General features: G+C 60.5%; 47 protein-coding genes (1 of these 47 only partly in view). 20 read left to right on the top strand and 27 right to left on the bottom strand.

Annotated features, from left to right (window positions below; genetic code table 11):
• Nucleotides 1-197: 197 nt before the first annotated feature.
• The 8 genes from AC07RO_RS23195 (at nucleotide 198) to AC07RO_RS23160 (ending at nucleotide 11,004) form a co-directional block, all read left to right on the top strand.
• Nucleotides 198-986, top strand: a complete 789-nt coding sequence (locus AC07RO_RS23195) for a MetQ/NlpA family ABC transporter substrate-binding protein (RefSeq protein ID WP_192173035.1) — start codon at nucleotides 198-200, stop codon at nucleotides 984-986.
• Between the two features lie 304 nt (nucleotides 987-1,290).
• A complete protein-coding gene (locus tag AC07RO_RS23190) occupies nucleotides 1,291-2,184 on the top strand; it encodes a TauD/TfdA dioxygenase family protein (protein ID WP_192173034.1) in 894 nt (297 codons plus the stop codon).
• Nucleotides 2,185-2,198: 14 nt separating this feature from the next.
• Entirely contained in the window at nucleotides 2,199-3,080 is an 882-nt protein-coding gene (locus AC07RO_RS23185; RefSeq protein WP_423573830.1) for an ABC transporter ATP-binding protein, read from the top strand.
• Nucleotides 3,081-3,119: 39 nt separating this feature from the next.
• Nucleotides 3,120-3,986, top strand: coding sequence for an ABC transporter permease (locus AC07RO_RS23180; protein WP_122536747.1), 867 nt, complete (start codon nucleotides 3,120-3,122; stop codon nucleotides 3,984-3,986).
• 87 nt (nucleotides 3,987-4,073) lie between these two features.
• On the top strand, nucleotides 4,074-5,108 hold the full coding sequence (locus AC07RO_RS23175) for an ABC transporter substrate-binding protein (protein ID WP_282371876.1): 1,035 nt from the start codon (nucleotides 4,074-4,076) through the stop codon (nucleotides 5,106-5,108).
• 552 nt (nucleotides 5,109-5,660) lie between these two features.
• Nucleotides 5,661-6,800 carry an efflux RND transporter periplasmic adaptor subunit gene (locus AC07RO_RS23170; protein ID WP_346630890.1) on the top strand — a complete coding sequence of 380 codons (1,140 nt, stop codon included), beginning with the start codon at nucleotides 5,661-5,663 and terminating at the stop codon, nucleotides 6,798-6,800.
• Nucleotides 6,797-7,867 (top strand): efflux RND transporter periplasmic adaptor subunit, encoded by a 1,071-nt coding sequence (locus AC07RO_RS23165; protein ID WP_495087156.1) that lies wholly within the window; start codon nucleotides 6,797-6,799, stop codon nucleotides 7,865-7,867. The genes AC07RO_RS23170 and AC07RO_RS23165 overlap by 4 nt, the downstream gene beginning before the upstream one ends.
• On the top strand, nucleotides 7,864-11,004 hold the full coding sequence (locus AC07RO_RS23160) for an efflux RND transporter permease subunit (RefSeq protein ID WP_192173030.1): 3,141 nt from the start codon (nucleotides 7,864-7,866) through the stop codon (nucleotides 11,002-11,004). The genes AC07RO_RS23165 and AC07RO_RS23160 overlap by 4 nt, the downstream gene beginning before the upstream one ends.
• Nucleotides 11,005-11,076: 72 nt before the next feature.
• Here the strand turns inward: AC07RO_RS23160 and AC07RO_RS23155 are convergent, their stop codons facing one another.
• Nucleotides 11,077-11,523, bottom strand: coding sequence for a carbohydrate binding domain-containing protein (locus AC07RO_RS23155; protein ID WP_495087155.1), 447 nt, complete (start codon nucleotides 11,521-11,523; stop codon nucleotides 11,077-11,079).
• 259 nt (nucleotides 11,524-11,782) lie between these two features.
• On the opposite strand from AC07RO_RS23155, the gene AC07RO_RS23150 reads away from it, so the two are divergent.
• Nucleotides 11,783-14,035 carry a glycoside hydrolase gene (locus tag AC07RO_RS23150; protein WP_495087154.1) on the top strand — a complete coding sequence of 751 codons (2,253 nt, stop codon included), beginning with the start codon at nucleotides 11,783-11,785 and terminating at the stop codon, nucleotides 14,033-14,035.
• 43 nt (nucleotides 14,036-14,078) lie between these two features.
• Here AC07RO_RS23150 and AC07RO_RS23145 read toward each other — a convergent pair whose 3' ends face one another.
• The 12 genes from AC07RO_RS23145 to AC07RO_RS23090 all read right to left on the bottom strand — a co-directional run bounded on the left by AC07RO_RS23145 (nucleotide 14,079) and on the right by AC07RO_RS23090 (nucleotide 26,896).
• Nucleotides 14,079-14,705: a class I SAM-dependent methyltransferase gene (locus AC07RO_RS23145; protein WP_495087153.1), complete on the bottom strand. Its 627-nt coding sequence runs from the start codon at nucleotides 14,703-14,705 to the stop codon at nucleotides 14,079-14,081.
• 439 nt (nucleotides 14,706-15,144) lie between these two features.
• Complete coding sequence (locus tag AC07RO_RS23140) at nucleotides 15,145-15,789, bottom strand: methionine ABC transporter permease (RefSeq protein ID WP_122536756.1); 645 nt, start codon at nucleotides 15,787-15,789, stop codon at nucleotides 15,145-15,147.
• Nucleotides 15,779-16,909, bottom strand: coding sequence for a methionine ABC transporter ATP-binding protein (locus tag AC07RO_RS23135; protein ID WP_495087152.1), 1,131 nt, complete (start codon nucleotides 16,907-16,909; stop codon nucleotides 15,779-15,781). Before AC07RO_RS23135 ends, AC07RO_RS23140 begins: the two co-directional genes overlap by 11 nt.
• 2 nt (nucleotides 16,910-16,911) lie before the next feature.
• The gene (locus tag AC07RO_RS23130) at nucleotides 16,912-17,706 is read right to left on the bottom strand and encodes a MetQ/NlpA family ABC transporter substrate-binding protein (RefSeq protein ID WP_192173025.1); all 795 of its coding nucleotides are present in this window, start codon (nucleotides 17,704-17,706) and stop codon (nucleotides 16,912-16,914) included.
• Between the two features lie 95 nt (nucleotides 17,707-17,801).
• Nucleotides 17,802-19,175 carry an LLM class flavin-dependent oxidoreductase gene (locus AC07RO_RS23125; protein WP_495087151.1) on the bottom strand — a complete coding sequence of 458 codons (1,374 nt, stop codon included), beginning with the start codon at nucleotides 19,173-19,175 and terminating at the stop codon, nucleotides 17,802-17,804.
• Nucleotides 19,175-20,380: an SfnB family sulfur acquisition oxidoreductase gene (locus tag AC07RO_RS23120; protein ID WP_495087176.1), complete on the bottom strand. Its 1,206-nt coding sequence runs from the start codon at nucleotides 20,378-20,380 to the stop codon at nucleotides 19,175-19,177. Before AC07RO_RS23120 ends, AC07RO_RS23125 begins: the two co-directional genes overlap by 1 nt.
• Nucleotides 20,381-20,417: 37 nt before the next feature.
• Nucleotides 20,418-21,659: an SfnB family sulfur acquisition oxidoreductase gene (locus AC07RO_RS23115; protein ID WP_495087150.1), complete on the bottom strand. Its 1,242-nt coding sequence runs from the start codon at nucleotides 21,657-21,659 to the stop codon at nucleotides 20,418-20,420.
• A gap of 488 nt (nucleotides 21,660-22,147) precedes the next feature.
• Nucleotides 22,148-22,882, bottom strand: a complete 735-nt coding sequence (locus tag AC07RO_RS23110) for a hypothetical protein (RefSeq protein ID WP_495087149.1) — start codon at nucleotides 22,880-22,882, stop codon at nucleotides 22,148-22,150.
• Nucleotides 22,883-23,454: 572 nt separating this feature from the next.
• Entirely contained in the window at nucleotides 23,455-24,198 is a 744-nt protein-coding gene (gene tcyN, locus AC07RO_RS23105) for an L-cystine ABC transporter ATP-binding protein TcyN (RefSeq protein WP_495087148.1), read from the bottom strand.
• Between the two features lie 3 nt (nucleotides 24,199-24,201).
• Entirely contained in the window at nucleotides 24,202-24,870 is a 669-nt protein-coding gene (gene tcyL, locus AC07RO_RS23100; protein ID WP_133775647.1) for a cystine ABC transporter permease, read from the bottom strand.
• Nucleotides 24,867-25,664 carry a cystine ABC transporter substrate-binding protein gene (gene tcyJ / locus AC07RO_RS23095; protein WP_192173018.1) on the bottom strand — a complete coding sequence of 266 codons (798 nt, stop codon included), beginning with the start codon at nucleotides 25,662-25,664 and terminating at the stop codon, nucleotides 24,867-24,869. Before tcyJ ends, tcyL begins: the two co-directional genes overlap by 4 nt.
• 230 nt (nucleotides 25,665-25,894) lie before the next feature.
• A complete protein-coding gene (locus tag AC07RO_RS23090; protein ID WP_495087147.1) occupies nucleotides 25,895-26,896 on the bottom strand; it encodes a D-cysteine desulfhydrase in 1,002 nt (333 codons plus the stop codon).
• 215 nt (nucleotides 26,897-27,111) lie between these two features.
• Here AC07RO_RS23090 and epsC point away from each other — a divergent pair, with 215 nt between their 5' ends.
• A complete protein-coding gene (gene epsC / locus AC07RO_RS23085) occupies nucleotides 27,112-28,056 on the top strand; it encodes a serine O-acetyltransferase EpsC (protein ID WP_197983925.1) in 945 nt (314 codons plus the stop codon).
• 492 nt (nucleotides 28,057-28,548) lie between these two features.
• Nucleotides 28,549-30,543 (top strand): choline transporter BetT, encoded by a 1,995-nt coding sequence (gene betT / locus AC07RO_RS23080; protein WP_192173016.1) that lies wholly within the window; start codon nucleotides 28,549-28,551, stop codon nucleotides 30,541-30,543.
• Between the two features lie 116 nt (nucleotides 30,544-30,659).
• On the opposite strand, the gene AC07RO_RS23075 is transcribed toward betT, so the two are convergent.
• Nucleotides 30,660-31,412, bottom strand: coding sequence for an SDR family oxidoreductase (locus tag AC07RO_RS23075; RefSeq protein ID WP_495087146.1), 753 nt, complete (start codon nucleotides 31,410-31,412; stop codon nucleotides 30,660-30,662).
• Between the two features lie 238 nt (nucleotides 31,413-31,650).
• Between AC07RO_RS23075 and mgrA the strand changes: the two genes are divergently transcribed.
• Nucleotides 31,651-32,688: an L-glyceraldehyde 3-phosphate reductase gene (gene mgrA / locus AC07RO_RS23070; protein WP_192173014.1), complete on the top strand. Its 1,038-nt coding sequence runs from the start codon at nucleotides 31,651-31,653 to the stop codon at nucleotides 32,686-32,688.
• A gap of 107 nt (nucleotides 32,689-32,795) precedes the next feature.
• On the opposite strand, the gene ntrC is transcribed toward mgrA, so the two are convergent.
• From ntrC to glnA, 6 genes are all read right to left on the bottom strand, one after another.
• On the bottom strand, nucleotides 32,796-34,232 hold the full coding sequence (gene ntrC / locus AC07RO_RS23065; protein ID WP_074890141.1) for a nitrogen regulation protein NR(I): 1,437 nt from the start codon (nucleotides 34,230-34,232) through the stop codon (nucleotides 32,796-32,798).
• Nucleotides 34,229-35,314 (bottom strand): nitrogen regulation protein NR(II), encoded by a 1,086-nt coding sequence (glnL, locus tag AC07RO_RS23060; protein ID WP_074890143.1) that lies wholly within the window; start codon nucleotides 35,312-35,314, stop codon nucleotides 34,229-34,231. The genes ntrC and glnL overlap by 4 nt, the downstream gene beginning before the upstream one ends.
• Nucleotides 35,315-35,616: 302 nt before the next feature.
• Nucleotides 35,617-36,261 (bottom strand): DUF4124 domain-containing protein, encoded by a 645-nt coding sequence (locus AC07RO_RS23055; protein WP_282373251.1) that lies wholly within the window; start codon nucleotides 36,259-36,261, stop codon nucleotides 35,617-35,619.
• Nucleotides 36,245-36,769, bottom strand: coding sequence for a DUF4124 domain-containing protein (locus AC07RO_RS23050; RefSeq protein WP_495087145.1), 525 nt, complete (start codon nucleotides 36,767-36,769; stop codon nucleotides 36,245-36,247). Before AC07RO_RS23050 ends, AC07RO_RS23055 begins: the two co-directional genes overlap by 17 nt.
• A gap of 126 nt (nucleotides 36,770-36,895) precedes the next feature.
• Nucleotides 36,896-37,462, bottom strand: coding sequence for a chorismate mutase (locus AC07RO_RS23045; RefSeq protein WP_495087144.1), 567 nt, complete (start codon nucleotides 37,460-37,462; stop codon nucleotides 36,896-36,898).
• A 202-nt stretch (nucleotides 37,463-37,664) separates the two neighbouring features.
• Complete coding sequence (gene glnA / locus AC07RO_RS23040) at nucleotides 37,665-39,071, bottom strand: glutamate--ammonia ligase (RefSeq protein WP_037018763.1); 1,407 nt, start codon at nucleotides 39,069-39,071, stop codon at nucleotides 37,665-37,667.
• A 332-nt stretch (nucleotides 39,072-39,403) separates the two neighbouring features.
• Between glnA and thiI the strand changes: the two genes are divergently transcribed.
• Nucleotides 39,404-40,858 (top strand): tRNA uracil 4-sulfurtransferase ThiI, encoded by a 1,455-nt coding sequence (gene thiI, locus AC07RO_RS23035; protein WP_495087143.1) that lies wholly within the window; start codon nucleotides 39,404-39,406, stop codon nucleotides 40,856-40,858.
• Nucleotides 40,859-40,998: 140 nt separating this feature from the next.
• On the top strand, nucleotides 40,999-42,819 hold the full coding sequence (gene typA / locus AC07RO_RS23030) for a translational GTPase TypA (RefSeq protein WP_122536774.1): 1,821 nt from the start codon (nucleotides 40,999-41,001) through the stop codon (nucleotides 42,817-42,819).
• A 203-nt stretch (nucleotides 42,820-43,022) separates the two neighbouring features.
• Here typA and AC07RO_RS23025 read toward each other — a convergent pair whose 3' ends face one another.
• From AC07RO_RS23025 to AC07RO_RS23015, 3 genes are all read right to left on the bottom strand, one after another.
• Nucleotides 43,023-43,478 (bottom strand): YkgJ family cysteine cluster protein, encoded by a 456-nt coding sequence (locus tag AC07RO_RS23025; protein WP_074890161.1) that lies wholly within the window; start codon nucleotides 43,476-43,478, stop codon nucleotides 43,023-43,025.
• Nucleotides 43,479-43,599: 121 nt separating this feature from the next.
• Complete coding sequence (locus AC07RO_RS23020) at nucleotides 43,600-44,985, bottom strand: GTPase/DUF3482 domain-containing protein (RefSeq protein ID WP_495087142.1); 1,386 nt, start codon at nucleotides 44,983-44,985, stop codon at nucleotides 43,600-43,602.
• Nucleotides 44,978-46,357, bottom strand: a complete 1,380-nt coding sequence (locus AC07RO_RS23015; RefSeq protein WP_495087141.1) for a DUF2868 domain-containing protein — start codon at nucleotides 46,355-46,357, stop codon at nucleotides 44,978-44,980. The genes AC07RO_RS23020 and AC07RO_RS23015 overlap by 8 nt, the downstream gene beginning before the upstream one ends.
• 254 nt (nucleotides 46,358-46,611) lie before the next feature.
• On the opposite strand from AC07RO_RS23015, the gene AC07RO_RS23010 reads away from it, so the two are divergent.
• Nucleotides 46,612-47,124, top strand: coding sequence for a dihydrofolate reductase (locus tag AC07RO_RS23010; RefSeq protein ID WP_282373378.1), 513 nt, complete (start codon nucleotides 46,612-46,614; stop codon nucleotides 47,122-47,124).
• A gap of 305 nt (nucleotides 47,125-47,429) precedes the next feature.
• Nucleotides 47,430-48,485, top strand: a complete 1,056-nt coding sequence (locus AC07RO_RS23005; protein WP_495087140.1) for an HAD family hydrolase — start codon at nucleotides 47,430-47,432, stop codon at nucleotides 48,483-48,485.
• A gap of 42 nt (nucleotides 48,486-48,527) precedes the next feature.
• On the opposite strand, the gene AC07RO_RS23000 is transcribed toward AC07RO_RS23005, so the two are convergent.
• Nucleotides 48,528-49,796: a DASH family cryptochrome gene (locus AC07RO_RS23000; RefSeq protein ID WP_495087139.1), complete on the bottom strand. Its 1,269-nt coding sequence runs from the start codon at nucleotides 49,794-49,796 to the stop codon at nucleotides 48,528-48,530.
• A 143-nt stretch (nucleotides 49,797-49,939) separates the two neighbouring features.
• On the opposite strand from AC07RO_RS23000, the gene AC07RO_RS22995 reads away from it, so the two are divergent.
• Nucleotides 49,940-50,404 carry a DUF3429 domain-containing protein gene (locus AC07RO_RS22995; RefSeq protein ID WP_346630906.1) on the top strand — a complete coding sequence of 155 codons (465 nt, stop codon included), beginning with the start codon at nucleotides 49,940-49,942 and terminating at the stop codon, nucleotides 50,402-50,404.
• Nucleotides 50,405-50,548: 144 nt separating this feature from the next.
• Here AC07RO_RS22995 and ilvD read toward each other — a convergent pair whose 3' ends face one another.
• Both ilvD and AC07RO_RS22985 read right to left on the bottom strand, forming a co-directional pair.
• Entirely contained in the window at nucleotides 50,549-52,396 is a 1,848-nt protein-coding gene (ilvD, locus tag AC07RO_RS22990) for a dihydroxy-acid dehydratase (protein ID WP_282373373.1), read from the bottom strand.
• Between the two features lie 422 nt (nucleotides 52,397-52,818).
• Entirely contained in the window at nucleotides 52,819-54,015 is a 1,197-nt protein-coding gene (locus AC07RO_RS22985) for a class I SAM-dependent rRNA methyltransferase (RefSeq protein ID WP_495087138.1), read from the bottom strand.
• A gap of 167 nt (nucleotides 54,016-54,182) precedes the next feature.
• Between AC07RO_RS22985 and AC07RO_RS22980 the strand changes: the two genes are divergently transcribed.
• From AC07RO_RS22980 to AC07RO_RS22970, 3 genes are all read left to right on the top strand, one after another.
• A complete protein-coding gene (locus AC07RO_RS22980) occupies nucleotides 54,183-55,049 on the top strand; it encodes an HDOD domain-containing protein (RefSeq protein ID WP_192173003.1) in 867 nt (288 codons plus the stop codon).
• Nucleotides 55,050-55,087: 38 nt separating this feature from the next.
• The gene (gene mutM, locus AC07RO_RS22975) at nucleotides 55,088-55,900 is read left to right on the top strand and encodes a bifunctional DNA-formamidopyrimidine glycosylase/DNA-(apurinic or apyrimidinic site) lyase (protein ID WP_192173002.1); all 813 of its coding nucleotides are present in this window, start codon (nucleotides 55,088-55,090) and stop codon (nucleotides 55,898-55,900) included.
• Between the two features lie 165 nt (nucleotides 55,901-56,065).
• Nucleotides 56,066-56,401 (top strand): multidrug transporter, encoded by a 336-nt coding sequence (locus AC07RO_RS22970; RefSeq protein ID WP_495087137.1) that lies wholly within the window; start codon nucleotides 56,066-56,068, stop codon nucleotides 56,399-56,401.
• Here AC07RO_RS22970 and ggt read toward each other — a convergent pair.
• Nucleotides 56,383-57,671, bottom strand: partial view of a gamma-glutamyltransferase gene (gene ggt / locus AC07RO_RS22965; RefSeq protein WP_495087175.1) — the 3' portion only. It continues 445 nt past the right edge of the window; the window shows 1,289 of its 1,734 coding nt (coding positions 446-1,734); its start codon lies off the right edge, out of view; its stop codon occupies nucleotides 56,383-56,385. The genes AC07RO_RS22970 and ggt overlap by 19 nt on opposite strands.

The following is a 57,671-nucleotide window of genomic DNA, read 5'->3' as shown; positions in this document are numbered from 1 at the left end:
GCTCACTGAGCAGGTAGCCAGGTGGCAAAATGCCCGCTGATAGCGAAAAGGCATAACCATCCGACTAAAAAGTATTGTCTCGGAATAAAAAATCTCGGTACTGTCCGCATCAGCCGCTCCCCTGCCAAGGGTCGATCCCGCGGCAGACCGAAAACAAGTCGCCCACGAGGCGACCCGATTTCTATTAAGGACATCGCATGAAGAAGACGTTTTTGTTCACCGCACTGGCGGCTGCTCTCTCCCTGGGCATCAGCGCTGCACAAGCTGCCGAGAAGCTCGTCGTGGGCGCCACCGCTGTTCCGCACGCCGAGATCCTCGAGCTGATCAAGCCTGAACTGGCCAAAGAAGGCGTGGACCTGCAAATCAAGGTCTTCACCGACTACGTGCAGCCGAACGTGCAACTGAACGAGAAGCGTCTGGACGCCAACTACTTCCAGACCAAGCCTTACCTGGACGGCTTCAACAAAGGCAAGGGCGCTACCCTGGTGACCGGCGTCGGCGTACACGTCGAACCGTTCGGCGGCTACTCGAAGAAGTGGAAGTCCATTGACCAGTTGCCTGAAGGCGCAACCGTTGCCATTCCGAACGAAGGCAGCAACGCCGGTCGTGCCCTGCTGCTGTTGCAGAAGAACGGCCTGATCACCCTGAAAGACCCGACCAACGCCTTGTCGACGCCGAAAGACATCGCCACCAATCCGAAGAAACTGAAGTTCCGCGAACTGGAATCGGCTCTGCTGCCCCGCGCGCTGGATCAGGTCGACCTGGATCTGATCAACACCAACTACGCGCTGGAAGCCAAGCTCAGCCCTAAAAAGGATGCGCTGATTCTGGAAGGCTCCGACTCGCCGTACGTGAACTACCTGGTCACCCGCACCGACAACGCTCACACCGACGCGATCGAGAAGCTGTCCAAGGCGCTGACCAGCCAGCAGGTCAAAGACTTCATCAACAAGAAGTACGACGGCGCAGTTATCCCGGCGTTCTGATGAAGGCTTGAATGCGCGATTGCAGCGCATTCGTATACAAAACGCGCTTGCCCGCCGTTGCTCCCGCTCCGCTGACGTACTGTCATCGGGTGCATGGAGGTGACGGCGGGCAAGTGCGTTTTTGCGTTTCGAGCGTAGCGCCTATGCATAAGTCGGCTTTTAGGCGCCTCGCTGATCAGTAATGGCCAACGGCCGTCGCTAGGTCGTTCGGCGCTATGCATATGCTCTAACGATATTTAAACTTCGCTTCTTATAGCTTTAAAGTCCTCCCTCCTCAGCCACACCTTTTGGAGTCGGAGTTCTCATGCCAGCAGCCTCCCACGCTTCGTCCGCGCAAGCGCCCGGTCAGCAGTTCGATGTGCGTCCATTCGCCGAAAAGGTGGGCGCGGAAATCGTCGGTCTGGATCTGTCCCGTCCGCTCAACGACGCCGATTTTGCCCGTGTGCATCAAGCGCATCTCGATTACCACGTGGTTGTTTTCCGCGATCAGCACATCACCCCGCAGCAGCAGATCGATTTCAGCCGCCGTTTTGGCGTCCTGCAGATTCATGTGCTCAAGCAATTCCTGCTCGCCAATCATCCCGAGATTTTGATCGTCTCCAATATCGTCGAAAACGGCCAGCCGGTCGGGCTGGGCGATGCCGGCAAATACTGGCACTCGGACCTGTCCTACAAAGAACTGCCGAGCCTTGGCTCGATGCTCTACGCCCAGGAGCTGCCAAGCGAAGGCGGTGACACCCTGTTCGCTGACATGCATTTGGCCTGGGACACGCTGCCCGAGCATCTGCGCAAAGCCGTCGAAGGTCGCAATGCGGTGCACAGCTATACGTCCCGCTACAGCCATGGGCATAACGCCGATAACTGGCGCCCGACCCTGAGCGCTGAACAGTTGGCCCAAGTCGCAGTGGTCAGCCATCCGATCGTGCGCACCCACCCGGAGAACGGGCGCAAGGCGCTGTTTGTCAGCGAAGGCTTCACCACCCACATCGTCGGCCTGCCGGAAGACGAGAGTCAGGCAATTCTCACAGAGCTGTACGCCCACAGCGTTCGCCCGGAAGGCGTTTACCGCCACAAGTGGCAGGAGAACGACATGGTGTTCTGGGACAACCGCTCGCTGATTCATCTGGCCGGCGGCACGCCCGATCACCTGCGCCGTCGCCTGCACCGCACGACCATTCAGGGCGATGCGCCGTTCTGATTCAGGAGAGCTCCATGAACGCTGTTCTGCAAAGCCACACGGCTAGCGATCGCTTGAACGCGCAACAGGCCAATCAGCCCACCGCTGAAGCGCTGCTGCAAGTACAAGGCGTCAGCCTTGAATACCGCACGCCGGAACGCGTGGTGCGGGCGACCCATCAAGTCAGTTTTGAAATCGATCCTGCCGACCGTTTTGTCCTGCTCGGCCCGTCGGGCTGCGGCAAGTCAACGCTGCTCAAGGCCGTGGCCGGGTTCATTCAGCCCAGCGAAGGGCAGATTCGCCTGGCCGGTCAGCAGGTCAGGGAGCCGGGGCCGGACCGCATTGTGGTGTTTCAGGAATTCGACCAGTTGCCGCCGTGGAAGACGGTGATCCAGAACGTCATGTTTCCGCTGCTGGCCTCGCGCACCCTCAAGCGTCGTGAAGCCGAGGAGCGTGCGCGGTATTACCTGGAGAAAGTCGGCCTGAGCGCTTTCGCTGACGCTTACCCGCACACCTTGTCCGGCGGCATGAAGGCGCGCGTGGCGATTGCCCGGGCGCTGGCGATGCAGCCCAAGATCCTGTTGATGGATGAGCCCTTCGCCGCGCTCGACGCGTTGACCCGCCGCAAGATGCAGGAAGAGCTGCTGGAGCTGTGGGAAGAGGTGCGCTTCACGCTGCTGTTCGTGACCCACTCCATCGAGGAAGCGCTGGTGGTCGGCAATCGGATTCTGCTGTTGTCGCCCCATCCGGGCCGCGTGCGCGCCGAGATCAACAGCCATCAGTACAACCTGAAGAGCCTTGGCGGCGTCGAGTTCCAGGCGTCTGCCCAGCGGATTCACCGGCTGCTGTTCGACGAGGGCGAAGCGCCTGCGGTCGAGCCGGATCTGCGGTTTCAGGATGTTCGTATTGCCTACTGATCGCGGTTCGCCGAGCTGCCCCCTCAAGAGATTGCACCCATGAGCCTTTCACCCCCTCTGCGGGAAGAATACGAAGTCGTGCTGGAGCCTTTCACTCAGGAAGATCTGGCCCGCGACATTCCCCTCGCGCAACGCATCTGGCAGGTGAGCTGGGTGCGTAAAGCCGTCATCCTTGTCGCCCTGGCGATCATCTGGGAAATCGCCGCGCGCATTCAGGGCAACGACCTGCTGCTGCCGAGCTTTCTGCAAACCGCTTCGGCGTTTATCGACGGCATCGCCAGTGGCGAATTGCTGACCAAGGTCTGGATCTCCCTGACGGTCCTGGTCAAGGGTTACCTGATCGGCATCGTCCTGGCGTTTGGTCTGACCACGCTGGCGGTGTCGACCCAACTGGGTCGCGACCTGCTCGGCACGCTGACGGCGATGTTCAACCCGTTGCCGGCCATCGCGCTGCTGCCGCTGTCGCTGCTGTGGTTTGGCCTCGGTGAAAACAGCCTGATTTTCGTGCTGGTGCATTCGGTGCTCTGGGCGTTGGCATTGAACACGTACGCGGGGTTTCTCGGTGTTTCGGAAACCCAGCGCATGGCCGGGCGCAATTACGGCCTCAAGGGCCTGCGGTTCGTCTGGTACATCCTGATTCCGGCGGCGCTGCCTTCGATTCTCGCGGGCCTGAAAATCGGCTGGGCCTTTGCGTGGCGAACCCTCATTGCCGCAGAACTGGTGTTCGGCGCGTCCTCGGGCAAGGGCGGTCTGGGCTGGTACATCTTCCAGAACCGCAACGAGCTGTACACCGACAAGGTATTCGCGGGTCTGGCGGCGGTGATCATCATTGGTCTGCTGGTGGAAAACCTGCTGTTCAGTAACGTCGAGCGCCTGACCGTGAAGCGGTGGGGCATGCAGCGCTGATCTGCTTTATCAAACGAACGCTCCGCCTTGTGGCCGCTGAATGGGCCATGAGTCCGTCACCCCTTTCGCCTTCATCGTGAGAAATGTATGGAATTTCTGAAAACAGCTGCACCTTTCAAGCGCCCGACACTGACCGCGCTCGCCGCCGCCCTGGGTCTGGCTGGCGCTTTGTTGAGCAGCGGCGCTCACGCTGAAGGCAAGATCAGCATCGCCCAGCAGTTCGGCATCGGTTATCTGATTCTGGACGTCGTTCAGCAGCAGAAGCTGATCGAGAAACACGGCAAGGAGCAGGGCCTGGACATCAAGGTCGACTGGAACAGCATCTCCGGCGCCACCGCGATGAATGAAGCCCTGCTGGCTGGCGCGCTGGACGTGGTGTCGGCGGGCGTACCGCCGATGCTGACCATCTGGGACCGGACCAAGGGCAAGCAGAACGTCAAGGCCATCGCCTCGCTGGGCTCGATGCCCAATTATTTGCTCAGTAACAACCCCAACGTGAAGACCCTCAACGACTTCACTGAAAAGGACCGCATCGCCGTGCCGGCGGCGGGCGTGGGTTTCCAGTCGCGCACCTTGCAGATCGAAACCGCCAAGCTGTTCGGGAACGACAATTTCAAGAAATTCGACAACATCTCCGTCAGCCTGCCGCACCCGGACGCCACGTCGGCGCTGATTGCCGGCGGGTCGGAGATCAGCGCGCACTTCTCCAGTCCTCCGTTTCAGTATCAGGAGCTGGAAAACCCCAACGTGCATAAAGTGCTGAGTTCGTACGATGTGCTGGGCGGCCAGGCAACGTTCAACGTGCTCTACACCACTCAGAAATTCCACGACGAAAATCCGAAGACCTACAAAGCGTTCTACGACGCACTGGCCGAGGCCGAGAAGATCATCAAGGCCGACAAACCTGCGGCGGCGAAGACCTACATCGACGTCGAGAAATCGAAACTGCCGTTGCCGCTGGTGGAGAAGATCGTCTCCGACCCGGAAATCGACTTCACCGTCGTGCCCCAGCGCACGTTCATCTACGCCGAAAAGCTCCACGAGCTGGGTGTGCTGAAAAACAAGGCTGACAGCTGGAAGGACTTCTTCTTCGAAGAAGCCCACGGTGGTGCGGGTAGTTGATCCTCAACGTTGGTCGGTCTGTTTAGACCGGCTTGATGGGGGGCGGTGTGTCAGCCACACCGCCTTCGCGACCGTCGTAACCTCCGATGGCTCCTACAGTGGATTTACGAGCGACCCAGATATTTGGCGCGCCGCGAACCTGTGGCATATCCCGTCGTCCAGACGACGCGCTGTCTGGCATCAAACACACCCCCTGTGGGAGCGAGATTGCTCGCGAAGGCGGCGATTCAGGCGCTAGAGATGCAGCGGGGTGTCTCGACCCCTTCGCGAGCAAGCTCGCTCCCACAATTTTTGTGTCCACAGGTAGAACTGCGGCGTTGTCATGTTCATGAGAGTGAGCTTGCTCACGAAGGCAGTGTGTCTGCCAACATCGATGTCACAGACCACCCCCCATCGCGAACAGGCGTGCTCTAGCGTAGATTGGCGTGCGCTGTAGATGCCGGCAGAGTTCGGTGCCTCAAGGAACCCTGATGTAAGCTCACAGTCGCATGATCACATCGCAACGGCGTCCGGCGGCGCGGTGTCGCAACGGCATTGGCACAAGGAGCTTGCATGCCCGCCCAACCCTTCTTTTTTCATGGTCGTCTGACCGTTCTTTCCCTCGGTCTGTGCCTGGCCGTGCTTGCTGGCTGCGGGAAGGAAAAGCCCCAGGAACCGGTGCGCGCACGCGTGCAGGCCCAGGAGGTCAAGACGGCCGATTTCGCTGCGGACGTCGCGCTGACCGGCGATGTCCAGGCGCGGGTGCAGACCCAGCTTTCATTCCGGGTGGGCGGCAAGATCATTCAGCGCACGGTCGACGTGGGCGATCGGGTGTCGGCCAAACAAGTGCTGGCCAAACTCGACCCCAAAGACCTGCAGACCAACGTCGACTCCGCCCTCGCTGCCGTTGCCGCCGAGCAGGCGCGCGTGAAACAGACTTCCGCCGCCTTCGTGCGTCAGGAAAAGCTCTTGCCCAAGGGCTACACCAGCCGCAGTGAATACGATTCCGCCCAAGCCCAGCTTCGTGGCAGTCAGAGCGCGCTCAAAGCCGCCCAGGCGCAACTGGCCAACGCCCGCGAGCAACTGGGCTACACCGCATTGATCGCCGATGCGCCGGGCATCATTACCGCGCGGCAGGCCGAAGTGGGGCAGGTCGTACAGCCCACCGCGCCGATCTTCAGCCTGGCCCGCGATGGCGAGCGCGACGCCGTGTTCAACGTTTACGAGTCGCTGTTCGTCAACCCGCCGACCGACCAGCCGGTCGAAGTGACGCTGCTGGACAACCCGAAGGTCAAGGCCGTCGGCAAGGTGCGCGAAGTCACGCCAGCCGTATCGGCGCAAACCGGCACGCTGCAAGTGAAGATCGCCCTCACCTCGCTGCCGCCGGGCATGGATCTGGGTTCGGTGGTCAGTGCCGCGCTGAGCGTGCCGGCCAGGACCAGCGTCGAGCTGCCGTGGTCCGCGCTGACCAAAGGCCTGGGCGATCAGCTCGGCAAGCCGGCGGTGTGGGTGGTCGATGGGGATAACAAGGTCAGCCTGCGCAGCGTCACGGTCGGGCGCTACCTGACCGGCAAAGTGATCATTGTCGACGGTTTGAAGAATGGTGAAAAAGTGGTCGTTGCCGGTAACCAGTTGCTGCACCCGGACATGCAGGTGGAGCTCGCCGACGTGTACCCCGATGCCTCGAAACAGCTGACAGGAGCCCAGCAATGAAGCGCTTGTCGGGGGTTGTGCTGGCGGGCCTGTTGTTGAGCGCATGCAGCAAGGAAGAGCCGGCACCCGAGCCGGTTCGGCCGGTGCTGTTCATTGAGGTGAAACCCCAGGCTCAGGAAAGCCTGGGTCGTTTCGCCGGGAACATCGCCGCGCGCTATGAAAGCACTCTGGGCTTTCGCGTCTCGGGTCGCATTGCCCAGCGCAGCGTCGACGTCGGCGCACAGGTCAAGAAGGGCGACATGCTCGCCGTGCTCGACCCGACGGACCAACAGAACCAAGTGCGCTCGACCCAGGGCGATCTCGCCCGGGTCGAAGCCCAGCTGATCAACGCCCAGGCCAACGCCCGTCGGCAACAAGAGTTGTTTGATCGCGGCGTTGGCGCCCAGGCCGCGCTGGATGTCGCGGTCACCGACCTGAAAACCACTCAATCTTCCTACGATCAGGCCAAGGCCGCGATGCAACAGGCCAAGGATCAACTGAGCTACAGCGAGCTGCGCGCCGATCACGATGCCGTCGTCACCGAATGGAAAGTCGAGGCCGGCCAAGTGGTCAGCGCGGGCGAGCAGGTGGTGACACTGGCGCGCCCGGACATCAAAGAGGCGGTCATTGATTTGCCGGCGCAACTGAGTGATCAACTGCCCAGCGACGTGGTGTTCAAAGTCGCCAGCCAGCTGGAGCCAGAGATCAACACCACCGCAACCGTGCGAGAACTCGAGCCCCAGGCCGAAAGCACCACCCGCACCCGTCGCGCACGTTTGACCCTGGCGGATACGCCGGCGGCCTTCCGTCTGGGCACAGCGATCAGCGTCACCCTGAGCTCGGCGATCAAACCGCGCATCGAATTGCCCGCCACGACCGTTCAGGAGATCGACGGCAAGACGCAGATCTGGGTCATCGACGTGCAGAACCAGACCGTTTCCCCACGCGTCGTCACAGTCGTCAGCCGCAGTGATGATTCAGTGGTACTGGCCGGTGGGGTCAACAACGGCGATCGAGTTGTGACCGCCGGGGTCAATAGCCTCAAGCCGGGGCAGAAAATCAAAGTCGATAAGGAAAGCCCGCGATGAAAGGGAAGTTCAACCTCTCCGATTGGGCGATCAAGCATCAGTCTTTCGTTTGGTACCTGATGTTCGTCGGCCTGCTGATGGGCGTGTTTTCCTACATGAACCTGGGTCGTGAAGAAGACCCTTCGTTCACCATCAAGACCATGGTCATACAAACCCGCTGGCCGGGCGCGACCGTGGATGAAACCCTGGAGCAGGTCACCGACCGCATCGAGAAAAAGCTCGAAGAGCTCGACTCCCTCGATTACGTGAAGAGCTACACCCGGCCGGGCGAGTCCACTGTTATGGTTTACCTGCGCGACACCACCAGCGCTGAGGCCATTCCCGAAATCTGGTACCAGGTTCGCAAGAAGATCGATGACATTCGCGGGCAGTTCCCCCAAGGTATTCAGGGCCCGGCGTTCAACGATGAGTTCGGCGACGTTTACGGATCGATTTACGCCTTCACCTCCGACGGCCTGACCCTGCGCCAGTTACGCGACTACGTGGAACAAGTGCGCGTCCAGATTCGCGACGTGCCGGGTCTGGGCAAAGTCGAAATGATCGGCGAGCAGGACGAAGTGCTGTACCTGAACTTCTCCACTCGCAAACTGGCGGCACTGGGCCTTGATCAGCGCCAGGTCGTGCAGAGCCTGCAATCACAAAACACCGTGACGCCCGCCGGGGTCATCGAGGCCGGTCCGGAGCGCATTTCCGTGCGCACCTCCGGCCAGTTCGCCTCGGAAAAAGACCTCGAAAACGTCAACCTGCGCCTCAACGATCGCTTCTATCGCTTGAGCGACATCGCCGAAATCACCCGCGGCTATGTGGATCCGCCCAAGCCGTTGTTCCGCTTCGACGGCAAGCCTGCCATCGGCCTGGCCATCGCCATGAAGAAGGGCGGCAACGTTCAGGAGTTCGGCAAACAGCTGCACGAACGCATGAGCGCGGCGACCGCCGACCTGCCGATTGGCGTCGGCGTGCATGTGGTGTCCGATCAGGCGCAGGTGGTCGAGAAGGCCGTCGGCGGCTTCACCAGCGCGCTGTTTGAAGCGGTGGTGATCGTGCTGATCGTCAGCTTCATCAGCCTTGGCATGCGTGCGGGGCTGGTGGTGGCCTGCTCGATTCCGTTGGTGCTGGCGATGGTCTTCGTGTTCATGGAGTACAGCGGCATCACCATGCAGCGTATTTCCCTGGGCGCCCTGATTATTGCCCTTGGCCTGTTGGTCGATGACGCGATGATCACGGTGGAGATGATGGTGTCGCGCCTTGAAAAAGGCGAAACCAAAGCCCAGGCCGCGACGTACGCCTACACCTCGACGGCCTTCCCGATGCTCACCGGTACGCTGGTGACGGTTGCGGGCTTCGTGCCGATCGGCCTGAACGCCAGCTCGGCGGGGGAATACACCTTCACCCTGTTCGCGGTGATTGCCGTCGCCATGCTGGTGTCGTGGGTCGTTGCCGTGCTGTTCGCCCCGGTGATCGGCGTGCACATCCTTAGCGAAAACGTGAAGAAGCACGACGAAAACGCCAAGCCCGGACGCATCGCCAGAGCCTTCAACGGCTCGATGTTCTGGGCCATGCGTCATCGCTGGCTGACCATCATCATCACGATTTTGCTATTTGCCACGTCGCTGTTCTGCATGCGCTTCGTGCAGAACCAATTCTTCCCGTCATCGGACCGCCCGGAGATTCTGGTCGACCTCAACCTGCCGCAGAACGCATCGATCAACGAGACGCGCCGCGCGGTGGACAAGCTCGAGGCGACCCTCAAGGACGATCCGGACATCGTCAGCTGGAGCACCTACATCGGCGAAGGCGCGGTGCGTTTCTACCTGCCGCTGGATCAGCAGCTGGAAAACCCGTATTACGCACAGTTGGTGATCGTCAGCAAAGGGCTGGAAGAGCGCGGCGCGTTGACCGAGCGCTTGCAAAAACGCTTGCGTGACGACTTCGTCGGCATCGGCACTTATGTGCAGGCGCTGGAAATGGGGCCGCCGGTGGGGCGCCCGATTCAGTACCGGGTCAGCGGCGAGAACATTGATGAAGTGCGCCAGCACGCCATCGAACTCGCCACCCTGCTCGACAAGAATCAACACATCGGCGAGATGATCTACGACTGGAACGAGCCCGGGAAAGTCCTGCGCATCGACATCAATCAGGACAAGGCGCGGCAGTTGGGGCTGTCGTCCGAGGATGTTGCGCAGCTGATGAACAGCGTCGTGACCGGCTCGGCGGTGACCCAGGTGCGCGACGACATCTACCTGATCAATGTCGTCGGGCGCGCGGTGGATGCCGAGCGCGGGTCGCCGGAAACCCTGCAGAACCTGCAGATCGTTACGCCCCAGGGCACGTCGATTCCGCTGCTGGCGTTTGCCAACGTGCGCTACGAGCTGGAACAGCCGCTGGTGTGGCGTCGCGATCGCAAACCGACGATCACGCTCAAGGCGGCCGTGAGCGACGATATGCAGCCGACCGACCTGGTCAAGGAGCTCAAGCCCGAGATCGACAAATTCGCCGCCGGTTTGCCGGTGGGCTACAAGGTCGCCACGGGCGGCACGGTGGAGGAGAGCGGCAAGGCTCAAGGGCCGATCGCCAAGGTCGTGCCGTTGATGATCTTCCTGATGGCGACCTTCCTGATGATCCAGCTGCACAGCGTGCAGAAGATGTTCATCGTCGCCAGTGTGGCGCCGTTGGGATTGATCGGCGTGGTGCTCGCGCTGGTGCCGACCGGAACGCCGATGGGCTTTGTGGCGATCCTCGGGATTCTGGCGCTGATCGGCATCATCATCCGCAACTCGGTGATTCTGGTGACCCAGATTCATGAGTACGAGGTGGCGGGCTATCTGCCGTGGGATGCGGTGGCGGAAGCGACCGAACACCGGCGCCGTCCGATCCTGCTGACCGCTGCGGCGGCGAGCCTGGGCATGATCCCGATCGCCCGCGAAGTGTTCTGGGGGCCAATGGCTTACGCAATGATCGGCGGGATCATCATTGCAACCCTGCTGACGTTGCTGTTCCTGCCGGCGCTGTACGTGGCCTGGTACAAGATCAAGGAGCCGAGTGAGGAGGAGCGGCGCAAACATCAGGAACGCCAGCAGGAAGAGCAACACCGCCGTGATGACGATACGGACGACGGCGCGTCCTCTCCCGCGCATTAATACCTATGGTTCAGGCGGAAGCGGTCGGGTGGCCACTTCCGCTTTTTATCTGCGCACCGGTGAGGGGGGGTGTCAGGTCAGCTCGAAATCTTTGAAATGCACCTGCCCTGCCTGAGTTTTCAACTTTTCCGGATCAGAGACGGTGTGTACCTGCACGGTCACCGTAGTGGCAGGGATCGGTTTGCGGTTCATCTCGAGAGTGACTTCCGTCCACTCCTCGGTTGCTACCGAAATGTCACCAAACGCCTCGGCGCTCCCGACCGTACTGATCAGCACCCCATAACTGAATACTATGGAATCGCCGGGCTTTATAATTTCCCCGGCCCGCACATAAAAACTAAATTGGCTGGGTTTATAATTGCCCTCCGGGAGGGACTGGGACAGACCGGCTGCCTTTGCCAGCTGCACGTAGTAAACCGCCCCCTCTTTCTTGATCTCCCCAGTGACCTCAGTGGGGGTGATGGTCCAGGGCTCTAATTCGCCCGATGCGAAGTCACTGTTTTTCAATAAATTACTCATCGTCATTCCCTTGCTGATTGGCGATTGGCAGCCTGTGTTCATCAGGCAACCGGATCGTGGTTGGCACTCATGGCGCGGGTCCAGTGTGTGCGCGGGGACAGGAAGGGGCTACTGTCAGAAATGACAGTCCCGGACCCCCGTCAATTGAGCGAGCATTTGCGAGGTGGGGCAAGGCCAGTCGTGATTTAGGAACGGTCCGACAGACACTCGTCGGTCCCTGCCTTACTGTGCCCCGCTGAATCGCTTCGCGGGGCTCGACATGTCTTTTTCCTTGGTACGCTTGTGTGTCTGCCTCTTGTTGGGCTGGATGCTCCCATTCGGCAGTTCGGCTGAAACGTTGGAAAACGACTTCTGGCGGGTGGACGTTGACCCGCAGACACTCGCGGTCCGCGTCTCGCCGAGCGGGCAATCTGCTTTGCAAGCGTCAAGCGGGGTCAAGGCGCATCGCGTCAGTGAGCTCAAGACTTCGCAGGACTACCTCGCGTGGCAGTGGGACGAGGGCGCCTGGCATCTCGAAGCCCGGCTGCAGCAACGTGACCTTTTGCTGACCATCAAGGCCCGGAATACGGGGGTACTGGAGTTCCTGAATCAGCCAGGCGACGCCATGGGCAAAGCGCTGATCTGGCCGATGGCCGAGGGGCATTATGTCCCTCGGGGGAACACTGTCTGGCAGCAGTTTCTTGCGACCCAGGGCGAGATCAATACCACACAGGACCTCAGTCTCCCGTTATGGAGCATGGACCACGGCGCATTCACCCTGACCTGGCTGTTGACCCATCCATTCAACAACCGCCTTCGTTTGCATCCCCAAGGTGACGCCCTGGGTTTGTCCGCCCGACATGAGTTCACGGCGCTGGATCTCAGCACGCCAATGACCTTTCGCCTGTCGCTGGATGCCGCCGATCCGCTCGCTGGCGCAAGGCGTTACCGGCAGTGGCTCATCGACAATGGAGAATATCAGACGCTGGAAAGCAAGTTCGAGAAAACCCCAGAGGGGCGCAAGCTGCTCGGCGCCGCTCACCTGTATCTGTGGGGCAACGACCTGTTGGCCCTTGATGATATTCAGTCCTGGGGGCGTCTGACTCAGGTACTTGCGTCCGACGACCCACTGGCTGTGCAGTTGCGCAACCGGCTGGATAAAGAAGCCCTGGTTTTGCTGAGTGGCAGCCAGGGACAATTGCAGCGCTGGCAACAAGTCGCGCTGCTGCGCAGTCTCAACAGCGCGTTCAGCTCTGTCGCAAGACAAGCATGGCAACGTGATGCCCAGCCCGACGTGTCGCGGTTGACGTCGCGTTACGGTGAGCTTCGCGGGGAAGTCGCCCGTCTGTTTGCCGGCGCCCTCGCGGATGACCCGTCGACATGGGGCGGCGCGCTGTCCCTGAAGGGTATCGAGAGCCTGCAAGCATCTGGTTTGTCACGCCTGTGGCTGGGGCTCGGCGAAGGTTGGGAGGGAGGTCTCTGGCATCCCGAAGCCGTTCGCGCCGCTGTGCAGGCGGGGTATCTGATTGCGCCCTATGACTCCTACGAAACGGCTCTGGCGACCCATGAAAACCCGGACTGGGTGACCGCTCACCTGGGCAGCGACGCACACCGTCAATGCGCCATTGTGCTGAAGGACGGAACGTTCAAAGCCGGTTTTCAACAGTCCGGGCATTACACCGATCCGCGTTGTGTCCGGCCTTTAATGGAGGCGCGGGTTACAGCTGTCCAGGCCGCTGCCGGTTTCAATAGCTGGTTTTTGGACGCCTATGCCACGGGGATGCTGTTCGACAGCTATCGGCCCGGCGCGACCATGACCGAGATGCAAAACGCCGCCGCTAATGTCAGTGCTTCGCAGTGGGTGGCTGAGGCCCGAGCGCTGCCCTCAGGTTCCGAGGACGGCAATGCTGTCACCGCCCAAGGCATCCTTTTCGCCCACGGCATGCAGACGCCGGTGATCGGATGGGGTGATCCGGAGCTCAGCCAGCACAAGTCCTCCCGCTGGTACCTGGGCAGTTGGTACCCGCCGGAGCAGCCGGACGTGTTCTTCAAACCGGTACCGATCAAGGAGCCTTATCGCACCATTCACTTCAATCCGACGACCCGCCTGCCGCTCTATCAGGCCGTGTTCCATGGATCGGTCATCACGACTCATCACTGGCTTTTTGACAGCCTGAAACTGGTCAATGTCAGGCAGGAGAACGAGCTCGCCCAGTTGCTCTACAACGTGCCGCCGCTGTATCACCTGAGCAGCGCGACGCTGGGCGAGCGGTTGCCGGTGATGCAGCGTCAGGATCGGTTTTTCCGGCCACTGCATGAGCGCCTTGGTACCCAGGCGATGACGGCGTTCAGTTGGCTGACGCTTGATCGCCAAGTTCAGCAGACCACGTTCGCGGACGGAACGAGGCTGGTGGCGAACTTCGATGGTGGGACGCGTGAGGTGGGGACGACCCGGTATACAGGGCATAGCGTGACGGCGATTGCGCCTGACGGAGCGGTCAGCGTCTATCACGCAACGGACGAGGGCGGCTGATGCGCCAGGTTTTCCGAGTCTTGCTACGGGAGACCTGTAGCGGTCAGACCTTGCGCCACACGCTCGCCAGCCATGGCTGTTGATCTTTCGGCAATCCCGGCGGTCGGTAGTAATGCTCGACTTCGGTGAACCCGGCCTCGGTCAGTAACGCGCTCCACGACTCCAGATCATGGAACGCGCCATAGCGCTCGCCTTTCCAGCCTTCCTGATTGTCGCCTCGGGGATTGGAGCTGAACAGCACGCCGCCGGGCTTGAGTGCGGCGCGCAACTCACGCAGCACCCGAGGCAATTCCTGACGCGGTACGTGGAACAGCGAGGCGTTGGCGAAGATGCCGTCGAAGCGTTCCGCGGGCAGATCAAGTTCCAGGAAGTTCTGGTGCAGCACCTCGCAGCCGCTGTCGGCGCGGGCCATCTCGGCGAAGCGTTCGGAGCCATCCAGGCCAGTGGCGATGTGGCCCATGGCAGTGAAGGTCTGCAGATCACGGCCAGGCCCGCAGCCGAAATCCAGAATCTGAAACGGCGCCGGGCCTGTGAGATTGCGCACCAGCGCATCAATGTTCTGGCTCACATCGTGGTCACGCGTACCTTCGCGAAAACCCTCGGCGACATCGTTGTAGTTGCCGAGGGTAGTGGCCGTGATCTGAGCGAGGTCGGTTTGATCAAGTTTCATGAGGTGGTTGTCTGGGCGAATAAGGCCGCCAATATACCCCGCTCCCGAATTGCAATCTCCTGGCGGGACTGCACGCCGTTAGTGGGACCGGCTGGCAGCGCCATCAATTTTGCAGTGTGGCGCCTGACGCTTTTCCGGCTAAAGCCGGTCCCACGAACGCACGCCGTTAGTAGGACCGGCTTCAGCCGGGAAGAGGCCCGTGGCAGCGCCATCAATTTTGCAGGGTGACGCCTGACGCTTTCCCGGCTAAAGCCAGTCCTACTGAATGAACGCATGCTGTTAGTCGGACCGGCTTCAGCCGGGAAGAGGCCCGTGGCAGCGCCATCAACTTTGCAGGGTGACGCCTCACGCTTTCCCGGCTAAAGCCAGTCCTACTGAATGAACGCATGCCGATAGTGGGACCGGATTCAGCCAGTCCTGCAGGGAAGGCGCTCTTTGATCAGCGCTTGTTCAGTCGCAATGCCAATCGATCCCCGCCCAACTGAATCACCGCTACCAGGATCACGAGCAACACGATCACGGTGAGCATCACCTGCGTATCAAACCGCTGATAACCGTAGCGATAAGCGATGTCGCCCAGGCCGCCCGCGCCGATGGCACCGGCCATGGCCGACGAATTGATCATTGTCACAATGGTGATGGTAAATCCGCCGACGATGCCCGGCAGCGCTTCGGGCAACAGCACGTGCCAGACGATGTGCCACCGGCGGCAGCCCATCGCTTGTGCCGCTTCGATCAGGCCGTGGTCCACCTCGCGCAGGCTGACTTCCGCAATACGCGCGAAGAATGGCGTCGACGCGATGGTCAGCGGCACCACCGCCGCCCACACGCCGTAGGTCGTGCCGACGATCAGCCGCGTGAACGGAATCAGCGCGACCATCAGAATCAGGAACGGCACCGAACGAAAAATATTCACGAACGCGCCCAGCACCCGGTTCACATTGGGCGCCTCAAAAATGCCTCCCTTGCCGCTGGTGACCAGAATCACCGCCAGTGGAATGCCCAGAATCAACGCAATCAGCGACGACACGCCCACCATCAGAAAGGTGTCGATGACGCCCTGCCACAGACGATCAAGCCACATAACCCAATACCTCCGCGTGCTGCGCGTGTTTGCGGGCACGATTGAGCAATTCGTCCGCCGACAGCGGCGAATGACTTACCGCCAGCAGCAGGTGACCCAGCGCACGCCCCTGAATGCGTTCGACGCCGCCATGCAGCAGGCTCACCCGCCCGCCAAATGCATTGAACAGTGCCGACAAATCAGGCTCCTTGCCGTCGCTGCCGGTGAATTGCAGGTCCAGCACAACGCTGACGTGTTGTTCGGATGGCTGCGGCTGCAAGCGCGCCTGCAAATCCTCCGGCAGCGCATGTTGCAGCGGCGCCAGCAGCGTCTTGCTCACTTCATGCTGCGGGTTGCCGAACACCTGCCAGACCGGGCCCTGCTCGACGACCTCACCTTTTTCCAGCACCACCACCCGGTCACAGATCTCCCGGATCACCGCCATCTCGTGGGTGATCAAAATGATCGTCAGGCCCAGGCGCTGATTGATCTCGCGCAGCAGGCCGAGAATCGATTGCGTGGTTTCCGGGTCGAGGGCCGAGGTCGCCTCGTCGCACAGCAGAATCGCTGGATCATGCACCAGCGCCCGGGCAATGCCGACGCGCTGCTTCTGCCCGCCCGACAATTGCGCGGGATAGGCGGTGTGCTTGCCTTCCAGCCCCACCAATGCCAGCAGCTCGGCGACTTTGCGCTGACGCTGCGCCTTCGGCACGCCCGCAACTTTGAGCGGCAGCTCGACGTTCTGCCAAACGGTCTTGGCCGACATCAGATTGAAATGCTGAAAGATCATGCCGATGCGTCGGCGCAGCGCCACCAGCGTGTCTTCGTTGAAGTCGCCGATGTCCACCTGATCGATCTGCACGCGTCCGCTGCTGGGTTTTTCCAGGCGATTGATGGTGCGAATCAGCGACGATTTGCCTGCGCCGCTGCGGCCGATGATGCCGAAGACTTCGCCGCGCTGGATATCCAGATCGATGCCCTGCAGCGCCGGCACCGGCCCTTGCGGCCCTTGATAGACCTTGCCCAGATTGATGAAGCGCACATGGGCGTGTTGCTTCTGCGGGTGCAGTTCGGCTTGCTCGGCGGCATGGGGAGCTGCAGCACCCTCAAGCGTCAAAGTGCGTTGCGCGGATGCCGTCATGATCAGTTCTTCCAGCCAACCTGATACAGCGAGCCATTGACCTTATCCAGCGAGGCTCGCACGACCGGCGAGTGTTGGTAGATGTCGATGAACTTGGCCAGACGCGGGTCATCCTTGTGGTCGGGCTTGATGACGAACTGAATCACGTACTCCGGGTGATCGAGGCCGTCGAACAGAATCGCCGAGCCAGCATCGAAGGTCTTCGACAGACGAATGTAGGCCGGGTAGCCCTGCACCAGATCGGCATCGTCATAGGCGCGCACCAGCTGCACGGCTTCGACCTGGATCAGCTTGATCTTCTTCGGGTTGGCGGTGATGTCGTCTTCGGTGGCCTTGTAACCCACGCCCGGTTTCAACGTGATCAAGCCGGCCTTGGCCAACAGTTGCAGGCCGCGTCCGCTATTGATCGGGTCATTGGCGATTGCGACGGTGGCGCCGGTTGGCAGCTCATCGAAGCTTTTGTACTTCTTCGAGTACAGCCCGACATTGTTGATGATGCCCGGCGCGTACGGCACCAGATCAAAACCCGACGCCGCTTTGGCGTTTTCCAGAAACGGGATGTGCTGGAAGTAGTTCACGTCAATGTCGCCGGCGTTGAGGCTGACGTTGGGCGCGATCCAGTCGGTGAATTCCACCAGCTCCACCTTCAGGCCTTGTTTATCGGCTTCGGCGACGGCCGCTTCCAGCGGGATGGCAAACGCAGCCGTGGTGCCGACTTTGAGCGGTTGATCGGCAGCGTGGGTGACGCCGGCAAACAGGCCCAGGGACAGGGCGAGGGTGAGGAGGGTTTTGGTCATGGGTGGTAATCCGGGTCAGTGGTCTGGTTTGAATTCTTGGGTGTCTGTGGAGCCGTCTTCGCGAGCAAGCTCGCTCCCACGGAGTTCGAGCTCGCTCACGCCTGTGATGGGGTGAGTGTCCTGAAGCTCGCCCCCGCATGCCGTTCCGGCAGTCGAGCGTTGCCGTCCTCAAACAGCTTCTCGCGCAAGGTGCCGTGCTCGTAGGCGGTCTTGTACGAGCCGCGCCGTTGCAGCTCGGGGATCACCAGATCGATGAAATCCTCGTAGCTCTCCGGGGTGACGATGCGGGTCAGGTTGAAGCCGTCCAGGCCGGTTTCGGCAATCCACGATTCCAGCTCGTCGGCGACCTGCCCGGGCGAGCCGATCAGCGTGATGTAACGGCCGCCGAGGGCGTGTTGATCGAGCAGCTTCTGGCGGGTCCAGTCGTTGTTCTTGAGAATCTTCGTGGCCGACTGAATGGCGTTGCCTTTCACGTGCTGGATCGGCTCGTCGAGCTCGTAGTCGGCAAAGTCGATGCCGGTGGACGCAGCAAAATGCGCGAGCCCTGCCTCGGCGCTGGCGTAGTTCAGGTACTCCGCGTGCTTGGCCCGCGCCGCTTCTTCGGTGGGGCCGACGATGACGTTGAGGCCCATGAACACTTTGATGTCATCGGGGTTGCGCCCGGCGGCCACGGCACTGGCGCGGACCTTGTCGACCTGCTCGCGGGTCGCGGGTTTGTTCTGCGCGCTGATGAACACGCACTCGGCGTTGCTGCCGGCAAACTGCAAACCGCGCTCGGAACTCCCGGCCTGAAACAGCACCGGTGTGCGCTGCGGCGACGGCTCGCACAGGTGATAACCCTCCACCTGATAGAACTCGCCGCTGTGCCGCACGTAATGGACTTTTTCCGGCTGGGCGTAGACGCGCGCCTGACGGTCCTCGATGACTGCGTCGTCCTCCCAACTGCCTTCCCACAGCTTGTACAAAACCTCCAGGTATTCATCGGCCTGGTCGTAGCGGCGGTCGTGTTCGATCTGCTCGGTCAGGCCCATCGCGCGCGCGGCGCTGTCCAGATAGCCGGTGACGATGTTCCAGCCCACGCGGCCGCGGGTCAGGTGATCCAGCGTCGACATGCGCCGGGCGAACAGATAGGGCGCCTCGTAGGTGAGGTTGGCGGTCAGGCCGAAGCCGAGGTTTTTGGTGACTGCGGCCATGGCCGATACCAGCAGCAGCGGATCATTCACCGGCAACTGGATCGACTCCTTCAGGGTGACGTCCACCGACTTCTGATAGACGTCATAGACCCCGACGATGTCCGCAATAAACAAGCCGTCAAACAGCCCGCGCTCCAGCAGCTGCGCCAGTTCGGTCCAGTATTCGAGGGTCTTGTACTGGGTGGACGTATCCCGTGGGTGTGTCCAGAAACCGTGGTTGATGTGGCCGATGCAGTTCATGTTGAACGCGTTGAGCAGGATCTTTTTCTTGCTCATCAGATCGTCCCCCGGCGTGGCGGGTTGACGTCATTGAGGTAGTAGTTGCCGATGGCGTGATACTTCCAGCGCACCGGGTCGTGCAACGTGTGGACCCGCGCGTTGCGCCAGTGCCGGTCAAGGCCGTGCTCCGCCAGCGTGGCCTGGGAACCGGCGAGTTCGAACAAGGTGCTGCCGGCTTCCAATGAGATGTCGGTGCTGATCGCCCGCGCCTCCGCGACCGCAATCGATGCCTGGGCCAGATTATCGGCTGTGGTGTCGGCCTGGGCCCGATCCAGGAATTCCCCCGAACGTTCGAGCAAGGCTTCGGCGGCGTGCAGGCGAATGCCGAGCTTGCCGAAGCTGTGCAGCGTCAGCGGGTCATCGACGGCTTTTTCGATGCCGGAATCGATCCAGGGCCGCGTGCGGGTGCGCACAAAATGCAGTGCGTCTTCAAAGGCAGCGCGGGCGATGCCGGTGTCGATGGCCGCATGGAGGATTTGTGCGAGAGGGCCGACGGTGGTTGGGCGCTCGAAGGCGGTCTGAAACGGCACCACGTCGTCGGCGTCAACGTACACGTTATCGAACACCACCGAGCCGCTGCCCGTGGTGCGCTGGCCGAAGCCGCTCCAGTCGTCGATCACGCTCAGCCCTGCGGCGTTCGCCGGCACGAATGCCAACTGCTGCACGCCGTTGTCATCAACGACCGAAGTGGGTATGCGTTGAGCGTAAAGCGCGCCGGTGGCGTAGAACTTGCGGCCGTTGATGCGCCAGCCGTTGCCGTCGCGGCTCAGTCGGGTGGTGCGGTCGTGGGCGGTTTTGGTGCCCAGTTCAGCCAGCGCGTTACCGAAGCGCTGACCGGCGAGGACCTCGGCGTACAGCCGCGCCTGCTGCGCCGGGCTGCCATTCACCCGCAGCACTTCCAGCGCATAAAAGTGGTTCTGTGGAATTTGCCCCAGAGAGGCGTCGGCGGCAGAGATGATCCGAATGACCTCGGCCAGGGTGACATTGGACACGCCAGCGCCGCCAAAGGCCTTTGGCACACTGATGCCCCACAGTCCCGAGCGGGAAAACGCCTCCAGTTCCTGATGGGGCAGGCGACGTTCGCGATCACGCGTCGCGCTCTGTTGCTTGAAATCTTCCGCCAGCGTGCGGGCGATACGCAGCGCCTCGGCGTCGTCACGAATGATCGCGGTCACGGCGGTAGCCTGCGTGTCACGCGGCAAGGTTTGAAGGCTCATAGGTGTGCTTCCAGTGGTCTGGTTATATCCAGGAGTGACGGGCGGGCAGGGCGCCGTTCAAGTGCCAGGCGCCGACGGCGTGGACCTTCCAGCGCACCGGGTCGTGGAGGGTGTGAACCCGCGCGTTGCGCCAGTGACGATCGAGATCGAATTCGGCCAGCGTCGCGCGACTGCCCGACAGCTCGAACAGCTTTTCGCTGGCCTGCAGGGCGATTTGCGTGGTCAGCACCTTGGCTTCGGCGACCACGATGGACGCCCGCGCCGCTGAGTGTTCGTCGATGGGTTCGGCGGCGATGTCATCCAGCGCGCGGCCGGCCTTGCGCAACAGCGCTTCGGCGGCGTGCAGCTCGAGTTTCAGCTTGCCGATGTCAGCGATCACATACGGATCGTCGCCAGCACGCTCGACATTGGCGTCGATCCACGGCCGCGAACGCTCGCGCACAAAACGAATGCTTTCGTCGATGGCTTCCCGGGCAATGCCCGCATCGATGGCGGCCTGAATCAGTTGCGAGACCGCGCCCTGAATGTTCGGAGACAGGCCCAGCTTCCAGTTATCAACAACCAGTTCGCCACTCACGCGCACGTTTTCCAGCAGCACGCTGCCGCTGGCGGTGGTGCGCTGACCGAAGCCGGACCAGTCGTCGATGATGTGCAGCCCCGGCGTCCCGCGAGGCACGAACACCAGCACTTGTTTGCCGTCGTCATTGATGGCCTTGACCGCCACCCAGTGGGCGAACAGCGCGCCGGTCGAGTAGAACTTGCGGCCATTGAGCAAAAACTGATCACCGTCCGCAGTTATTCGCGTTCTGACGTCGAGGGTGTTTTTGGTCCCGCGTTCGGGGCCGCCGTTGCCGATACGTGCGCCGCCGAGCACGCTGGCGAACAGGTTTTCTTTCTGCGCCTCGGTGGCGCTGCCGATCAGCGAGTTGAGAATCCCGAAATGGTTTTGCGGAATCTGGCCCACGGCAGGGTCAGCCGCCGAGAGGATGGCGAAGACCTCGGCCACGGTTACGAACGACACCTGCGGCCCGCCGTATGCGCGCGGTACCGAGATGCTGCCCAGGCCGCTGCGGCTGAACAGCTCGATTTCCGACCAGGGCAGTTGCCGCTCGCGGTCACGGGTGGCGGCATGGGTGCGCACGATGGCGGCCAGTTCATGGGCCGCGGCAAGGGCATCGGCGTCGTTGCGCAGTACGTTGGCAGGGAGCAGGGGAGGAGCCACGTCCAGGGTGTGCTGGACAGAAAGGGCGTTCAGATCAGTCATGGTGGTGACCTTCACGAGCGCGAGCACTGGGGTCGTTGTGCTTGACCATTCGAACCTCGAATCAATACCGCGATAGCGGCGGGAAAATTGACGATGGTCCGGTGGTCCGGTGCATATACCCTAAGCGTGTATAAAAATTAAATAAACTCACATTTAGGAATAAGCATAGAAGGCGAAATGGTGGCTGCCGGCGCCAGCGCAGTGGCTTGCGTGTAGGTCAGGCATGAACCGAAGGCCAGTGCCAGAATCATGTACTTGACGATATGTCTGCAGGGCATGGCGAACACCTTGTGAAGGGTTTCACCGCAGGCTAGCAGCCCGTTCCCGCGTATCCAGGGGCAAGCTGTAGGACGCTGATGGAGATGATGTGGGAGGTTTCTTCTCTGTGGCTGATACGTGGCGCCGTTCACGATTGAAGCACGCCAGGCGGCAGACGTATCGCGGCGCGCCGAGGGTGCGCCGCGACAGCGTCTTGAGCGAGGTCGATATCAAGCTCCGACCTCATCGGTCATGTCGGTCGATACCTTGATCAATCGCGCCGGCGCCCAGCGCGAGTTATTACCGACCCGGTCAATCACGCAATAACTCACTTCCAGGTGCGGATCATCGCCCGCCTCGCGCACCAATTCTGCTGGTACTTCAACCACGATGGGCAGGCCGACGTCTTCTTGGGTGAGCGCTGGCAGATCCAGACGCATGTCGCCCCAGCGAAGAGTGATTTCATCATAGGCATCCATGTTGGGATAAGCGTCGAGGGTGAGCTGTACGCCCTCATCGAAGTGGCGCGCAGTCAAACCGTCCTGCATGACCGACTCGGCGAACGTCACCGGTGCCAGTCCCTGATTCTCATTGCCCTCGCCGCTGACCAATTGACCGCCGGGAATCTCCAGTTTGACCCATAGCTTGGCGCCGGGAGATTTAATGGGTTCGCTGCCAATTTTGGTAACGCGATAGTAGGTTTTCACTTTTCCACTTCGAAGAAAACTTTCGGGTACATGTAGGACGGATGTGTGCCCGATGTCGGACTCCGATAAAAGTTTTGAGGCGGCATAACAGCCTCCCCAAAACAATTCGATCAAATCACCGCAGTCCATCTCTGGCCAGGGGTCGATGTGCACTCGCAGATCGGCCGCCGCCAGGGCGCCAATCCCATGCTTGTTCGACTGCGGAAGATACGGCGCCATCAACTTGAAAGACTGAGTCATTACAGGGATACGGATCATCTTTTAATACTCTTCGAATGCGTGCCTGGATCAAGGCAAGTCAGGTGATTAATTCATTGCAACTGCAGCGTGATAACGACTGGCACTAGTACACGCCGGGATGCATAGGCATGGCAAACATTACAAACGGTGGTAATTAGTGGGTTGCTGATCTGGAAAAAGAATAAACCGAGAGCGATTTCAGCTAATTGTGTTGCGGTGTTTGTGTCAACAGTCATTAAGTTTTTAAAGTGTGTGTAACGCAAATGCAGAAGTTTCCTACAGTTGGGCGTTGCTTATGGGGAGGGGGGTGCGACTGTGGTCCTACCTGAGCCGCCGGGCGCGCCGTATTCCGCAGTCAGCAGGCTAATGAAAAGTGTCAGCGACAGTTATTTGTGGGCGAGGAAATGGTCAATCAACGTTGCGGGGAAGTAGAGACAGTGAGCGCTGTTCGTATTGAAAAAACAGATAGATTGATGACGGCTAGCCGGCGTTGAAATAGTAGGACTTTTAGTGGGTCAACGCTTTTCTAAATATGAACGACAAAGAAAACGGCGCCTATTGGCGCCGTTTTAAACACATAACGTGTCGGACTAATTCCTGCTGCGCTCAAGAAACTGCCTTGTGCGTTCTTCTTTGGGGTTGGCGAACAGCTCTTTCGCTTCGCCCTGTTCAACGATGACGCCCTTGTCGATGAAGATCACCCGGTTGGCGACGTCCCGCGCGAAGCTCATCTCGTGGGTCACGATCACCATCGTGCGTTTCTCCAGGGCGAGGGCGTGAATGGTATTCAGCACCTCGCCCACCAGCTCGGGATCGAGCGCCGACGTCGGTTCATCAAACAGAATGACCTCCGGCTCCATGGCCAGCGCCCGGGCAATCGCCACACGCTGTTGTTGACCACCGGACAACCGACGCGGATAAGCGCCTTCTTTACCCGCGAGGCCGACCTTCGCCAACAGCGTGCGGCCCAGCTCGATGGCCTGTTCGCGCGGCATCTTCTTGACCACAGTGGGGCCTTCGATGACGTTTTCCAGCGCGGTGCGGTGGGGGAACAGATTGAAGTTCTGGAAGACGAACCCGACATGCTGGCGCAGTTGCCGGATAAGACCCTGCTGCTGGCTCAACGGTCGGCTCAAATCGACTTTGATGTCGCCCACGACAATGCTGCCGCTCGTAGGCACTTCCAGCAGATTCAGGCAGCGCAGCAGCGTCGTTTTACCCGAACCGCTAGGGCCGATGATCGCTACCACTTCGCCCGGCTCGACCGTCAGGTCAATGCCTTTGAGCACTTCGTTGCCCTTGAATTGCTTGGTCAGTTTTTCAACCGTGATCATGCCTCAGGACTCCACATCGTGGCGGTTGGCCCGTGCTTCCAGGCGATTTTGAAAATGCGCCAGGATGCTGCACAGCACCCAATAGATCACCGCAACGGTGAAATACATGGTGAAGATCTCCAGCGTTCGCGAAGAGATCAGCTGCGCCTGGCGGAACACTTCCGGTACCTGAATGGTGGCGGCCATCGCCGTGTCCTTGACCAGTGAAATAAAGCTGTTGCCCAAGGGCGGCAACGCGGTGCGTGCAGCTTGCGGCAGGATGGCGCGACGCATGGTCTGGGCACGCGTCATACCAATGCTCGCAGCGGCTTCCCATTGCCCTCGGTCCACCGAACCGATCGCGGCCCGAAGGATTTCGCAGGCATACGCGGCCATGTTCAGCGACAGGCCGATCAGCGCTGCGGTGATCGCATCCAGTTCAATGCCCAGGTCCGGCAAGCCGTAATAGATCATGAACAGCTGGACGAGCAGCGGCGTGCCACGGAAGAACGACACGTAAACCCTGGCGACGGCGCTGATGACCCAGATCTTCGACAAACGCATCAGTGCCAGGCCGAAGCCCAGCACCAATCCGAAAAACATCGACCCCAGGCTCAAGCCCACCGTGTAATACGCGCCCTTGAGCAGGAAGGGCGCGGAGTCCAGCGCGAGCTGAAGGCTCTCTGGAATCATTTGGTCACGTCAGCCTTGAAGTACTTGTCCGACAGCTTGGCGAGGGTGCCGTCGGCGCGCAGCTTGTCGATGGCCTTGTTGATCGCGTCCAGCAGTTCAGGCTCGCCCTTGCGCAGTGCGATACCGGATTCCTGACGGGAGAACGGTTCGCCGGAAACGGCCAACTTGTCCTTGGTCTTGGCGACCAGTTCCAGCGCAGCGAGACGGTCAACGAGGATGGCGTCGATACGGCCGACGCGCAGGTCCTGGTATTTGGTCGGATCATCGTCGTAGGTTTTGACGATGGCATCAGGCACGTTGGCTTTCAGCCATTCTTCATAGTTGGTGCCCAGGCCGACGCCCACTTTCTTGCCTTTCAGGTCTGCGGCCGTTTTGATCACGCCGACGTCTTTGGTCTGCACCAGCGCTTGAATGCCCGACACGGTGTAGGGTTCGGAGAAGTCGTATTTCTTTTTACGCTCGTCGGAGATGGTCACCTGATTGACCACGACATCCAGACGCTTGGACTCCAATGCCGCCAGAATGCCGGCCCACGGCGTGGCTTGCAGCTTGACCTTGACGCCCAGTTCCTTGGCCAGTGCTTCGGAGAACTCCACTTCGAAACCGGTCAGCTTGCCGTCTTCACCCACGAAGCTGAACGGGGGATAAGTGCCTTCCAGGCCGACATTGAGGGTTCCGTTCTTTTTGATGGTTGCCAGTTGATCGCCAGCGACAGCCTGGCTGACCAGACCCGTGCCCAGCACCAGGCTAAAGGCCGACAACAGAAAGGTGCGGCGGATTGCAGACATGTTCATGAAAGTCCCCTGTTTTAATTGGAATGTCAGGCAAGTAACAGACCCGACGAAGCTACGTTGGCATCACGCGTTTATCCAGCTTTTTCAGTCGCCTGCAAGGCTCTGCACGCCGGCTGGCGGCGATCATAGGACTCGAACCCAACGATGAAAAATAATAAAAAGCGGATCGCTTATCAGTTTCTGGAATATGGCGTTCACGCGACGGCTTGCGTGGCAGCGGGACGAAGGCCCTATCCCGCCGAAAAGACGTCTTGATACGCAAACAAAGCTGGCGCGCCACCGGTGTGGAGAAAGACGATCGGGCCGTCTTCGAAGCGCTGCCTGCCAATGCCGTCAAGCAGTCCGGCCATGGCTTTGCCGGTGTAGACCGGATCCAGCAGCAGCCCTTCATGGCTGGCCACCAGCCGGATTGCCGCCAACGTCCCGGCATTCGGCTCGCCGTACCGTGGGCCGAAGTATTCATCCCACAGCTGCACCTTGAATGCGGCGGGCAATGATTCGCCCAGCAGTTCGACGGTTTGCTCGGCCAGGCGCTGAACCTTGGGCGCCTGGGTTTCTTCCGGACGCGATACGGTCACGCCTATCACCGGAAGCTCAGGCAGTTCTTCCGCCAGCGCCAACGCCAGGCCGCTGTGGGTGCCGGCACTGCCCGACGCGAGCACGACGGCCGCGAATGACAGGCCGCTTTGCTTGATCTGCTCGGCCAGTTCAAAACCGGCCTGCACATAACCCAGCGCGCCGAGGGCATTCGAACCGCCGATCGGCACTAGGTAGGGCTTCTTGCCGCTCAGCCGCAGTCGGCTGGCCAGGGCTTGCAGTTGCTCGTCGGCGTTGTCGAGGTTCTCGACCCGTTCGACCTTGGTATCGAACAAATCCAGCAGCAGGCGATTGCCGTTGCCCAGGTAATTGCTGTCGTCGGTTGCAATCGGGTTTTCCAGCAGCGCCACACAACCCAGGCCGAGGCGGGCGGCGAGGGCAGCCGTCTGACGCACGTGGTTGGACTGAATGGCGCCCGCAGTGATCAGCGTGTCACAGCCCTGAGCCAGGGCATCGGCCGCGAGGTATTCCAGCTTGCGCAGCTTGTTGCCGCCCATGGCCAGCGGGGTGATGTCGTCGCGTTTCACGTAAATGTCGCGCCCGGCCCAGTTCGAAAGGCGTTCGAGCTTTTCAAAGGGCGTCGGACCGCCGAGCAATTCCAGACGATTAAAACGGGCGAGCTGTTGTTTGATCATGGTGGCGTCGACAGGTCTGCAATTGAGTCGCAGGACTATAGGCAGACGTTTCCCACAGGGCAACCGCCCGGCGTCCTCCATCCCCTGCACAGAAGCCCCACGAAAATAGTTATTTTTTTGCCGCGAAGGGATGTCGTAGAGTGATTCCACTTCGGCCGTTACAGCCTGACTGGCCGTTGAATTGAGGAGAAATCTGCGTGAGCACTATTCCCGACCTGTCCCCGGAATCCTGCGCCGAGGGCGTGACCGGCCACTGGCAACTGCAGCGGATTGTGGGCGAATTGCGCGCCGCGCGTGATGACTGGCGTACCAGCAACGGCCGAATCAGCGGGGAGAAGGGCGGCCGCGAGCTGCCTTCCCGCGAGGCCATGCGCGACATTCTCGATGCGCTCTGCGGCGCGCTGTTTCCAATGCGGCTGGGGCCGGTGGACCTGCGCGAAGAGAGCGAGGACTTCTACGTCGGCTACACCCTCGACGTGGCATTGAATTCGCTGCTCGATCAGGCGCGGCTCGAACTGCGCTACGCCGCCCGCCAGAAAGGCCAGGATGCCAGCTGCGCGGATGTGCATGCGGAACGGCTGATTCAGGATTTCGCCAGCGCACTGCCGACGATTCGCCGCGTCCTCGACACCGACGTGCTGGCGGCGTACCACGGTGACCCTGCCGCGCGCAGTGTTGATGAGGTGTTGTTGTGCTACCCGGGCATTTTGGCGGTGATTCACCATCGTCTGGCCCATCATCTGTACCACAACGGTTTGCCCCTGCTGGCGCGCATCAGCGCCGAACTGGCCCATTCCGCCACGGGCATCGATATCCATCCCGGTGCGCAGATCGGCCCGAGCTTCTTTATCGATCACGGGACCGGCGTGGTCATCGGCGAGACCGCGATCATCGGCGAGCGCGTGCGCATCTATCAGGCCGTTACCCTCGGTGCCAAACGCTTCCCCTCCGATGAAGACGGCCAATTGCTCAAGGGCCATGCCCGTCACCCGATCGTCGAAGACGATGTAGTGATCTATGCCGGCGCCACGATTCTGGGGCGCATCACCATCGGCAAGGGCTCGACCATCGGCGGCAACGTGTGGCTCACGCGCGGCGTCCCGGCGGGCAGTAACGTCAATCAGGCGAGCCTGCAGCATGAGGATGGCTGTCCGAAGTAGCCCGTCATATCGCAAATTTCAGGGTGAGCACACTGGCCTCTTCCCGGCTGAAGCCGGCCCCACTAATTGACCGCATAGCTCTTGTAGGACCGGCTTTAGCCGGGAAGGCGTCAGTCGTTATGTCGCAAATCTTCGGGTGAGCACACTGGCCTCTTCCCGGCTGAAGCCGGTCCTACTAATTGACCGCATAGCTTTTGTAGGACCGGCTTTGGCCGGGAAGGCGTCGGTCGCCATACCGCCAAGCCTCCATAATTTTCCAGCGTGTTGAAAACCCTACCGAACCCACGGAACGAAAGGCTTTCGTCGTCCGTCCTACCCTCGCCTGATTAAGCGTCACGCCACCGTGCATTAGTCTCCGGCCGTCTATTCGTGCTTTAATTGAACGTTCAATCAAGTTAAACCGGTGGTTCGCTGCCCGCTGATCTCAGGAGGCCTACCTTTGCCGCATCTACGTTGCATGATCGATCCCCTCGCCCGCGCGGCGGTATTCATATGAATAATTCAAGCGCTTCGAACAGCTCGCCTGTTCGCATGAACGGCCCTGTTTTCTACTTCGCTGCCAGCTTCATCCTCATCTTCGGACTGGTCGTGATCGGCTTCCCGGAAGCCTCAGGGGCCTGGTTGCTCGCCGCGCAGAACTGGGCCGCCAACACCGTTGGCTGGTACTACATGCTGGCCATGACCCTGTATCTGCTGTTCGTTGTGGTCACTGCGCTGTCCGGCTACGGCAAGATCAAGCTCGGCGCCGACCACGACGAGCCCGAATTCAGCTATCTGTCCTGGGCCGGCATGCTGTTCGCCGCCGGGATCAGCATCACGCTGTTCTTCTTCTGCGTGTCCGAGCCGCTGACCCACATGCTGCAGCCGCCCCAGGGTGAGGGCGGGACCACCCAATCGGCACGTCAGGCCATGCAGCTGCTGTTTCTGCATTGGGGCCTGCATGGGTGGGGCGTTTTCGCCTTCGTCGGTATGGCGCTGGCCTACTTCGCCTATCGCCATAACCTGCCGCTGGCGTTGCGTTCGGCGCTGTATCCACTGATCGGCAAGCGCATCAACGGCCCGATCGGTTACGCAGTCGACGGTTTCGGCATCATCGCCACCATCTTCGGCCTCGGCGCCGACATGGGGTTTGGCGTATTGCACCTGAATTCCGGGCTGGACTACCTGTTCAACGTGCCGCACACCCAATGGATTCAGGTCGGTTTAATCACTCTGATGATGGGCGCGGCAATCCTGGTGGCCATTGCGGGCGTCGACAAAGGCGTGCGCGTCATGTCCGACATCAACATGCTGCTGGCCTGCGCGCTGCTGCTGTTCGTGTTGTTTGCCGGACCCACTCAGCACCTGCTCAATACGCTGGTGCAGAACATCGGCGATTACCTCGGCGCGTTGCCGGTCAAGAGCTTCGACGTCTATGCGTACGATGGCCCGAGCGACTGGCTGGGTGGCTGGACCGTGTTCTATTGGGCGTGGTGGATTGCCTGGTCGCCGTTCGTGGGTCTGTTCATCGCGCGTATCTCCCGTGGTCGCACCATTCGTGAATTCGTCTGCGGCGTGCTGCTGATCCCGCTGGGCTTCACCCTCGCGTGGATGTCGATTTTCGGTAACAGCGCAATCGACCTGGTGCTGAACCACGGCATGGCTGCGTTGGGCCAGTCGGCTATCGACGATCCGTCGATGACCCTGTACCTGATGCTGCAGACGTACCCATGGAGCCGGACGGTCATTGCCGTGACGGTGTTCATCAGCTTCGTGTTCTTCGTGACTTCGGCCGACTCCGGCACCGTGGTGCTGTCGACGCTTTCTGCCAAAGGCGGCAGCCCGGACGAAGATGGCCCGAAATGGCTGCGTGTGTTCTGGGGCGTGATGACGGCGCTGATCACCAGCGGCTTGCTGTTCTCGGGCAGCATCGATGCGCTGAAGTCGGCGGTGGTACTGACTTCGTTGCCGTTCTCGCTGATTCTGCTGCTGATGATGTGGGGGCTGCACAAGGCGTTCTACATGGAGTCCCAGCGCCAGATCGCTCAGCTGTATTCACTGGCACCGGTCTCCGGATCCCGGCGTGGCGGCTGGCGTCAGCGTCTGACTCAGGCCGTGGCGTTCCCGTCCCGTGATGAGGTTTACCGCTTCCTCGACCAGACCGTACGCCCGGCGATTGAAGAAGTGACGGCAGTGTTCGTCGAGAAGGGCCTGACCGTCGTGACTCAGCCGGATCCGGCCAACGACACGGTGGGCCTGGAAATCGGCCACGGTGAAGAGCGTCCGTTTGTGTACCAGGTGACCATGCGTGGCTATTTCACACCGTCCTTCGCACGCGGCGGCATGGGCTCCAAACAGCTGAACAACCGCCGTTATTACCGCGCCGAAGTGCACTTGAGCGAGGGCAGTCAGGACTACGACCTGGTGGGCTACACCAAGGAACAGGTCATCAACGACATCCTCGACCAGTACGAGCGCCACCTGCAGTTCCTGCACCTGGTGCGTTAAGACTCTTTCTTTTGTAGAAAAAACACGTGCCCGCAAGGGCGTCGTGTCAGTCACCCCACCGGGGACGGACACGACGCCCTTGCGGGCACGCTTGCTTTTACACCTTCGATTTCTACCTAAGCCAAGCCACCATTGGCCCGCAGCACCTGCCCATTCACCCAGCCTGAATCCGGGCCGGCCAGAAAGGACACGACGCTGGCGATATCTTCCGGCTGCCCCAGGCGCTGCAACGGCGGCATGTTGGCAAATTGCTGGATTTGCTCTTCGGTTTTGCCTTGCAGGAACAGCTCGGTCGCCACCGGCCCCGGCGCGACGGCATTCACCGTGATATTCCGCCCGCGCAGCTCCTTGGCAAATACATGGGTGAAGGCTTCGACGGCCGCCTTGGTCGCGTTATAGATGGCATAGCCCGGCAGGTTCAGCGCCAGCGCAGTGGTGGAGAAGTTGATGATGCGACCGCCGTCGTTCATCCGCGCGCTGGCCTCGCGCAACGTGTTGAAGGTGCCTCGGGTGTTGATGTTGAACGCCTGATCGAATTGCTCATCGCTGGTGTCTGCCAGCGGCAGTGCCTTCATGACGCCGGCGTTATTGACCAGCACATTGACCTTGCCCAGCTTCGCTTCCGTTTGCTCGAACAGTTCGTGGACCTCGTCAGCCTTGGCAACGTCGGCTTTGATCGCGATGGCCTGACCGCCCTCGTCGTTGAGCTGCGCAACCAGGGCGTCCGCTTCTGCCGCGCTGCTGGCGTAATTCACGACCACCGCGAAACCATCGTGGCTCAAGCGCCGGGCGATTTCCGCGCCGATACCACGGGAGGCGCCGGTGATGATGGCGACCGGACGGGGGATGTGTGGAGTGGACTGCGTCATGGTGAGGCTCCGATTCATTTGAAAGTGAGTGCAGCTTCACATGGCAGACCGCGCTGATAAACGCCGCAGAAACGCCTTCATTGTTCTGCTGCAGCGAACAATGCAATGGCCGTCGCTTTCCTTCAGCGCTGGAGCGTAGCGTTCGTCCACTCTCTTGAACCCCCTCGCCGCAGAGAAATCCGAGTAATCTCGCAGGTTCGTTTTGTGACTGACTTCCATACAAGAAAGAGAGGACTGGATGACTTACATCGCTGCCGAAAACCGTTATGAACGCATTCCCTATCGTCGCGTAGGCCGCAGTGGCCTGGTGCTGCCAGCGCTCTCCATGGGTCTGTGGCACAACTTTGGTGACAGCACGCCGATCGACACCCAGCGTGCGATGCTGCGCACGGCCTTCGATCTGGGTATCAACCACTTCGACCTCGCCAATAACTATGGCCCGCCGTACGGCAGTGCCGAAATCAACTTCGGTCGCCTGCTCAAGGAAGACTTCAAGCAATACCGCGACGAACTGATTATCTCCAGCAAAGCCGGCTGGGACATGTGGCCAGGGCCTTACGGTCAGGGCGGCGGATCGCGCAAGTACGTGCTCGCCAGCCTCGACCAGAGCCTGCAGCGCATGGGCCTGGACTACGTCGATATTTTCTATTCCCACCGCTTCGACCCTGATACCCCGCTGGAAGAAACCGCGAGCGCACTGGCCACCGCTGTGCAGCAGGGCAAAGCGTTGTATATCGGGATTTCGTCGTATTCGGGCGCCAAAACCCGCGAAATCGCAGGCCTGCTGAAAGAGTGGAAAGTGCCGCTGCTGATTCATCAGCCGGCTTATAACCTGCTCAATCGCTGGGTGGAAAAGGACCTGCTGGACACCACCGAAGAACTCGGCTCGGGCGTCATTGCATTCACCGCGCTGGCCCAAGGGCTGCTGTCGGATAAATACCTGAACGGCATTCCAAAAGACGCACGGGTCAACCGTCCCGGTGGCGGCTCGTTACAGGCGGGGCATTTGTCGGAGCAGAACATCGAGCACGTGCGCGCGCTGAACGAGATCGCCAAGCGTCGCGGTCAGAGCCTGGCGCAGATGGCACTGGCCTGGACACTGCGCGATCCGCGCGTCACGTCCGCACTGATCGGTGCAAGCCGTCCGGAGCAGATCATCGAGAACGTCGGGGCCCTCGACAATCTTGAGTTCAGTCAGGAAGAACTGGCCGAGATCGACCGGTTTGCGGTGGAAGGCGGGATTAATCTGTGGGAGAAGCCATCTTCGGCTGAGTAAACCCGCAGCCATCGTGGGCGCCCTTGCCCGCGATGGCGTCCTGCCTGCGGCGAATCCGTCTTTCAACTGACGCCATCGCAGGCAGGCGCTGCTGCCTATCGCAGGGCTTAGCCCTCGTCACCCTCGTCGTCATCCCCGCCATCGATCTTCATGCCCAACTCCTTGATCTTGCGGGTCAGGGTATTGCGGCCCCAGCCCAGCAGCACGGCGGCGTCGCGACGACGGCCGGCGGTGTGCTTGAGCGCGGTCTCGATCATGATGCGTTCGAACGTCGGCACGGCACTGTCCAGCAGGCTGGACTGACCGCGGGCCAGTGCCTGATCGGCCCATTGGCGCAGCGCTTGTTCCCAGTTGGTCACCGGAGCAGCGTCTTGGGGCAGGCTCAGCAATTCGGGCGGCAGATCGCTGACATGCACTTCGCGGCCCGACGCCATCACCGTGATCCAGCGACAGGTGTTTTCCAGCTGACGGACGTTGCCCGGCCACGGCAGGTGCTTGAGGTATTCCTCGGTTTCCGCCTTCAGCAGCTTGGGCTCAACCGCCAGTTCCTGCGCAGCGCGGCTGAGGAAGTGGCGTGCCAGCGTCGGAATGTCTTCGCGACGGTCGGACATGCGCGGGATGTGAATGCGGATCACGTTCAGGCGGTGGAACAGGTCTTCGCGGAACTTGCCGGCCTGGACCAGGGTTTCCAGATTCTGGTGGGTCGCCGCAATGATGCGCACGTCGACTTTGACCGGCACGTGGCCGCCAACGCGGTAGAACTCGCCGTCAGCCAAGACGCGCAGCAGCCGGGTCTGGGTATCGGCCGGCATGTCGCCGATTTCATCGAGAAACAGGGTGCCACCGTCAGCCTGCTCGAAACGCCCACGACGCAGGTTCGCCGCGCCGGTGAATGCGCCTTTTTCGTGGCCGAACAGCTCGGACTCCATCAAGTCTTTCGGAATCGCCGCCATGTTCAGCGCAATGAACGGCGAAGCCGAGCGTGGGCTGTGGCGGTGCAGGGCGTGGGCAACCAGCTCTTTACCGGTCCCGGACTCGCCGTTGATCAGCACGGTGATGTTGGAGTGGCTCAAACGGCCGATGGCGCGAAACACCTCCTGCATCGCCGGCGCTTCGCCGATGATTTCCGGGGTGCGGGTCAAGGTTGGCGGAACGGCCAGGCCCTGCTGCTCCTGAGCGTGCTGATTGGCGCGTTTGACCAGCGAAACGGCTTCGTCAACATCGAACGGCTTTGGCAGGTACTCGAACGCACCGCCCTGATAAGACGCCACGGCGCTGTCGAGGTCCGAGTGAGCGGTCATGATGATGACCGGCAGGCGTGGATGCTGTTCGCGAATGCGCGCCAGCAAGTCCAGGCCGCTGGCGCCGGGCATGCGGATGTCGGAAATGATCACGTCCGGTTGCTGACGGGCCAGGCGGCTCATCACGCCATCGGCGCTGTCGAAACTCTGCGTGGTCATGCCCTCTTGCTGCAGGGCTTTCTCCAGTACCCAGCGGATGGAACGGTCGTCATCGACGATCCAGACAGTTTCACTACGGCTCATGTCGACGCTGCTCCTTGTTCCAGCGGCAGGAAGATCGAGAATGTTGTATGGCCAGGGTGGCTATCACACTCGATCAGCCCCTGGTGCTGACTGATGATGTTCTGGGTAATGGCAAGGCCCAGCCCGGTGCCATCCGGGCGGCCGCTGACCATGGGGTAAAAAATGGTTTCTTGCAGCTCCGGCGGAATGCCGGGGCCGTTGTCGATGATTTCGATCTTGCTGACCAGACGATGGCGCACATGGCCGATGGTGAACTGGCGCATGGCGCGGGTGCGCAGGCTGATGCGGCCCAGACGCAGCTCGTTCTGGCTGCTGATGGCCTGCATGGCGTTGCGCACGATATTGAGCACGGCCTGAATCATCTGCTCGCGGTCAATCAGCACATCGGGAATGCTCGGGTCGTAGTCGCGCACGATGGTGATGCATCCCTGGCTTTCGGCTTCGACCAGGCTGCACACGCGCTCGAGCACTTCATGCACGTTGGTCATCGCCAGCATCGGCAGCTTGTTCGAGCCCAGCATGCGGTCGACCAGATTACGCAGGCGGTCGGCTTCTTCGATGATGACGTTGGTGTAGTCCTTGAGGCTCTCCTCCGGCAGCTCGCGTGCCAGCAACTGCGCGGCGCCGCGAATCCCGCCAAGGGGGTTCTTGATTTCATGGGCCAGGCCACGCACCAGCATTTTGGTGGTCTCCTGCTTGGACAACTGAGCCTCTTCCTTGGTGATCCGCAGCAAGCGATCACGGGGATGGACTTCCAGCAGCAGCATGGTCTCGGCCTGGGAAAGAATCGGGGTGACGGCGTAATCGACCGTCAACGTCTGGCCGGTGAGGGCGGTCAGCATCGCTTCACGTTTCGTGAACGGGTGCGCCTGTTCCACCGCCTGACGAAGCGAACTGAGCGCTTCGGCAGATTCGGTGAACAGCTCGCTGATGAATTGGCCGTGGCTGCGCTGACCACTGATGGCCAGCAGCATTTCAGCGGCAGGATTCATGTACTCGAGGCGCAGGTCCGAGTTGAGCAGAATCGTGGCAGTGGTCAGGTTGTCGAGTAACAACCGATGCAACGCATCGCTGATAGTCATGAATCCCGGTGACCTCTTTTGGCTCTATGCACTCGGGCTGGGCCGTGAGTGCAGGCTCTGATTGGTCTTTGCCAGCGTATGGAACCGCTAGAACGTGTGGTGTGCTCGCGCATTCATTACAAAATGCAAAAACCAAACCAAGGCTCCGAAAAGAAGCGCGGATTGAGTAATTACGAACGTTTTTTGGACGGCAGGCCCGGCGACAGTGCATGGATTCCTGAACGCCGAACCAAAATGGGCTTTTTACGCGAAAGCTCGTTCAGGTTGTGCACCAGAATAGAGCATAGCCGGTCGGGCAGGGTTTAGCGGAAGAACGAAAAGAAACTCGATTCTTCTTCCGGCTTGTCCTTGATAGGGCATTCGGGGCGCACACCGTAATCATCGTTTTTACAGGGCTGTGCGAGCCGCTTCTGGGCCAGAGAGATGCGGATGAGGTGAAAGGGTTGATTGGGGGTTCGCTCCAGCACTCGCCCGTACTGATCAATGATCTCTACGGACAGCTGGTGAGTGCCACGGTCGATGTTCGTCAGCGGGAAAACCGGGCTGCGCGTCGGCTCGCCGTAGGGTTTGCTGTCAAGCAGTAACCTGTACAAGTGATCCGGCTGCAACTCGGGATCATTGCTGACGGTGACATTCAGATTGCCTTCAATGTCGCGGATCGTGCTGTCGGGTTCCGGCGCCAGAATGCGCAGCAACTGATAATGGAAGATGGGTCTCGCCGCTGGCTTCGGTGTGGATGCCCGACTGGGCGCCTTCGTGGGCTGATCGACCCGGTTGGTCGGCGCTATGTCGACCTTCTTCGCATTGCGGTGAGGCTGATCGGTGAAGACCCGATTGCCGTCTGCATCGACGTAGGTATACACCTCCGCCAAAACGGCCTGGCTCACGCTGAACAGCAGGCACAAAGCGACGGCCAACTGGTAGACGTATTTAAGGCCGGCCGACATGGACTCGCTGCACTGTCAGATTGACCGTCTCGCTTTGCTGGATCGAACGCTGATTTTCCAGCACCTGGACCGAAAAGCTGTGTTCGCCCCGATCAAGCTCCATGACCTGCAGCCGCGGAATATTGGTGGGCTGGCCATAGGGTGCGCCGTCCACCACCAACTGCAACAAATGCCCAGGCTGCAAACGGGGCTCTATGGCCACGCCAACAGTGAACGAGCCGTTATTGGCACGGAGCGCTTCGTCCTGGGGCAGGTCTTTCAGCGCGAGCACCTGATAGGCAGCGGCGCTTTGCTGGCTCTGGTTCTGCGTCGCGGGCAGTGGCGGCGGCGGTGCAGGGACGACGGTCTCGACACTGTTGAGTGGCGGCAGCTCGACGGTTTCGGCTTTGGTCCCGTTCGGCGGCTGGTTGCTGTACGCCGTATTGCCGGAGGCATCGGTGTATTTGTAAATCTGCGCGGCAGCGGGCAGCGCAAATACCAGCAACAGAAGGGCAAGACATTGACGCATGAACACTCCAGTGCAGCGATCAGGACAACCAACAATGGTGCCGCGCTAAATCCATGACGCGGCATGGATCAGCATAGAGGAATACTGATCGACGGTGTCATTCGAGAAGCGGACCTGCGCACCCGCTCACGGGCTTGGTGTGGTCCGGCAGAGGTCGCCTCCCGCCCGTTGCAGCGCGGTCTCAATGACGGGATCACTTGCCTGTCGCTGGATTTCCGACTGCACCCAGCCAGCGCATTTGGCATCGCTGCGGTAAGGCTGAAACGCCGAGTAACTTTGCATCAACACCGGCAGCAGCGTATCCAGCCGACCGCGGATGCCATCGGTCAGGTTGACATCTGGCTTCTCCGGAGAGTGACCGGTGTCGCGCCACTGTTCGAGGCGCGCGTATTGCACCATTTTGTTGGCTTCCATCTGGGCGGTCATGAAATCGCGTACGTCGTTGGCGCCCAGCTTGAATTCACTCGCCCGTGACTCGGCGTTCTGAATCACCTGGCGCTCGCGCTCACTGTCCTGAACCGGCTTGCCGCTGTGCCATTTGCTGCGCGCCACGTCATTGGCGATTTCCAAGCGTTGCTCCATGGCTGCGATGAGCGGTTGAAGCTGTGCGGGAGGCTGCTGAGTGTTCGCTGCATAAAGGCCTGGCGCAAACACGGCCAGCGCGAAGAGGGTGATCTGAATCAGCTTGGGCATAAGGGTGTGTTCTCGCATGAGTAATCTGGCTCGCGATCGTCGAGGCACGTGTTCGGAAAAGTCGGAGTGCTGACTATATTGCCTCAACAGGTGATCTCAACTGCGTTACATATGTATGTACGTAACGCGGCGAAAGACGAGCACAAAAAAGGCCTCCCGAAGGAGGCCTCTTGTTCACGCGGCTCTCGCCGGCGCGACTGGATCAGCAGCTGTAGTACAGCTCGTATTCCAGTGGGTGTACGAACGTGCGCACTTTGATTTCTTCTTCGGATTTCAACGCGATGTAAGCGTCGATGAAGTCGTCGCTGAATACGCCGCCTTTGGTCAGGAACGCACGACCTTTGTCCAGCTCTTCCAGGGCTTCCTTCAGGCTGCCGCAAACTTGCGGGATCTCTTTCGCCTCTTCAGGCGGCAGGTCGTACAGGTTTTTGTCAGCCGCATCGCCAGGGTGGATCTTGTTCTGGATGCCGTCCAGGCCAGCCATCAACAGGGCAGCGAAGGCCAGGTACGGGTTGGCTGCCGGGTCCGGGAAACGTGCTTCGATACGACGGCCCTTAGGGCTGTTGACGTAAGGAATACGGATCGACGCCGAACGGTTACGCGCCGAGTAGGCCAGCATGACCGGCGCTTCGAAGCCTGGAACCAGACGCTTGTACGAGTTGGTTGCCGGGTTGGTGAAGCCGTTCAAGGCCTTGCCGTGTTTGATGATGCCGCCGATGAAGTACAGAGCGGTGTCGGACAGGCCGGCATAACCTTCGCCTGCGAAGGTGTTCTTGCCATCTTTGGAGATGGACATGTGAACGTGCATACCCGAACCGTTATCGCCGTACAGAGGCTTTGGCATGAAGGTAGCGGTGCGGCCGTAAGCGTCGGCAACGTTGTGCACGACGTATTTCAGGGTCTGAACTTCGTCAGCCTTTTTAACCAGCGTGTTGAATTTCACGCCGATTTCGTTCTGGCCTGCGGTTGCCACTTCGTGGTGGTGAACTTCGACGACCTGGCCCATTTCTTCCAGGGCGTTGCACATTGCGGTGCGGATTTCGTGGTCGTGGTCGAACGGTGGAACCGGGAAGTAGCCGCCTTTGATGCCTGGACGGTGACCCTTGTTACCGCCTTCGATGTCAGCATCGGACATCCACGAACCTTGTTCGGAGTAGATTTTGAACATGGAACCGGAGATGTCGGACTTGAATTTCACTTCGTCGAAGATGAAGAATTCTGGCTCAGGGCCGGCGAATACAGTGTCACCGATACCGGTCGACTTCAGGTATTCCTCGGCGCGGTGAGCAATGGCGCGTGGGTCGCGATCATAACCTTGCATGGTCGAAGGTTCGATGATGTCGCAAACCAGGATCAGGGTAGGCTCTTCGGTGAACGGATCCAGCACGGCGGTTTCGTCGTCCGGCAGCAGGATCATGTCGGAGGCTTCAATACCTTTCCAGCCCGAGATGGAGGAACCGTCGAACATTTTGCCGACTTCGAAGAAGTCGTCTTCCAGCGCATCGCGGGCCGGCATGGTCACGTGGTGCTGAGTGCCTTTGGTGTCCGTGAAGCGCAGATCAATCCACTTAACGTCATGATCTTTGATGAGTTGAACCGACTTCGACATGTTGTCCTCCGGGGTGGATTAGGGCCTGAGTAGTGGTTGGCCCTTCAATTTGGGTGATGCCGGGCGCGATACTCGACCAAGGCAACCTGCCTCACAAGGGAGCAATTTGCATGCCAGTGCCCTGTGTTGGGTTTTCCGCGGGAATACCTGTCTTTAACCGCGTTAAACGTCGCATATTCGAAAACCTGCGCACCCTTATGGTGCCAAGTAATTGTATACAGGGCCGTTTTGGTGCGCGGACGATTGGCCGTACGATAACTGGTTAAACCTTGAGCAATTTCCGCTATAATCCGCGCCCCCCTTTTTCGACCGGGACCTAGCGCGCTGTTTTCATGAAATTAATCGTCAAAGTCTTCCCAGAAATCACTATCAAAAGCCGGCCTGTGCGCAAGCGCTTCATCAAACAGCTGGCCAAGAACATCCGTACGGTGCTCCGCGATCTGGACCCGGCGTTGGTGGTGGATGGTGTGTGGGACAACCTTGAGGTCGAAACCAGGGTCGAGGATGCCAAAGTCCTGCGCGAGATGACCGAGCGGCTCAGCTGCATGCCCGGCATCACGCACTTTCTGCAGGTTGACCAGTATCCGCTGGGCGACATGGAAGACATCTACGAGAAGTGCAAGCTGCACTTCGGCGACGCGCTCCCCGGCAAGATTTTCGGGGTGCGCTGCAAGCGTGCGGGCCATCATGACTTCAGCTCCATGGACGTCGAGAAGTACGTCGGCAGCAAGCTGCGTCGTGAATGCAACGCCGCCAGCATTTCGCTGAAAGCCCCGCAAGTCGAGGTTAGAATCGAGATTCGGGACCAGCGCCTGTTCGTGATCCACAGCCAGCACAACGGCATCGGCGGTTATCCGCTGGGTTCGCTTGAACAGACCCTGATCCTGATGTCCGGTGGCTTTGACTCAACCGTGGCCGCGTACCAGATCATGCGTCGCGGCCTGATGAGCCATTTCTGCTTCTTCAATCTGGGCGGACGTGCCCACGAGCTGGGCGTGATGGAAGTCGCGCACTTCATCTGGAAGAAGTACGGCAGCTCCCAGCGGGTGCTGTTCGTGAGCGTACCGTTCGAGGAAGTTCTGGGAGAAATTCTCGGAAAAGTCGATAACAGTCATATGGGCGTAGTATTGAAGCGTATGATGTTGCGCGCTGCGACCAACATTGCCGACCGGCTGGAAATCGACGCGCTGGTGACCGGCGAGGCGATTTCCCAGGTGTCCAGCCAGACGCTGCCCAACCTGTCGGTCATCGATTGCGTGACGGAGAAGCTGGTCCTGCGACCGCTGATCGCCAGTCACAAGCAGGACATCATCGACCTGGCCGATCAGATCGGCACCGGCGATTTTGCCCGGCACATGCCCGAATACTGCGGTGTGATTTCGGTGAATCCTAAGACCGCCGCCAAGCGCAATCGGGTCGAGCACGAAGAAAAATCGTTCGACATGGCCGTGCTCGAACGTGCGCTGGAAAACGCTCGTCTGGTACCGATCGATCGCGTGATCGAGGAATTGGGCCAGGACGTTCAGATTGAAGAAGTCAGTCAGGCGCTGGCGGGGCAAGTGGTCATCGACATCCGTCACCCGGATGACGCTGAAGACCGCCCGCTGGCGCTGACTGGCGTCGAAGTACAAACGCTGCCGTTCTTTGCATTGAACAGCCGTTTCAAGGAACTGGATGACACGCGCCAGTACCTGCTCTATTGCGACAAAGGCGTCATGAGTCGCCTGCATGCTCATCATCTGCTCAGTGAGGGGCATGCCAATGTGCGCGTTTATCGACCGAGCTAAGTGCCCGGGGCTGTTTGCCTGTGGCTTGCGTCACCGGCCCCCCGACACCAGTCGTCAGCCGTAACGGCTTTCGCCGGCTCCACCGTTCATAGCTGCCTACAATCAGACAGCTGACCGAATCCTCTGATCGAGATACACAAGTGATCGAAAATCTACGCAACATCGCCATCATTGCTCACGTTGACCACGGTAAAACTACCCTCGTCGACAAGCTTCTGCGCCAGTCCGGCACCCTTGAGCGCAACGAGCTCAACGACGAACGCGTGATGGACTCCAACGACCAGGAAAAAGAGCGCGGTATTACCATTCTCGCGAAGAACACCGCGATCAACTGGAATGGCTACCACATCAACATCGTTGACACCCCGGGCCACGCCGACTTCGGTGGTGAAGTAGAGCGCGTGATGTCGATGGTTGACTCCGTTCTGCTGCTGGTCGACGCTCAAGACGGCCCTATGCCGCAAACCCGTTTCGTGACCAAGAAGGCTTTCGAAGCCGGCCTGCGTCCGATCGTGTGCATCAACAAGGTTGACCGTCCAGGCGCGCGTCCGGACTGGGTTCTGGACCAGATCTTCGACCTGTTCGACAACCTCGGTGCCACCGAAGAACAGCTGGACTTCAAAGTCGTTTACGCCTCGGCCCTGAACGGCATTGCCGGTCTGGATCACACCGACATGGCTGAAGACATGACCCCGCTGTACCAGTCGATCGTCGACAACGTACCTGCGCCGAAAGTCGACCGTGACGGTCCGTTCCAGATGCAAATCTCGGCACTGGACTACAACAGCTTCCTGGGCGTCATCGGTGTTGGCCGTATCGCTCGTGGCCGCGTCAAGCCGAACACCCCGGTTGTCGCGATCGGTGCTGACGGCAAGCGCCGCAACGGCCGTATCCTGAAACTGATGGGTCACCACGGTCTGCACCGCATCGACGTAGAAGAAGCTGCCGCTGGCGACATCGTCTGCATCAGCGGTATGGACTCGCTGTTTATCTCCGACACTCTGTGCCACCCGGACGCAGTTGAAGCGATGAAGCCGCTGACCGTTGACGAGCCGACCGTTTCGATGACCTTCCAGGTCAACGACTCGCCGTTCTGCGGTAAAGAAGGCAAGTTCGTGACCTCCCGTAACATCAAGGAGCGTCTGGACAAAGAGCTGCTGTACAACGTTGCTCTGCGCGTTGAAGAAGGCGACTCGGCTGACAAGTTCAAGGTCTCGGGCCGTGGTGAGCTGCACTTGTCGGTACTGATCGAAACCATGCGTCGCGAAGGCTTCGAAATGGGTGTCGGTCGTCCTGAAGTGATCATCCGTCAGGTAGACGGTGTGAAGCAGGAACCGTTCGAAAACGTCACCATCGACACCCCTGAAGAATCCCAGGGCAAGGTCATGGAAGAGATGGGTCTGCGTAAGGGCGACCTGACCAACATGGTGCCGGATGGCAAAGGCCGTGTGCGTCTGGAATACAACATCCCTGCTCGTGGTCTGATTGGTTTCCGTAACCAGTTCCTGACCCTGACCAACGGTGCTGGCATCCTGACCTCGATCTTCGACCGCTACGACACCATGAAGTCCGGCGACATGTCCGGTCGTCAGAACGGCGTTCTGGTATCGGTTGAAACCGGCAAGGCACTGACCTACTCCCTGGAAACCCTGCAGGCGCGCGGCAAGCTGTTCGTCGAGCACGGTCAGGAGATCTACAACGGTCAGATCGTTGGCTTGAACAGCCGCGACAACGACATGGGCGTCAACCCAACCAAAGGCAAGAAGCTCGATAACATGCGTGCTTCGGGCAAGGACGAGACCATCGCTCTGGTTCCACCTGTTCGCTTCACCCTGGAACAGGCTCTGGAATTCATCCAGGACGACGAGTTGTGCGAAGTCACCCCTAAGTCGATCCGTCTTCGCAAGAAGATCCTCGACGAAGGCGAGCGTACCCGTGCTGCCAAGAAAGCCAAGGCGTAACTAGCCCCGGCTGAACGAAAACGCCCCCGGTCGAAAGGCCGGGGGCGTTTTTGTTTGTCTGGGGTTTGGTTTGGCCGGTGTCGATGTGAGGGCGATGTTGCACAATCCGGCCCCTTCCCGGCTAAAGCCGGTCCCACTAAAGCCCGCGCGCCTTTGGTAGGACCGGCTTTAGCCGGGAACGCGTGCGCGAACTCTGTAGGGGCTTAGAACTTCAACGGCACCCGGCCGGAGTTCGAGTTCAGCGTGCCGGTGCTTTCGCGCACGACTTCTTTGGGCTTGTACGCGCAATAACCCGGGCGTGGGCCGATCTTCGGGTGATTGCGGCAGGTGTCGGGGCGCTTGTCGTAGATCGTGCACAGCCGGCTCTTGCGATCCAGGTACAGGCAATCGTTGTTGCTCATGCGCTGGAGGGTGAAGATCCCGGACTTCTGATTGAAGCGCTCGACGATCCCGTCCTTTTGCAACCGCTTGGCGATGTTCTTCGGGTTATCCCCTTGTTCGAACTCGTCAACGATGCCGATGCGGATCAGGTCCTTGATCTTCACTTCCACAGGCAGCGTGCAGCAGCTGGAAACGCAGCCCCCGCACATATAGCTGGAGTATTTCTGCCAGGTCTCGATGCGGTCGAGTTCTGCAGCGGCGATCAAGGTGGGTTTCATGCGCGTGTGCTTCCGGGTGTATCGGGCGCGCGATCATACCGGTCCGCGCGCAATTCCCCTACCGCAAAATGATTGAAGCGACTGTCGGCAGCTTGCCGCCCGATCAGTCGTGCGGCTCATTTCAGACGAGCACGGTCTTCGCCAACGCCTCGACTTGCTCCTGCCGCTCGCTTTGATTCAGCTTCGCCCCCTGATTCAGCGACGACCATTGCGGATGCGCTCGCGCCTTATGCAGCGCCTCCGGCAACTTGCCTTCGCGCCAGGTTTTGTCGAGAGGGGCTGTCAGTTTGATGCTCTCTATCGCGGCATGACCCCGCACCTCCAGGGCTTGCAGCAGTTGCCGTTGGCGCAGCGCCAGCAGTCGCAGCACGGCATCGTCGACCGTCAGTTCGCGCTGCCCCTTGAATTTGTCCATCAACCGGCTGCCATAACTGCGCGCTGTTTGCAGGGCGCCGCCGGCAATCGCGCCGACCAGTGCCGCCGCACCCAGCGTGATGCCGCCGACCAGCAGGTCCACGCCTGCACCTGCCGCCGCGCCCGCAGCGATACCGCCACCCACACGTACGCCCAGCAATTTCAGGGTTTCGGGATTGAACAGGTCATCGCCCCAACGGCCGTCCATCAACGGTAAATCGCTGGCCGAGGCGTCTTCGCGACGAAAGGCGTAGAGCTTGAGCAGCGACTCGACGCAACGTTGTTCGCGCTGGCGCACGGCCTTGCGCAGGTCATCGATCGCCGCCTGCACCTGACCGGAATCCGTTGCCACACTTCGGCGACAGGCTGCGCAGTCCAGCAACAGTTCGGCGATCAGCCTGGCTGCGCTCTGCTTGCGAGCTTCACGCTGGGCCTGCTGGTCTGCGATAAGACGCTCAAGTCTTCCCCGTGATGTTTCCAGCAGCAGGGCGAGGCTTTCATACAGACGGCGTTCGCCATCTTCCGGTGGGGCGACGCTGTCGAAGCGTACCAGCGCATGCAGCCCAAGACGCGCCAGCGCTTCACGCCAGTCCGGTTCGCGCTGCTGCGCACTGCTGACAAAATTGAGCACGGGCAGCAAGGGTTTGCCGCAACTGGCGAGGACCGCCAGCTCGTCGCGATATTTGGCGAGCACCGGCTCTCGCGCGTCGATCACGTACAAGCCGGCGTCGGAGGCGAGCAACTGACGAAGCACTTTGGCTTCCTGTTCGAAACGCTGGCGCGCCTCGCTGCCCTCCAGAAAACGCCCGAGCCGCGCCGGGCCGTCGAGCCGTTCGCCGGGTCTGTCCAGCCGCTCGAGATAATCCAGCAGGGCGATGGCGTCTTCCAGGCCGGGCGTGTCGTACAGCTCCAGCAGCGCCTCGCCATCCACCGACAGCCGCGCGCCTTCGACGTGCCGCGTGGTGCTCGGGCGATGGGAGACCTCGCCGAAGCCGACATCGCGCGTGAGCGTGCGCAACAGCGAGGTTTTGCCGACGTTGGTGTGGCCAACCACGGCCAGTTTCAGCGGTCGAATTGCGTCCTTGTCAGTCATGTCCGCTCTCCAGCCAGGTCACTGGCGCGCTGTCGGTCCAGTTCAGTTCAAGCTGCTGCAACGCCGTGTGCCAATCCTCCAGTCGGTCGGCGTCCAGCGCCTGTCCAGTGGGGGCCGGCAACAGCCAGATGCGTGTGGAGGTGGCGCAGCGCGCGAGTTCTGCAATCAACGCCAGGCTGCCGCGGTCTGGCGAGCGACGTGGGTCGCAGGCAATGGCAAGGCGCGCGGGCGGATAGCGTGTCAGTTGGTCAAGCAGTGTGCGCCGTGATTCCCGGGAGTCGAGAACGCCGGCATTGACCACGTTGTCGGGAAGCTCGGGCGGCCACAGCTGCTGATTGTCCAGCTCGATGGCGACGAGCAGCGCGCCCTGGCTTTCGCTCGCCGACGGACCGGTGATTACCGCGTGAAGCTCAGGAGGCGCTGCATCGTTGATGCCCAGCCGTTCACTGCTGGGCATTAAGCGCTCGCGCAGTTCGACAAAGCCGGGGTGATTCAGATCCAGCGCCAACCCTAGTCGACCCACGCGCCAACGCAGGTAACACAGCACCGTCAGCAGAAAACGCGGCACAATACCGAACACCACCAGCACGCCGACCAGCCATCCGGCCCAGGCCTGACGGGCGTTTTCGATGGCGAGGGCGTTGTCGCCGCTGGCGCGAATCATCGGTTCGGTCGGCACGCTGAAACCCAGCGACGAAGGAATCGCCCCCAGGCCTCGGGTCAGGCTGACAAAGGTGTCGCTACCCAGAATGGTGGTTTCCCAGACGAAGCCATAGCGCCGCGTCGCCATCAGTAACAGCAGCAGCGTCAGGGCGCTGAGCAGGGCGATCAACCACAGGCCGTTGACGCAGATGCCCAGCACCCATCGGTTCAGACGCTTGCGTTGCAGCAGCAATATCAACGCCGGCGCGAGCTGCGCGGCCTGGGCATCGCGTGCCAGCTTCTCGCTGAGCCACATCCAGAGGCGACCGAGGCCAGCGGTACTTTCCCCGACGAAGAGCAGGCCCATCGCCCAGCTTGTCAGCAGAATCAGGTTAAGTCCGAGCAGGCTGCCCAGCGCCCAGAACACATTGACGGGTGTCTGTCCGTCGCCCAACGCAGCGAAAGCCAGTCCGGCGCCGCTGACCACCGCGAACACCGCCAGCACGATCAGCGCCAGCCGCGCGCCTTGTTTCCAGTGATGCAGGGCCTTGCGCATGCCGTCGCGTTCGGCAAGCCACAGGGCGCGGTGTTTGATCCGGGTTTGCAGGTCGCCCGCAGCGGCACGAGCGCGGCGATTGGCTTCTTCGTCTTCGAGCGCGCCGGCGTGTTCTTCACGCAGGCGCACAGCTTCGGTCAGCCAGAGTTCATCAAGGGGAGTCAGTGCAGTCACGCGGCGTCTCGTCGGTAAAGTCGTGGGTGAGCATAACCGGTGTGGCTGCGATCGCGCATTGCCAAGGGTTCGCGTTGTTTGGACAACCGCCATCGCGAGCAAGCTCACTCCTACAGGTTCGTCGTTCGCAATTTTCCGCCATCTGCGGCCATTGTAGGAGTGAGCTTGCTCGCGATAGGGTCCTTCCGGGCGATGGTCATTCGGCTCGCACTCCGGGGAAGGAATCCGGGGGTGGCCTCTGATATCCTCGCGCCATGAAAAAACATCTCCCCCTGAGCTTGATCGCCGCACTCGCTGAAAACCGGGTCATCGGCGTCGACAATTCCATGCCCTGGCACCTGCCGGGCGATTTCAAATATTTCAAGGCAACCACGCTGGGCAAGCCGATCATCATGGGTCGCAAGACCTGGGATTCCCTGGGCCGTCCGCTGCCGGGTCGGTTGAATCTGGTGGTCACGCGCCAGCAGGATTTGCAGCTTGAAGGCGCCGAAGTATTTACCTCTCTGGACGCGGCGGTGCACCGCGCGGAAGAGTGGGCACGCGAGCAAGGTGTCAGCGAAGTGATGCTGATCGGCGGCGCCCAGCTCTACGGGCAAGCCCTTGAGCACGCTGACCGCCTGTACCTCACCCGCGTTGCGTTGAGTCCCGAAGGCGATGCGTGGTTTCCGGAATTCGATCTGGCGCAGTGGAAACTGGTTTCCGACACGCCAAACCCGGCGCTGGATGACAAGCCTGCGTACAGTTTCGAGGTTTGGGAGCGGGCCTGATATCGCTATCGCGAGCAAGCTCACTCCTACAGGGGAGTGCGGTCAACGGTGGGAGTGAGCTTGCTCACGAAGATGGCATTTCAGCCGGTGAAGATTTAGGGGATGTACCGGCCTATTCGCGAGCAAGCTCGCTCCCACAAGTTTAAGCAGCTCAAGCGTTGTCACAAAAACGTCGTTTTCATGTCATCTGTCGCGAATGGCGCCTGAGGTGACGCGGTGAGAACGGACGCTGTCGCTGACGCATCGAAACAGTCATGGCTTTTTGTTACGGTCCTCCTCGAACCAAAAAAGGGGAGGGGATCACCATGAAATTCGTACCAACATTATTGGCCACCGCGCTGTGTATGGGCCTGGCCGGACAGGCACTCGCCACCGAGCTGACCCACTGGCCTGCGCCTGCCGCCAAGCAGCTCAACGCAATGATTGCGGCGAACGCCAACAAAGGTAATTTCGCCGTTTTCGACATGGACAACACCAGCTACCGCTACGATCTGGAAGAGTCACTGCTGCCGTTCATGGAAAACAAAGGGCTGATCACCCGCGACACGCTCGATCCTTCTCTCAAGCTCATCCCGTTCAAGGACACCGCTGACCATAAGGAAAGCCTGTTCAGCTATTACTACCGGCTGTGCGAAATCGACGACATGGTCTGTTATCCATGGGTCGCGCAAGTGTTTTCCGGCTTCACCCTCAAAGAACTCAAAGGCTACGTCGACGAGCTGATGGCCTCGGGTAAACCCGTACCAAGCACCTATTACGAAGGCGACGTGGTCAAGACCATCGAAGTGCAGCCGCCCAAGGTCTTCACCGGCCAGGCCGAGCTATACAACAAGCTGATGGAAAACGGCATCGAGGTCTATGTGATGACCGCAGCGTCAGAAGAGCTGGTGCGCATGGTCGCCGCTGATCCTAAATACGGCTACAACGTTAAGCCGCAGAATGTTATCGGCGTGACCACGCTGCTGAAGAACCGCGAGACAGGCGAATTGACGACCGCGCGCAAGCAGATCACCGCCGGCAAGTACGATGAGAAAGCCAACCTCGGTCTTGAGCTGACGCCTTACCTGTGGACCCCGGCGACGTGGATGGCCGGCAAGCAGGCGGCGATCCTGACCTACATCGATCAGTGGAAAAAACCGGTGCTGGTGGGCGGCGACACCCCTACCAGCGACGGTTACATGCTGTTCCATAGCGTCGATGTCAGCAAAGGCGGCGTTCATCTGTGGATCAATCGCAAGGACAAGTACATGACTCAGCTCAACGGCATGATGAGGACCAACGCCGAGGCTCAGGCTAAAGAGGGCTTGCCGGTCACGGCGGACAAGAACTGGGTAATCGTCAAGCCGGACGAGATTCAGTAAGCCGTCTCATCGCGGCACGGTGATTTGCCGTGCCGCGCACTGTCAGGCCCATAACCTGCGGTATGCGCCGTCGGCATCATGTTCGTCCGCTTGCTTCGTGGTGTTAAAGCGCCGACCGCCCCTGGGGTCCGTTCCGTAGCCGGCGATGTACAGCCAATTGCCCTGATTGCTGTAGACGTCGTAATCCACCAGCTGCGCTTCGAACCAGGCGGCCCCGGCGCGCCAATCGCCCTTCAGGTCAAAAATCAGGTAACTGGCGACGATCTGGCGCATTCGGTTGGATAAGTAGCCGGTTGCTGCCAATTCCCGCATGCCAGCGTCTATCAATGCTTCCCCGGTTTCACCCCGACACCAGCGCGCGAACCCCTGTGGGTTGTGGCCTGGCTTGCTGCCACCTTTCAGGCCACTGGCGCGGTACAGAAAGCGACCGTATTTGAGGTGCAGCAAGCGAAAGTAATCGCGCCACAGCAACTCGAAATAGATCCAGTACGTGCTGTCGTTGGCGCCGTGTTCGGCCTCGAAAGCCTTCAACGTCTTATCAATCTGCGGCGCTGACAGCGAACCCCGTGCAAGCCAAGGCGAAAACTTGGTGGAGTCGTCCACAGCACTCAGGTTGTTGCGGGTGGCTTTATAGCTGTTCGCCAGACCCCGACGGAAATACTGCTGCAGATGTTCGATGGCCGCCTGCTCGCCGCCTTGGAACGTCTGGTTTTGATAAGGAAACGCCGAGCGGGGGTCCAAAGCGGGAGGCGTCTGCAGCGTGACCGGCTTGATGCTCAAGCCTTGGGGCAGCGCAGGAATTGTCGTTGGCGACGGTATGACGGGGCGTGCAGAGGTGTGGGCTTTTTCCACAAGACGGCGAAAGCTGCTGAATACGTCGGGCAACTCCTCGACCGCCATCGGCAACTCATCCAGCGAAAACAGCGTCGACTGCCAGTGATCTTCCACGGTCAATCCCGCTGCGCGAAGGCCCTGCACCTGTGCTTCCTCTTCCGGCGCCGCGATGCGTTCGCAGATGACCGTATCGATACCCCATTCGTGGGCCAGGGCGACAAGCCGTTCAACCGGCTCACCCTCGACCTGCATCAACCCACTGCCGTGAGCCCGCAATTGCTCGGCCAGTGCGCTGACCGCTGATTGCTCGAAATACTGGCGGTGGGCGCCGATGCGCTCGAATCCCCATGGCGACGAAGTCGTCACGGGTGTGCAGTAAAGCGGCAGCAGCGTGTCAGCAATTTCACATGCGTGATTGAACGCTGGGTTGTCGGCAAGTCGCAGGTCCTGACGGAACCAATAGATCAACGTATTCATATGAAGGTCTCAGCGTCTAGGGATCAAGGCCTTGATCAGTTGGTTTGAGGACGTGGTCCTTTTTCCGTTCGAGCGAAGAGAAGCTAAACAGGATTGCGCTTTTGAGCGATAGTCTTTCAAGTAAATGACTGGAAGGGGCTCAAATGAAAGCGTTGTCGCTGTCTTCGTCGCCAAGGTATGTCGCCCTGCTGGGCTATGGGGGGTTGCTGCCGTTCGTTGGGCTGCTGTTGCTGATTCTTTTTTCAGTCGAATATCGCCCTTTCTTGACGCAAGCGCTGGTCGCCTACGGGGCGGTGATCCTGAGCTTTGTGGGCGCGCTTCATTGGGGGTTCGCCATGACCCTGCAAGGGTTGAGTGCCGATCAATGTCGCGAGCGGTTCATCTGGAGTGTCATCCCGGCACTGATCGCCTGGCCCGCTCTGCTATTGCCGGCACCGCTGGGGCTTTTGCTGCTGATTTTCGGGTTCGTCACGCATTACTGGCAGGACCGGCGTCTGGTGAAGGCGACAACACTGCCCGCCTGGTATTTGCCGATGCGTCTGCGTCTGACGTTGGTCGCGAGTCTTTGCCTGCTGTTGGGTGCGATCACCGTAGCCATTGGCTCATGAATCGCCGGTGTCTGGATCTGTTGCCGGCGAAATTGATGGGCCCGGGTGGATGTTCGACGGATGGTCGAGCCTTGCCTCTTTAAAGCGGCTGGCAGACAAAAAAACACCCCGACAGGCGGGGTGTTCTTCAGTGCGAGGTAATGCTTATGGCACCAGCTTGTCCAGCAGGGCCTTGTCACGCACGGCACCTTTGTCGGCGCTGGTCGCCAGCAGGGCGTAGGCCTTGAGGGCGGTGGTCACCTTGCGAGGGCGCGACTCAACCGGCTTCCAGCCTTTCTTTTCCTGCTCGGCGCGGCGTTCGGCCATTTCCGCGTCGTCGATCATCAGGTTGATCGAGCGATTCGGAATGTCGATCAGCACCTTATCGCCGTCACGAACCAGACCGATCGCGCCGCCGGCTGCGGCTTCAGGAGAAGCATGGCCGATGGACAGGCCCGAGGTCCCGCCCGAGAAACGCCCGTCGGTCAGCAGCGCACAGTCTTTGCCCAGGCCTTTCGACTTCAGGTACGACGTCGGGTACAGCATTTCCTGCATGCCCGGGCCGCCTTTCGGACCTTCGTAACGGATGATCACGATGTCGCCGGCCTTCACCTCGTCCGCCAGAATGCCGCGAACGGCGCTGTCCTGGCTTTCGAAAATCTTGGCGTTGCCTTCGAACACGTGAATTGACTCGTCCACACCCGCAGTTTTGACCACGCAGCCGTCAAGCGCGATGTTGCCGTACAGCACGGCCAGGCCCCCTTCTTGAGAGTAGGCGTGCTCGACGCTACGGATGCAGCCGTTCTCGCGGTCGTCGTCCAGGGTGTCCCAACGGGTCGACTGGCTGAAGGCCGTCTGGGTCGGAATACCGGCAGGGCCCGCTTTGAAGAAGTGATGCACCGCTTCGTCGTCAGTCTGGGTGATGTCCCACTTGGCGATGGCTTCTTCCATGGATTTGCTGTGCACGGTCGGCAGGTCGGTGTGCAGCAGGCCGCCACGGGCCAGCGAGCCCAGAATGCTGAAGATGCCGCCGGCGCGGTGGACGTCTTCCATGTGGTACTTCTGGATATTCGGCGCGACCTTGCACAGTTGCGGCACGCGGCGCGACAGGCGATCGATGTCGCGCAGGTCGAACGGAATCTCGGCTTCCTGGGCAGCGGCCAGCAAATGCAGGATGGTGTTGGTCGAACCGCCCATGGCGATGTCGAGGGTCATTGCGTTTTCAAAGGCCTTGAAGTTGGCGATGTTACGCGGCAGCACCGAGTCGTCATTGTCTTTGTAATAGGTTTTGCACAGGTCGACGATGGTGCGGCCGGCCTGCAGGAACAGCTGTTCGCGGTCGGAGTGGGTCGCCAGCGTCGAGCCGTTGCCCGGCAGCGCAAGGCCCAGGGCTTCGGTCAGGCAGTTCATCGAGTTGGCGGTGAACATCCCGGAGCACGAACCGCACGTCGGGCAGGCGCTGCGCTCGTATTCAGCGACTTTTTCGTCGGACGCGGTGGAGTCGGCAGCGATGACCATGGCGTCGACCAGGTCCAGGCCGTGGCTGGCGAGCTTGGTCTTGCCGGCTTCCATCGGACCGCCGGAAACGAAGACCACCGGGATGTTCAGGCGCAACGCAGCCATCAGCATGCCGGGGGTGATCTTGTCGCAGTTGGAGATGCAGACAATGGCATCGGCGCAGTGGGCGTTGACCATGTACTCGACCGAGTCGGCAATGATCTCGCGGCTTGGCAGCGAATACAGCATCCCGTCATGGCCCATGGCGATGCCGTCATCCACCGCGATGGTGTTGAATTCCTTGGCGACGCCGCCTGCTCTTTCGATCTCGCGCGCCACCAGCTGACCCATGTCCTTCAAGTGGACATGGCCCGGTACGAACTGGGTGAACGAGTTGGCGATGGCGATGATCGGCTTCTTGAAGTCGTCGTCCTTCATGCCCGTGGCACGCCACAAGGCGCGGGCGCCGGCCATATTGCGGCCGTGGGTGGACGTTTTCGAACGGTAATCAGGCATTGGAACACTCCGGCTAATCGGCTGAATAAGGAAGGGAGTGAGCTTCTAGTGACGTCGTGTGCAAAAGGCAGTGACCGGATGCAGCGAAGAAACCGAACGATACGGGATCACCGTACGCCCAGCCTGAGCTCATAAACCCGCCGGGGGATGACTGGCGATGAATAGCGCTGATTCTACACCTGTGAGGGCGGGAGGGAATGGCGGGAAGTGGGGCTGCGGATTCATCGGTCTGATAACACAGATGTATCTGCAGACAAACGCAACTGTGGGAGTGAGCTTGCTCACGAAGGTGGCGGTACATTCGCTAAAGCTTCAGCGGGTGGAACGCCGTCTTCGTGAGCAAGCTCACTCCCACAAGGATCAGTCGCCTACAGATCCGCGCGGGATCTGCATAAATGGGCGATCTCTTTACGCCACAGCCATCAGCTGTTCGGCAGCAACCGGCAGGTGATGCTTTTGATGTAGCGGGTCTCTGGGATCGCAGGGTGGACCGGGTGGTCCGGGCCCTGGCCGCCGCGCTCGAGCAGCTGGATGTTGCGGTCCAGATGGCGGGCGCTGGTCAGCAGGATGTTTTGCAGGTCGTCTTCCGGCAGGTGCATCGAGCAGGAAGCGCTGACCAGAATGCCGTCCTTGCTGAGCAGGCGCATGGCTTGCTCGTTCAGGCGGCGGTAGGCGCCTTCGCCGTTTTTCATGTCTTTCTTGCGTTTGATGAACGCAGGCGGGTCGGCGATGATCACGTCGAAACGCTCTTCAGCGGCTTTCAGCTCCTTCAGCGCTTCAAACACGTCGCCTTCGATGCAGGTGACCTTCTCCGCGAAGCCATTCAGCGCCGCGTTACGCTCTACACCGTCCAGCGCAAAGGCAGACGCATCCACGCAGAACACTTCGCTGGCGCCGAACGCACCGGCCTGGATGCCCCAGCCGCCGATATAACTGAACAGGTCCAGCACACGCTTGCCCTTGGCGTAAGGCGCCAGGCGCGCGCGGTTCATGCGATGGTCGTAGAACCAGCCGGTCTTCTGGCCTTCCATCACCGGCGCTTCGAATTTCACGCCGTTCTCTTCCAGCACGACCCACTCCGGCACCAGGCCGAACGCGGTTTCAACGTAGCGGTTCAGCCCTTCGGCGTCGCGCGCGGCGGAGTCGTTCTTGAGCAGAATGCCGCTCGGTTTGATCACTTGAATCAGCGCAGCCAGCACGTCGTGTTTCAGTTGCTCCATGGCGGCTGACGCCAGCTGCACCACCAGAATGTCGCCGAAACGATCTACAACCAGACCCGGCAGCAGGTCGGAGTCGCCATAGACCAGGCGATAAAACGGCTTGTCGAACAGACGCTCGCGCAGCGACAGGCAGACGTTCAAACGATGAACGAGCAGCGACTTGTCCAGTGGCAGCTTGACGTCGCGGGACAGCAACCGTGCGCAGATCAGGTTTTGCGGGCTCATCGCGACGATGCCCAGCGGCTTGCCGCCCGCGGCTTCGAGAATGGCTTGAGCGCCAGGAGCAAAGCCGTTGAGCGGGGTGGCAGCGACGTCGATTTCGTTGCTGTAGACCCACAAATGACCGGCGCGCAGGCGGCGATCGGCGTTGGGCTTGAGGCGCAAGCTAGGCAGGGACATGACGTCGCTCCGGAAAAAAGAGCGGGAGTATAGCGCGTCAGCCGGCTGGCGGGCGCGCCGTGCTCTGTTACCGTCTGGCTGTCCGTCGGATCCGTTGAATCGTCATCCAGTTGTCGACCCATGGCCGCGAGGGGTTAGAATCGTGGCCTGACCCCGAGTGTGAAGTTATGTCCCAAGAGCTTACGTCCGAGCAGATCCAGCAGGCGTTACAAGGCATCAGCGTTCCGCCCCAGCCGCAAATCATGGTGGATTTGCAGATGGAGCAGTACATGCCCGACCCTGATCTGGGTGCCATCGCCCGGTTGATCGCCCAGGATCCGGGGCTTTCCGGCGCGCTGCTGAAAATCGTCAATTCCAGCCATTACGGCCTGAGCAATAAAATCGCTTCGATTCAGCGGGCGGTGAATCTGCTCGGCAGTCGCTCGGTCATCAACCTGATCAACGCGCAGTCGATCAAGGGCGAGATGAGCGACGAAACCATCGTCGTGCTCAACCGTTTCTGGGACACCGCCCAGGACGTTGCGATGACCAGTCTAACGATCGCCAAGCGCATCGGCTCACAAACCGTGGACGAATCCTACGCGCTGGGTCTGTTTCATGACTGCGGCGTGCCGCTAATGATCAAGCGTTTCCCCGATTACATGAGCGTGCTCGAAGAAGCGTATTCCAACGCCACCGCGGAGTGCCGCGTAGTCGACACCGAGAACAGGCTGCTGAACACCAACCACGCCGTTGTCGGTTATTTCACCGCCAAGTCCTGGCGTTTGCCTGAACATGTCAGCAACGCCATTGCCAATCACCACAACGCGCTGGCGATTTTTCAGGACGACTCGGGTCGCAACGCGCCACTGAAAAACATGCTGGCCGTGCTGAAAATGGCCGAGCATGTGTGCGAATCTCATCGCGTCCTGGGCAACGAGCCCGTCGACCATGAGTGGAACAGCATTGGTCCTCTGGTGCTCGACTACGTCGGCTTCTCTGACTATGACTTCGAAAACCTCAAAGAAAGTATTCGTGAGCTGAGTGCGCACTGACGCTGCGCGCCTGACCTCACCCTTCATCGAGCGGCCCCATGCCTGAATTACCTGAAGTCGAAACCACTCGTCGGGGCATCGCACCGCATCTGGTGGGCCAGCGCGTCAGCCGGGTGATCGTGCGTGATCGTCGCCTGCGCTGGCCGATCCCCGAAGACCTCGACGTGCGCCTGTCGGGGCAGAAAATCGTGGCCGTCGAGCGCCGCGCCAAGTATCTGCTGATCCAGGCGGAGGTCGGCACCCTGATCAGCCACCTCGGCATGTCGGGTAATCTGCGCCTGGTGGATGCCGGTCTGCCGCCGCTCAAGCATGAGCACGTCGACATCGAACTCGAGTCCGGCCTGGCCTTGCGCTACACCGACCCCCGTCGTTTCGGCGCCATGCTCTGGAGCCTTGATCCGCTCAACCACGAGCTGCTCGCGCGCCTGGGGCCGGAACCGCTGACCGAGGTGTTCGATGGCTTGCGTCTGTTCGAGCTTTCTCGCGGCCGGGCGATGGCAGTCAAGCCTTTCATCATGGACAACGCAATCGTGGTGGGCGTCGGCAACATCTATGCGACCGAAGCCCTGTTTGCCGCCGGAATCGATCCGCGCCGTACCGCCGGGAGTGTTTCCAAGGCGCGCTATATAAAGCTGGCGATTGAAATCAAACGCATCCTGGCCGCCGCCATCGAGCGAGGCGGGACGACGCTGCGGGATTTCATCGGCGGCGACGGCCAGCCCGGCTACTTCCAGCAGGAACTGTTCGCGTACGGCCGCGGCGAGCAGCCGTGCAAGGTCTGCGGGACCACGCTGCGAGAAGTGAAGCTGGGTCAGCGGGCCAGCGTTTACTGCCCGAAGTGCCAGAAATAATTCCCGACAGCGACAGGAAGTACTGACCGCCGCTTGGTCGCCAGGGTTTATCCGACGTCTCCTACAGGGCGTGTGTCGTCAGTGAGACACGCCGCCCCTTGCGTAAGCCCGCGCCCTGTTTATAGTGAACAGCTTCATATCTGCCTTAGCCTGAAGGACCATGCCATGAGCCCGTTTCGCATGCTTGCTGCCACGTTGGCCGTGTTCTTCGGCTTGCAACTCACGCCTGCGCTGGCTCAGGACGCGACAGGCAGTGGTGATCCCGTCTACGAAATCGAAAGCCCTCCTGCCTACGCGATGATCGGCGACCTACTGATTGCGCGGCCGATTCTCATCGTTGCCACCGTCATTGGCGCCGGGTTGTTTGTGGTTGCATTGCCGTTTACCGCCGCCGGTGGCGGCATTGGCCGCGCCGGCAAGGCGCTGGTCGTGGATCCGGGCAAGGCGGCATTTGTCCGCTGCCTGGGTTGCACCGGCGATGGTTACGGCAAGCAGGACTGATCGGCGCAGGCGCGCATCAGCTTCAGCGCGCCATCGGGTTTGAAGGTAGTCGACACGCCAATGCCGCGTGGATCACTGGCCGCTTCAACCCGGGCACTGTTCTTGTGCCACAACAACACCTGCTGGTTGCCAAAATCCTTCGCCGTCTCTTTCAGCGTGTAACCGCGCTCGCGCAGGTCAGCCAGTTCCTGCTCCGTGAAAGTCCCAGGCTCGTACTCGACCACATCCGGCGTGTACTGGTGGTGATAGCGCGGCGTTGATGCCCAGTTGGCAATCGGCTGATCATCAAGGTATTGCAGTATCGACAGCAGCACCATGCTGGGGATACGGCTGCCGCCCGGGGTGCCGAAGGCTGCGAGGGACTGCGGGCCTTCTATGAAACTCGGGCTCATGCTGGAGAGGGGCCGCTTGCCCGGCTCAATGGCGTTGGCGTGACCGCCTGCCGCCGCCGAGGTGCTTTGGCCTTTGGGGTCGATGGCAAAGTCGTCCATTTCATCGTTGAGGATGATCCCGGTGCCAGGCACGGTGAACGCGGAGCCGAAGGGCAGATTCAGCGAGAGTGTCGCCGTGACGGCGTTGCCTTCGTTGTCCAGTGCGGCGAAATGGCTGGTGTTGTCGCCCTCACGCCAGCGCGGGGCGGGTGACAGGATGTTGTTGGGCGTGGCGCGGTGGGGGTCGATGCTGGTGGTGAGTTGCAGCAAGTAGTCGGGGGAGAGCAGTTGAGCCAGCGGATTGGGCACGAAGTCAGGGTCCCCCAGCAATACGCGATCACGGTAAGCGCGGCGCAGTGCCTCGATCACCAAGTGCGCCCGCTGGATTTTCCCTGACTCCCGCCACGGCAGTTGTTGCAGCATGAACAGGCTTTGCGCCAGAGCGATGCCACCTGCCGAGGGCGGCGGTGCGCTGATCAGCTCCCGTTGATCGGCCATCTGAACGCGCAGAGGCGTGCGCGTGACGACTTCATATTCTTCGAAATCGTGGTAATTCCAGATGCCCCCTGCGCGGCGAACGCCGCTGACCATTGCCTGCGCCACCAGACCGCTGTAGAACCCTGCGCGGCCATTGTCGGCAAGGCGCTCCAGCGTCTGCGCCAGTTCCGGCTGGGTGATGACGTCACCCAGATTTGGCACATCGTTGTTCCGCAGAAACAGGCGCGCACTCTCCTTGTTATTACGCAGCGCGAACAGCCGCCAACTGGCGCGTTCGCGATAAACGCCGTCCACTTTAAAACCGCGATAGGCGACCCGGATTGCCGGCGCGAGTGAAATCG

Source organism: Pseudomonas sp. GW821-FHT07F05 (assembly GCF_059418765.1).
Note: the sequence above shows the minus strand (reverse complement) of the source record. Positions and strands in the feature narration are given on the sequence as shown.

Coding starts and splice junctions, on each gene's coding strand:
- AC07RO_RS23170 (WP_346630890.1), top strand. CDS start 5,661: ATGCCCGCCCAACCCTTCTTTTTTCATGGTCGTCTGACCGTTCTTTCC.
- AC07RO_RS23020 (WP_495087142.1), bottom strand. CDS start 44,985: ATGACTGACAAGGACGCAATTCGACCGCTGAAACTGGCCGTGGTTGGC.
- AC07RO_RS23155 (WP_495087155.1), bottom strand. CDS start 11,523: ATGAGTAATTTATTGAAAAACAGTGACTTCGCATCGGGCGAATTAGAG.
- AC07RO_RS23165 (WP_495087156.1), top strand. CDS start 6,797: ATGAAGCGCTTGTCGGGGGTTGTGCTGGCGGGCCTGTTGTTGAGCGCA.
- AC07RO_RS22985 (WP_495087138.1), bottom strand. CDS start 54,015: ATGTCCCTGCCTAGCTTGCGCCTCAAGCCCAACGCCGATCGCCGCCTG.
- ilvD (WP_282373373.1), bottom strand. CDS start 52,396: ATGCCTGATTACCGTTCGAAAACGTCCACCCACGGCCGCAATATGGCC.
- AC07RO_RS23190 (WP_192173034.1), top strand. CDS start 1,291: ATGCCAGCAGCCTCCCACGCTTCGTCCGCGCAAGCGCCCGGTCAGCAG.
- AC07RO_RS23110 (WP_495087149.1), bottom strand. CDS start 22,882: ATGATCCGTATCCCTGTAATGACTCAGTCTTTCAAGTTGATGGCGCCG.
- AC07RO_RS23145 (WP_495087153.1), bottom strand. CDS start 14,705: ATGAAACTTGATCAAACCGACCTCGCTCAGATCACGGCCACTACCCTC.
- AC07RO_RS23185 (WP_423573830.1), top strand. CDS start 2,199: ATGAACGCTGTTCTGCAAAGCCACACGGCTAGCGATCGCTTGAACGCG.
- AC07RO_RS23195 (WP_192173035.1), top strand. CDS start 198: ATGAAGAAGACGTTTTTGTTCACCGCACTGGCGGCTGCTCTCTCCCTG.
- AC07RO_RS22970 (WP_495087137.1), top strand. CDS start 56,066: ATGAGCCCGTTTCGCATGCTTGCTGCCACGTTGGCCGTGTTCTTCGGC.
- AC07RO_RS23140 (WP_122536756.1), bottom strand. CDS start 15,789: ATGTGGCTTGATCGTCTGTGGCAGGGCGTCATCGACACCTTTCTGATG.
- tcyL (WP_133775647.1), bottom strand. CDS start 24,870: ATGATTCCAGAGAGCCTTCAGCTCGCGCTGGACTCCGCGCCCTTCCTG.
- AC07RO_RS23150 (WP_495087154.1), top strand. CDS start 11,783: ATGTCTTTTTCCTTGGTACGCTTGTGTGTCTGCCTCTTGTTGGGCTGG.
- tcyJ (WP_192173018.1), bottom strand. CDS start 25,664: ATGAACATGTCTGCAATCCGCCGCACCTTTCTGTTGTCGGCCTTTAGC.
- AC07RO_RS22980 (WP_192173003.1), top strand. CDS start 54,183: ATGTCCCAAGAGCTTACGTCCGAGCAGATCCAGCAGGCGTTACAAGGC.
- AC07RO_RS23050 (WP_495087145.1), bottom strand. CDS start 36,769: ATGCGTCAATGTCTTGCCCTTCTGTTGCTGGTATTTGCGCTGCCCGCT.
- AC07RO_RS23115 (WP_495087150.1), bottom strand. CDS start 21,659: ATGACTGATCTGAACGCCCTTTCTGTCCAGCACACCCTGGACGTGGCT.
- glnA (WP_037018763.1), bottom strand. CDS start 39,071: ATGTCGAAGTCGGTTCAACTCATCAAAGATCATGACGTTAAGTGGATT.
- AC07RO_RS23160 (WP_192173030.1), top strand. CDS start 7,864: ATGAAAGGGAAGTTCAACCTCTCCGATTGGGCGATCAAGCATCAGTCT.
- AC07RO_RS23045 (WP_495087144.1), bottom strand. CDS start 37,462: ATGCCCAAGCTGATTCAGATCACCCTCTTCGCGCTGGCCGTGTTTGCG.
- AC07RO_RS23090 (WP_495087147.1), bottom strand. CDS start 26,896: ATGATCAAACAACAGCTCGCCCGTTTTAATCGTCTGGAATTGCTCGGC.
- AC07RO_RS23010 (WP_282373378.1), top strand. CDS start 46,612: ATGAAAAAACATCTCCCCCTGAGCTTGATCGCCGCACTCGCTGAAAAC.
- thiI (WP_495087143.1), top strand. CDS start 39,404: ATGAAATTAATCGTCAAAGTCTTCCCAGAAATCACTATCAAAAGCCGG.
- AC07RO_RS23055 (WP_282373251.1), bottom strand. CDS start 36,261: ATGTCGGCCGGCCTTAAATACGTCTACCAGTTGGCCGTCGCTTTGTGC.
- AC07RO_RS23000 (WP_495087139.1), bottom strand. CDS start 49,796: ATGAATACGTTGATCTATTGGTTCCGTCAGGACCTGCGACTTGCCGAC.
- AC07RO_RS23075 (WP_495087146.1), bottom strand. CDS start 31,412: ATGACGCAGTCCACTCCACACATCCCCCGTCCGGTCGCCATCATCACC.
- AC07RO_RS23025 (WP_074890161.1), bottom strand. CDS start 43,478: ATGAAACCCACCTTGATCGCCGCTGCAGAACTCGACCGCATCGAGACC.
- AC07RO_RS23125 (WP_495087151.1), bottom strand. CDS start 19,175: ATGAGCAAGAAAAAGATCCTGCTCAACGCGTTCAACATGAACTGCATC.
- tcyN (WP_495087148.1), bottom strand. CDS start 24,198: ATGATCACGGTTGAAAAACTGACCAAGCAATTCAAGGGCAACGAAGTG.
- AC07RO_RS23135 (WP_495087152.1), bottom strand. CDS start 16,909: ATGACGGCATCCGCGCAACGCACTTTGACGCTTGAGGGTGCTGCAGCT.
- AC07RO_RS23005 (WP_495087140.1), top strand. CDS start 47,430: ATGAAATTCGTACCAACATTATTGGCCACCGCGCTGTGTATGGGCCTG.
- ntrC (WP_074890141.1), bottom strand. CDS start 34,232: ATGAGCCGTAGTGAAACTGTCTGGATCGTCGATGACGACCGTTCCATC.
- AC07RO_RS22995 (WP_346630906.1), top strand. CDS start 49,940: ATGAAAGCGTTGTCGCTGTCTTCGTCGCCAAGGTATGTCGCCCTGCTG.
- AC07RO_RS23175 (WP_282371876.1), top strand. CDS start 4,074: ATGGAATTTCTGAAAACAGCTGCACCTTTCAAGCGCCCGACACTGACC.
- AC07RO_RS23180 (WP_122536747.1), top strand. CDS start 3,120: ATGAGCCTTTCACCCCCTCTGCGGGAAGAATACGAAGTCGTGCTGGAG.
- AC07RO_RS23130 (WP_192173025.1), bottom strand. CDS start 17,706: ATGACCAAAACCCTCCTCACCCTCGCCCTGTCCCTGGGCCTGTTTGCC.
- glnL (WP_074890143.1), bottom strand. CDS start 35,314: ATGACTATCAGCGATGCGTTGCATCGGTTGTTACTCGACAACCTGACC.
- mutM (WP_192173002.1), top strand. CDS start 55,088: ATGCCTGAATTACCTGAAGTCGAAACCACTCGTCGGGGCATCGCACCG.
- betT (WP_192173016.1), top strand. CDS start 28,549: ATGAATAATTCAAGCGCTTCGAACAGCTCGCCTGTTCGCATGAACGGC.
- mgrA (WP_192173014.1), top strand. CDS start 31,651: ATGACTTACATCGCTGCCGAAAACCGTTATGAACGCATTCCCTATCGT.